Below are 55,493 nucleotides of genomic sequence, written 5' to 3'. Positions count from 1 at the left end.
GCCTGGGCCACCGGCATCCACACCTTCGCGGGTGTCGGCCACCAGACGGGCGTCGTGCCGATCTCCCCGAGCCAGGCATACGTGTTCCTCACCGAGAACGGGGTCCGGCCGGACGTGCTTCCGGACGCCGACCTCGCCGCGCGGATGGGAGAGCTGCTGGCCCCGTTCACCGGCCGTGCCGCCGAGGTGCGGCCCGAGGTCGCGCGGTCCGGCTCGGTGATCCGACGGCCCGTGCAGACCGCGTTCGTGGACGCGCCGTGGTCCGCCGGGACGAGTGTCGTCATCGGCGACGCCGCGCACGCGCCCTCGCCGCAGATGGCCAGCGGGGCCGCGCTCGCGATCGAGGACGGCCTGGTCCTGGCGCAGGAACTGGACCGGTGCGAGGACGTCCGCGAGGCCCTCGAAACGTTCACCGAACGCCGCAGGGAACGGTGCTCGGTCCTGGTGAGGACCTCGGTCGCGATCGCCCGTCTCGAACAGGAGCAACGGCACCGCGACGCGTACCCGCTCATCGAAACGTGCCATCGGCGGATGGCTCAGCCGGCGTGACACAGGAGGTTCGGTTGTCCGACAACGCCACCCCGTCCCTGCCCGAGGCGAAGTCGTGGCTGCGCGCGCATCTCGCTCAGCGGCGCAACCCGTTCAACGCCATCGGCGAGGCCGCGGCCTCCCGATACATCGAGACGCTTCCCGGCGTCGACCCGGTCCGTTGGGCGGAGCACTGGCTCGGCGGCGCGGCGGAGTTCGCGTCCGCGGCCGAACGGGCCGATATCGACGGCGACCGCGACACCGCCCTGGAGAACTGGTGGCAGGCGTATCAGTTCGCGTTCCTCGGGCGGTATCCATCCCCCACCCATCCCGCCAAGCTGGCCGCGTACGAGCTGGCCCGCACCTATTTCGCCCGGGTCTGCGAACGGGAGAAGACGCCCGTCGAGCAGGTCAGCGTCCCGTTCGACGGCCGCGCGGGCGAAGGCCGCTCCGTCTCGTTCCTGGTGGCCCGGCCGCCCGGACCCGACGCGGCCAGGCCACCGGTCGTGCTGATGTGGGGCGGAATCGACGTGTGGAAAGAGGAGAGTTACGCCCGCGGCCGGCTCCTGCGCGAACGCGGTTTCGCCACGGTGCACATCGACAAGCCGGGCGTCGGGCAGTCTCCGGTGCTCGCCGGTCCCGACGCGGAACGCCAGTGGAATCCGGTGTTCGAATGGCTGCGGAACAGGGACGACCTCGACTCGGAACGGGTCGCGGCCCTCGGCCTGTCCTTCGGCGGGTACTGGGCGATGAAACTGGCGCACACGCACCGCGAACACCTCACCGCCGCGGTCAATTGGGGCGGCGGGGTGCACTTGACGTTCCAGCCCGAATGGCAGGAGAAGTCCCGGAACGCCTCGTCCTACCTGATGGACCTCATGCCCGCCCGCGCGCGCATCTTCGGCGGCACCACCTTCGCGGACTACGTCGCGCGCTGCCCCGAACTCTCCCTGCTGGACCAGGGAATTCTGGACCAGGAGTCGTGCCCGCTGCTGCTGGTCAACGGAAAGGACGACCAGCAGAACGCCTCCGCCGACATCCACCTCGCCCTCGAACACGGCGCGCCGAAGTCCGCGCGGCTCTTTCCCGGCGGGCACATGGGATCGGGCCCCGTCCTGCCCACCATCGTCGACTGGCTGACCGACCGGCTCGCCCCACCGGCTCGTCCGACCGGCAGCAGAAGGGAACTGACATGAACGCCACCGGCCTGATCACACATCTGCGGCACGTCGACATCGCGATGCCGAACTTCTCCGAACAGCGCACGTTCTACCTGGAGACGTGGGGACTGACGGAGACCGCCAACGACTCGGACGTGTCCTTTCTCGCCGCCGAAGGCTCACCGGAACTGTACGTCGTCCGGCTGCGCAAGGACGTCCGGAAGCGCACGGACCTCATCGCTTTCGGCGCCGCCCGTCCCGCCGACGTGGACGCCCTGACCGAGCGACTCATCGCCCAAGGGGTGACGCTCGTCCACGAGCCCCGCGCGCTCGACACCCCGGGCGGCGGCTACGGCGTCCGGTTCTTCGACAACGAGGGACGGGTCGTCGAGGTCTCCGCGGACGTGACGGTCCGCGCGCACCGGAGGATCGAAGAGCGCGAATCCGTGCCGGTACGGCTTTCGCACGTGCTGATGAACACGCCCACTCCGGAAGTGACCGTCCGCTGGTATATCGAGAAACTCGGATTCCGGCTGTCCGACACGATGCGCATCGGCGACCGCGAGATCATGTGGTTCCTGCGGTGCAACACGTTCCACCACAGCTTCGGCTTCGTACGCGGCCCGCACGCCGCCTTCCACCACGCCTCGTTCGAGATGCGCGGCGTCGACGAGTTCATGCGCGGCACCGGCCGCCTGCGCCGCCTCGGCTTCGAGCGGCTCTGGGGGCCCGGACGGCACCGCGCCGGGGACAACTCGTTCAGCTACTTCCTCGACCGGGCCGGGAACACCGTCGAGTACACCACCGAACTGGAGATCATCGACGAGGACACCTGGCACCCGCACATCTACGACCTCACCGATCCCGCCAACGCCGACCAGTGGGGCACCGCGAACGAGATGAACGAGTCCATCGCGGCCCGCTCGCACAACGACGTCGACCGCGGCCTGTTCATCGCGCCACCGGTGTGAACCGATGAGACAACCATCGGCAACGCCCTCCGTCCGCGCCCGCCTTCTCGGCAGTTGGCGAATGATCGACTGGAAGGTCTTCCGCGGCGGGGAAACGATCGATCCGCCCCTCGGCCCCGCCACAGCCTGCACCGGACTGCTCATTTACACCGGAGAAGGAACGATGAGCGCCAACCTCACGCTCGCCGAACGAGCGCCCTTCGCCGACGGGTCGCTCGACGGCGGCACGCAGCAGGAACGGGCCGAGGCGTACCGCTCGATCATCTCGTACGCCGGAACCTACGAGGTCGACGAGCCGACCGCGACGGTCGTCCACCACGTGAAGATCGCGACGTTCCCGAACTTCGTCGGCGCCGACCTCACCAGAACATGCGTCTTCGAGGACGAGAACACTCTGAAACTCGACACTCCGCCGATGAAGATGGGCGGCGAACCACTCGGAAGCCACATCCTCTGGCAGCGAAAAGGGGCCCGGTAATGCGAACGTTCCGCAGAATCGTCACCGGCCACGACCCCGACGGACGCTCCACCGTCGTCGAAGACCGCGAATGCCCGCACGTCGAGACCACCGCCAACGCCACCGTGACCAACCTCTGGCTGCACGAGGGAAGCCCCAGCAACGCGACCCCCTACCGCGACCCGATCGGCCCCGGAGTGCCGCTGGCGCCCCCATCCCGAGGCAGCGTGCTACGCGTGGTCGAGTTCCCCCACACGAACCAGGCGCGACCGCGTACGTCCATCGCACCGATTCACTCGACTACGCCTACGTCATCGACGGCGCGATCTACAGCGTCCTGGACAGCGGCGAAACCCTCATGCGCCCCGGCGACGTCCTGATCCAGCGAGGCACCAACCACGCCTGGGACAACCGCTCCGACAAACCCTGCACAATCCTCTTCGCCCTACTATCCGCCACCCCCCTCCACCCCCGAGCCCAGCCCGCGCCTCAACCAACCAGCCAAATACCCCAACGCCATAAACCCTCTGGCCCCCTTGGACGTGGTCCGGTGCCACGCCGCGAACCGCGTCCCGCCTCCACCGGATTCGTTCGCAGCAGCCTTCCGTGCCGACGTGGACAACGGAGCGGACGAGTCACCGACGAAATCACGATTCCCCCGGCGCCCCTGTAGCCGGGGAATCGCGGGAATACGCGGAAAGGGCCTCGCCCCATCCCTGGCAGGCGATTCGCTGCCGTGTGGCCAGTGTCCGCACCCCGAGGCGTTGACCGCGACATGATTCGGCCAGGGCCGAACAAGGCCGTCAGCGGACGTCTCCACGCACCGGGAGTTAGGCTCGGACGAGCCAGACGCAGGCACCGGCGCCCAGGCCCCTGAGCTGCGGACAGAAAGAAATTCAGGGCATGTCGTACCGCATTCACTTCACCGACCAGGACCTCGCCCGCACACGTCTGGCCCACGCGCCCGTTCCGCTGACCGAACTCGACCGCGCGGCCCGCACCCTCAAAGACGGCGTGAACCCCGCCCGCCTGGACGCATGGAGGCGACGCACCCGCGCACGCTTATCCGTCTCGGCGCGGATGGCGCTCTCGCTCATCCCGCGGACCGGCTGGTCCCCCGCCCTGCTCACGCCCGTCGGAAACGGAACGTTCGAGGAGCAGCTCGACCGGATACGCAGCATCCCGCCCGAACACCTACACGATGACCTGGCGCGGCTGGCCCACCACCGGCCCATGGCGGACTGGGCCCGCCGGCTATCGGACGACGCGGAATTACGAGAACGCCTTTACCGAGGATTCGCCGATCTGCACCACGCCCTGCTCGAGCCCGTCTGGCCGCGACTCACCCAGCACTTCATCGCCGACCGCACCATGCGCACGCGCCATTTCCTGAACGGAGGCGTAGAAGCCATGCTCGCCCAGGTGAGCCCACGGTCGGTCAGTTGGAATCCGCCCGTCCTGGAAGTGCGGATGCCGCCCCACATCGACCACGACCTGCACCTGGAAGGCCAGGGACTCCTGCTGGCCCCGTCGCTGTTCGGCTCCGGGACCAGCGTCGACGACGACGCCCGGCCCCAACCCGTCCTCAGCTATCCCGCCTTCCAGGACCAGCCCCTGCTGCACCTGACCGCCCTCGCCCCCCGCGACACCCGGCCCGGCCATGCAGCCCTGGCCGCACTACTCGGCCGTACCCGCGCGAACGTCCTGGCCGCCATCGCCGACCACCCCGGCTGCACCACCACCGAACTCGCCGCGCTCATCGGCATCGCCCCGCCCAGCGCCAGCGAACACGCCACCGTCCTACGCCGAGCCGGCCTGATCCACACACTCCGATACCGCAACACCGCCCTCCACGAGCCCACCGACCTGGGCACCGCGCTGCTCGACAACCCCCAACCCCCTAGCTCCACGCGCAACCGCTCTCTCCCCCCGTCCGCGTCGACCGCCGGGCCGCTCCCAACGCGCGATCGGTACGACGCGGTGCAACGAATCGAACCCCGGAATCGCGGAGCCGCACCCGGGGAACTTCGTCCGGCCCCTTTAGCGCCCGAACGGTCCGCCGCGCCAGGCTGCCTGGACGACGGCCCGCACGCCATTCTTGAGAACAACCGGTTTGAAGCGCACGACCGATACCAGCCGGGCCTGTGCGCGCCGCCAGTACCAGGTCGTGTCCGGCCCTCCCCTCCAGGGCCTGTCGTGATCAGAGCCATTGCTGTCGTGGGGCGGGGCGGGCGGCGGAGAAGTGCCGCTGTCCGGCTTCGGGGTGGTCTAGCGTGGCGTGGGCCTGGATCGTTCGAGGGAGATGCTCGTGTCATTCACCGAGGAAGAGGTCGCTTTTCTACGGTCGCAGCCGCTTGCCCGGCTCGCGAGTCTCTGCGCGGAAGAACAGCCGGATGTGGTTCCGGTCGCCTTCGAGTTCGATGGGAGCTGCTTCTGGGTGGGGGGCTCGGGCGATTCGGTCCTGCATACCCGCAAGTTCCGCAACGTCGGCCAGGGCCGTTCGAAGGTCGCTTTCGTGGTGGACGACATGGTCTCGTTCGATCCGTTCATCGTGCGCGGCGTTCGGGTGTACGGGGAAGCGGACGGGCCTGTGGAGAGGGTGGGCATGGTGGGGCCCGGCCACTACCTGCGCATCACCCCGACGATCTCCTGGAGCTGGAACATGGCGGGCGAGCCCGTCGGCGAGACCTGGTACGAGTCCCGGCGGGCGGTTCACCTCCGGCCCGGGCCGGACGCCGGCTGACCGGGCAGTCCTGACGGGTGAACGCCGCGACCGCGGGGATACGAGCCCATGCGGCCGGTAGGTCCATCGAGGGGCCGGGGGTTCATCGATGGCGACGGTGAACGGCCCGGTGCCGTTCGACAGGGCCACGCCGTGATGGCGTCCGTGGGGCTCGGTGGCCACCGGGGCGAAGGGGTGGTCGCGGTGTCAATGCCGGTTGAATGGGGACGGCCCCAGCCGGTGTGGTGATTCCGGGCTGGGGCCGTGCGACCGCGGCGATCAGGTGGCCTTGCCTCGGGCGATGTAGGCGTTCATGGTGGTGAAATCGAGTGTGATGTTGGTGGGTTTGTGGAAGGCGTGGTCGAAGCCGGCCAGCTTGTAGAACCCTTCGCCGCCGAGCGTGTTCTTTCCACCCGCGTAGCAATAGACGCCCTTGGCGGTGATGTCACCGAGCCGGACCTCCTTGGGGTAGCAGGGGTAGGCGACGACGGGCTGGCCTCCGGCAAAGGACGCGAACGGGCGGTCGTAGTCGATGCGGACCCCCAACCGCTTGGCCGTTTCCTCGGAGATTCCCGCGACCTGTTCGCCGGTCCCGCCGATGTTCAGGGACACCACCCCTGTGTCGGAGGCGGCGGCGTCGGCGACGCTGCCCTCGGTGTACAGCAGGTGGTCATCGGCCAGCCACAACGGCAGCGGCCTGGCACCCGCGCGTGCGGCGTCAGCGCGTGCCCTTCGAGCCGTCTCGGGGGTGCGGCGGCGCAGGATCAGCGACCTGCCCGCGTAGTCGAAGGTGGGCAGCAAGTGGTAGAAGACCCACGTGCCGATCATGCCGTCGTGGGCCTCGGGGGCGACCTCTCCCCCGACTCCCGCTCCGACCACCCCACCGGGAGGTTGCGCAGTTCGATGCCGCCCATCTTGAAGGATTCCAGCACTCCGTAGTACAGCCAGATGATGTCGCCGAACGCCTCGATCTTCTGCTTGGCCACGACGCTCAGCCCGGTCTCCTTGGCGAGTTTCGCGGACACGCCCAACGAGTCGATGTGGGTGTAGAACGTGAAGCTCTTCGGCGGGCCGCCATTGATCGAGGCTTCCACCAGCGGGAACGGGTCCGTCTGCTGCCATGGCAGCCGCGCGACGTCGCCGTGGACCTGATACGGCGTGCCGTGGATCGCCTGGAACTGTTCGGCGTAGGCTTCCTCACCGGCCGCCCGCCAGCGGGGTGCGGCCAGGGAGAGTTTGTCCTGCCGGGTGTAGCAATCGGCCAGCAACCGGTTGGTCTGCTTGTCGTCGGGTGCCAGGTTCAGGGCCATCGTGAGGTATTTCTCGGCCTCGGGGAACTTGTTGCCCAGGAGCCCCACATAGCCGCGCTGACGTGCGGCGTGCGCGTTCTCAGGGTCCTTTTTGATGATCTCCTCGTACATGCGGCCGGCTCGTTCGAACTTCCCGGCCTGGAACAACGTGTCCGCGTCCTCGCTGCCGGCGTGAGCCGTGGCCGTCTTACCCAGCAGCGGTGCGGCCGCGGCGACACCGGCCACCACGGCGGCACGCCGCAGCAGCGAACGCCGACCCCATTCTCCGTCCTCGGCCATGGCCTTCCCCTTTTCGCGGTCGCCTTCGAAGCCGGGGCCCCTATGCCACGGCACGGCCCGCTGTGGGCCCATGCCTTCACACCCAAGCCGGAGGATGGTTGCGGTGGCATATGTGTTCTTCGATACGCCCGCGATACACGCCGCCCTTAGGGCCTGTCCGGCGAATGATGTGTTGATCCAGAGGAGAGCAGGGCGCTGATCAGGGTGAGCCGCTTGGTAGTGGCGGGCGAGTTCGTCGTAGCGGGGGGCGATAGCGCGCCATTGCTTGAGCCGGTTGAAGCAGCGTTCTGCGACGTTGCGGCGCCGGTGCCGGGCGGGTCTGCGCGGGTAGCCGGTACCAGGCTGGCTTGTGCGGGGTGCCGGTGGCAGCCGGGCCCTCAGAGGTTGATGACGATCTTTCCGTGGACGTGGCGACCGGCCTGGAGTCGTACGGCTTCCTGGATCTGTTCGAGGGGGAAGGCGGCCGCGATCGGGACGGTGATCTCGCCGACGGCGATGGCGTCGGCGATCCGGTTCAGGTCCTCGGGGCGCGCGTCGAAGCCGCTGGTCGCGCGCACGCCTCCGGGCGGGTTGGGGCCGGCGGCGATCGTGGAGATCCGTTCCGCGGGGACACCCAGCGCGAGCGCCGCCTCGGCCGTCTGCGTGCCGAACAGGTCGGTCGCGGCGCTCACCCCGTCGGGAACGATCTCGCGCACCCGTTCCTCCAGGCCGGGGCCGTAGGTGACGGGTTCGGCGCCGAGCCCCCGGAGGAAGTCGCGGGTGCCTTCGGACGCGGTTCCGATCACCCGGGCGCCGGCGAGCCTGGCGAGCTGGACGGCGAAGACGCCGACACCGCCGGCGGCGCCTCCGATCAGGACGGTGTCACCGGCCTTGACGCCGATCACCGCGAGCGCCGCCGAGGCGGTCAGCCCGGCCACCGGGAGCGTGCCGGCGACCTCGTCGCTGATCGCCGCCGGAGTGCGGAGGAGGGTGCCGGCCCCGGAGGGGGCGACCACCACGAAGTCGGCGGCGGCCCGGCCGGCCGCGCCTCCGTAGACGCGGTCGCCCACGGTGAAGCCGGAGACTCCTTCGCCGACCTCGTCCACGGTGCCCGCGAAGTCGGTGGCGAAGCCCGACGGCAGCGTGATGCCGAACCGCTGCGCCGTCTCCGGTGACGAGGACAGCGCCCAGTCCATGGGGTTGAGGCCGACGGCGGCCACCCGTACGCGCACCTCGCCCGTTCCCGCGTGCGGCTCCGGGACCTCGCGCAGCTCCAGGACCTCGGGCCCTCCGAACGTCTCGTACATGACGGCTCGGCTCATGGCGTTCCTCCACGCTCAGTGATGGGACTTGGTCCTGTCACTGTACCCGGTGACGGGACCGAGTCCCGTAGGCTGGGCCCGTGGCTCGCTGGGAACCCAACGCATCGCAACGGCTCGCCGACGCCGCGCTCGAACTGTTCGCGGAACGCGGTTACGAGAACACGACCGTGCTCGACATCGCGCGACGCGCGGGACTCGCCAAGAGCACCTTCTTCCGGCACTTCCGCGACAAGCGCGAGGTGCTCTTCGGCGAGGACGCGCTGACCGAGCGGCTCACCACGGCGATCGCGGCCGCCCCCGCGGAAGCCGCCCCGCTCGAAGCTGTGGCGTGCGCTCTGGACGCACTCGGACGGGACGTCTTCACACCCGCCCGGCGCGCGTTCACCGTCCGCAGGCGAGCGGTGATCGAGGCCAATCCCGATCTCCAAGAACGCGAAGCGCTGAAGGGAGTAAGGCTCACCGCTTCGGTAGCCCGGGCCCTAGCGGACCGCGGTGTACCCGGCCTCGTCGCCCGAGTGGCGGCGGAACTCGGGGCACTCGCCTTGGAAATCGCTTACGGGCGATGGAACGACCAGGACTGCACCGAGGAGTTCGGTGTCATCGCCCGGCGGGCCCTCGGCGACGTGCAAAAGGCCGCTTCGGCCACCCGAGGGCATCCCGGCCGTTCAAGATGACGCAACGTTTCGCACGTTTGAGCTACTGCCGCACCGCCCCTTCCTGACGCCATCCGCCGGGCTCCGCCGGACGCCTTTCTGCCACCACTGCGGCCAGTGTGTTCACGCCCGGCCCGCGCTGCTGCCGCGCGCCCTGTTACGCGACCGGGCCCCCTCGCGGAAGCCCATACGTGATCATCCCCGTGTTGCGGCGTCCCGGGAGCGTCCCTGCGGTGACCGCGCGTGCATTCAACGAGTTCAGCCGGAGAACACCGGAAACGCGCCGCACCGGACGTCGAGCAGGCGGAGTCAAGCGATCTGTACGGTCAGGCCCCGGCGACATGCACGCGGCTCGGCTCGTTGCTCAGCGCACGCGGTCAGGTCAGCCGACATACGGTCGGCCAACACGCGGACGGCCGAGGTGCGGTCGGCCGAGGCGCGGACGGCCGACGTGCGGACGCCCGAGGCGCGGACGGCCAACACGCGGTCGCCCGACGTGCGGACGCCCGACGTGCGGACGGCCGAGGCGCGGACGGCCGACGTGCGGTCGCCCGACGTGCGGACGGCCGACATACGGTCAGCCGAGGTGGGGTCGGCTGTGTGAGGGCTACTTCTGTACTGGGCGGCCGGCGTTGCCGGCGAGTCTGGTGTAGACGTCCGCGTCGGCGGCGACTTCGACGACTGGGCCGAACGGTCCGTTGTCGCTGCGGGAATCCGCGGGCACATGGGTCGTGAACCAGTCCAGCGCCGCCTCGGCCAGGGTCGGGTCGAGATCGTTCAGGCGGCCGGTGGCGCGAGCGAGGTCCCAGGAATGGATGGTGAACTCGTGCGTGTAGGTGTCGAGCACCTCGCGGCCCGGCATGGTGGCCCACGGCAAGGTGCAGTTCATGTCGAGCACGGCGTCGGCCGACCAGACCTGCTCGAAACCCGTCCGGGCCTGGCGGAACTCGTCGCTCCACCCGCCGGTGATGTCGGTGGCGGGGTCGGTCACGGCGCTCGCGTCCTCGCCCCGGCCGGCGGCCGTGAGCTTGCGCAGCACGGCGATGATGTGCGCGAGGAGCGTCCGGACGTCGTAGTCGGCGCACGGTGTCGGACGGCCGAGGTCGTCGGCGTTGAGCGCGTCGACCTGGCGCTGGGTCTGGTCCAGCGCGGAACTCACCTGCGGCCGCGGGTCGGTGCTTCCAGCGGTCTCGGTCATCGGGCGCTGCCCTCCCATGCTCGGCACCAGTCGCGGGCACGATATCCGTCCCGTGTGACAGAACGGATTCCGGTGAGCACAGGGGGCTCGTTCGGCGCCGGGTGACGCGCTTCAGTCGCGTGTGGCTTCCGCGTTCTCGATCAGGGCGCGGAAGCCGGTCAGCAACGCGTTGAGGCCGACTTCGAACTCGTCGTCGCTGGTGACGTCCGCGAGGGTTTCGGCGTGCTGGACGAGCAGCGGGAAGGCGGCGGCGTCTCGCGAGCGGTACAGCCGTCGCCGGTGGTGGCGCTCTTCGGGGTCCCGGCTGTCGAGGCCGAGGTTGAAGTTCACCGAGCCGATGACGAAGGTGGCCAGCGACGACGCGGCGGCGGAGGCGAGCCGGGGGCTGAGGCCCGCGCCGATGAACAGTCCGAGGGCGTACTCCACCCCGGTCAGGGAGTTGGGACCGAGCCGTTCGGTCCCGCGAAGGAGCGAGGCCACGCCGGGATGCCGGCGCAGGTGGTCGCGGAACAGGCGGGCGGACCACGCCGCCTTCCCGGCCCAGTCCGCGCCGTCCGGCGGAGGCGAGCTCGCCACGCTGACCGCCCGGTCGACCAGCAGGGTGACCAGTTCCTCGCGGTTGCGCACGTGGCGGTAGAGCGACGCCTGCGTGCAGCCGAGCGCCTCGGCGACGTTGCGCATGGTCAGCGCGGCGACCCCGCGTGAATCGAGCAGGGCCATGGACGCGTCGAGGATGCCCTCAAGGGTCAGCGACCGGCGGCGCCGCTGCCGCGCCGGTTCCGTCTCGCGGGCGAGCCACCAGGCGGCCGTTCCCGGCCGCGGTTCCCCTTGTTCCGGCGGCGGCTCCCCTGCCCGGCGGTCGTCATCGGTTCGCGCACAGGCCAAGGGTAGACGCTATGCGAACATAAATCACTTAAGCTAAGCTAACGCCGTTCGCATAACAGCAGGTGAAGGGGACCGCCATGCGTGCCGTACGGAACACAGACCAGGGCATCCGCGTGACCGAGGCCGACGATCCGGACGGTCCCGGGACCCGCCTCGCCATCGCCTCGATCGGCATCTGCGGGACCGACGTCGGCTTCGCGGCGAACGGCGTCCAGGGCTACATCTACGGCCACGAGTTCGCCGGCACCGCAGCCGACGGACGCTCCTACGCCGTCGAACCCACGGTCTACTGCGGGGAGTGCGACCAATGCCGCGTCGGCCACGTCCAGAGGTGCGGCGCCCCGGAGCATGGAACGCTCGGCATCTTCCGGGACGGCGGCATGTGCGAGGCCGTAACGGTCGCCGAGGACATGCTCGTTCAGCTCCCACCCGGTCTGGACGTGCGCGACGCCTGCCTCGTTGAGCCCGCCGCGGTGGCCGGGCACGGCGTCCGCAGCGCGGCGCTGGAGCCGGGGGAACGGGTCGCGGTCGTCGGCGGCGGCAGCATCGGGCTGCTGGCCGCCGCGACGGCCCGGCGGCGCGGCTTCGAGGTCGATGCCGAGGTGCGCCACAAGCACCAGAGGGTGGCAGCGGAACGCCTGGGCGTCGGCTCGGCGGCAGGCGTCTACGACGTCGTGATCGACGCCGCGGGCAGCGAGGCCGGCCTCGCCCGGTGCGCCGAGCTCGCGCGCCCCGGCGGCCGCGTCGTGCTGCTGGGCGTGTACCAGCACACCGCTCCCATCCCGGGCATCGCCAGCCTGGTCAAGGAGCTCACCTACGTCCACTCCATCGCGTACGGCAGGCACGGCGGCGTCCGCGACACCGAGCAGGCCGCGGCGCTGCTCGCCGGCGACCCCGAGATCGCGCGGACGGTGATCACCCACCGCTTCCCCCTCGACGACGCCGCGGAGGCGTTCCGCGTGGCGGGCGACCGGGCCTCCGGAGGCATCAAGGTCGTCCTGCACCCTTGACCAGCGCCGACCGCGTTCGGCTCGGTCCGCCGGGATCTGTTTCAAAGACGGCTGTCGTACTCGCGTGGTAGCACAGCTTCATGTCGAACGAGATCACGCTGCCCCATCCCGACGAGGTGTGGGCGGAGGCGGCGGCGTTGGCCGTGCTGCCCGCGCTCATCCCGGCCATGGACATGGGCTTCGAACCGGCGGACGGCGGCCTGCGGGGGATGGACGTCGGGAACGGCTGGTGGGGCGTCTCGTGGGTCGAGGGCGGACGGGCGGTCGTCTACGGCTACGACAGCGACCACAGCCAGACCCGCAGCCAGGCGCTGCCCATCGACCTGCTCGCGGGCGGGCCCGAGTGGCTGCCGTGGGAATGGCTCGACAGAACGATCCGCGACGCGGAGATCCTGGCGTTCGTCTACTGGTGGGACGGGGAGTCCTGGGCGCGGACCCCGTACCCGGAGGGCATGAGGGACGGGGCCGGGTGCGGGTCCGGAGGCGCCGACGAACGGTACTGGGAGCTCGCCGAGGAGTACCGCGACGCGGTCACCGCGTACGACGCGCTGGTGAGCGCGTGCCGCGCCCGTACGGTGGACCGGGCCGTGATCGAGGCGTTGATCGGCCCGCTGGACCCCGAGATCCTGGCCGAGGAGTTCGACCTCGACGACACGGACGGGATCTTCGACGTTGACGGCGCCCTGGCGGTCGCGGAAGAGCTGGGGGTGGCCCGGGTTCCGTTCGGCCCGAGATCCCGGCGGGAAACGGGGAGCCCGCGGGGCGCCGCGTGGTGGTCATCGAGCCGGCGCAGGCCAGGAGCATCATCGGGGCCGCCATGAGCGCCGCGCGGGAAGCGGAACGGCCGGTCCCCGCCGCCGGTGACGCCCTGGACGGGGTGGTCGGGTGGATGCGAGCCAACGGGCACGAAGAGATCAGGGCGGCCTTCATCGGGCACCCGCGGCACCCGTTCGCCTTTCGTCACCCCGATGGCGAGGGCTGGCTCGATGAGGACTTCTGCAAACTGCTCAACGCGTGGAGGGAAGAGGAAGGCGACGAACGCTCGGGACGCTGGTTGCACGTGCGCGTCCAAGCGCCTTTGCACGAGGTGAGCGTCGAGCGCGCCTACGACCACCGCCCCTCGTTCTGGCAGGGCTTCTACGTGCACGAACCCCTGGACGCGCTACGCGAGGAAATGGCGCGACGCGACCCGTCCTGGCGACCCGGATGGGCCACCATGCTCGACATCGACTACTACAGGGACGGGGCACCACCAGAACTGTGCTGGCATCCCTGAAACCGCCCGCTGAACCTACGGCACGACCTCACGCCCCGGCACCCCCATGCAGCCCGGTTTAGCCGCCACGGAAATCCACGAACGGATCGCGTCCTCGGCCCAGGCGACGCCGATCAGCGGTGTGGGCGGCTCCGGTTCGGCGTAGGGGACCCCTCCCGGGAAACGGGGTCTACTCTCTGGGCTCGCACATGGACTCCCCACCGCGGTGACAACAGTCGGGCCAGGTCATGCTGAAGAAACGAGCACCTCTTGCCATCCCGCTCTCCCTGCTCACGGCCGCCACAGGGTTGGCGGGGTGCTCGTCGGACAAGCACGAGAGCGGCCCATCCGGCAAGCCCGCTTCGTCGAGCCCGACGGCCGCCGACCAGGCCATGGTCGCTTGGGTGAGCAAGGTCTGCGCCGCCGATTCGCACGTCCAGCAAATGGCCGGCACCGAGGTGCCGACCACCTCGAATCCACCGCGGGCCCAGGTGCGGGCGTTCATCAAGAACATCGGTCAGCAACTACGTCTGGGAGTGACCACGTTCGAAGGGATCGGTCACGCACCGGTCGCCGGAGGGGACGAGGTGGTGGCCGCCTATATCCGCGGTCTGAAGGACAGGATTCCCGATATCAAGCGAGCCGAGTCCTTCGCTCGCGGCAGCGGCTCGATGATGGCGGCGGGAGCCAACCTCCCGCTGCTGTACGTGTCCACGGCCCTCCACAGCCTCGCCCCCAAGGGCCCGGACCTGCTGAGCCTGGTGGACCGCAACGCCGCACTCGCACAGGCGTACCGAACCGCCCCGCCCTGCCAGCGCTCCCTCCCTCTCAAAGCACACTCACCCACCCCGACCCCAAGCCGGTAAACACCAAGCCGGATTCACTTCTCTGCGGCCGGGCGCCTGGCGGCCCATGCCAACGTCGAGGAGTTTCCTCAGGGCCAGGGCAGGCCGCGCGGCAGCGATCGTCCCGTCCTGAGGTCGAACGCGCCCACGCCGTCGGCCGGGATCATCGGCTGGAGGGCCGTTCAGGGCGACCGCGCGCGTGAGTGGTGAACGAGTCGGCACGCCCCCGCACCACCTGCCCGCCCCCTGAAGACGCGCCACCCACAGGCCGACATGCCTGCCCCGCCGTCCGCGTACGGGCCGGTGCCGCGCCGCAAGGGAACTCGTTCCGCGCGAAGGAGGAATCATCCATGACAGATCCCCGGCACAGGAGGCCAGAGTGCACGGAACGACGAACCGGCGGGGACGGACGTGACCCTCACCAGCGGACCGGACCAGCGCGCCGCCGCGCCCACGGACCCTGACGAACGAAGCGGCACCGATGCGCATCCGAATGACGTGAAACTCGGTGTGGAGGCTGGGGATGCCCTTCTCATCGCGCGTTCTCTGAGGCAGCCCGAGGAGTTCGCGCCGCTGTTCCATCGGCACGCGCCCCGTATCCACCGCTACATCGCGCAGCGGCTGGGGCCGGACGCCGCCGAGGACCTGATGGCCGAGACGTTCCTCGTGGCGTTCCGCAACAGGCACCGCTACGACTCCGAACGCGCCGACGCCCGGCCCTGGCTCTACGGCATCGCCACCAACCTCATCGCCCGGCACCGGGAGGCCGAGGTCCGCGCGTACCGGCTGCTGGAACGCGCCGGGCCCGGCAGCCCCGCCGTACGGCCCGGCGACGACCTGGGGGAACGGGTCGCCGACCGGGTCACCGCGCAGAGCCTGCACGGTCCGCTGGCGGGCGCGCTCGCGGCGCTGCCCGTCCGCGTCCGCGACGTCGTGCTGCTGGTCGCGTGGGCCGACCTCAGCTACGACGAGGTCGCCGAGGCCCTGGACATTCCTGTCGGAACGGTGCGATCCCGGCTGCACCGCGCCCGCCGCCGCCTGCGCGACGCGCTCGGCGGCGCCGACCCCACCCTGATCTCGGAGGAGGACACCCCGTGAACGAGCTGGACACGCTGCGCGCGGCGCAGCCCGACGTTCCCGCGCCGAGCGAGCGGACGCTCGACGCCGCGCTCGCCCGCGTCCTCGCCGACGCGCCGGAGACCCGGCCCGGAGGCCGGCCCCGAGGCCGGGCCCGCCGCGCCGCGCTGCCGAGGCCGGGCCGCCGGGCGGTGCTCGCCGGGGGGCTCGGCGTCGCCGCCGCGGTGGCGGTCGGGGTCGTACCGGTCCTCGGCGGGCACGGCTCCGCGCCCGCCGAGGCGGCCGTCGTCCTGCACCGCGCCGCCACCGCGACCCGCGCAGGAACCGACACCGCCGCCCGCCCCGGCCAGTGGATCTACGTGGAGTCCAGCGTCCGCGGCGTCCCCGGGCAGGGCGTGAGGTGGGCCCCCGGCGAGGACGCCGACACTCCGCGCCCCACCACCACGTTCCACATCCGCAGCTGGTACCCGGCCACCGGCGGGAAGTTCCGCGATTGCGAGCCGTCCGGCCGCCACGGCTGGTGCACGCCCGACCTCGCCAGCGTCGTCCGGCAGGTGAACGGCCGCGAGGAGGGCAACGCGCTGCTCCCCGACCGGAACGGCTGGGATTCCGGCAACGAGAGCTTCGTCCGTTCGCTGCCCACCGATCCGGCCCTCCTGCGCGCCCGCGTCTACGCCCAGGCCGACCAGAAGAACTTCCTGAAGAACTTCGACCGTGACCAGACGGCCGTCGAGACGATCGCCGACCTCATGCAGGCGCACATCCCGCGCGACCTGCGGGCCGCACTGTACGACGTCCTCGCCCGCGTTCCCGGCGTGCACCTGGTCGACGACGCCGTCGACAACGCCGGACGCCACGGGATCGGCTTCTCCCGTACCGGGCAGGGGCAGAGCCTCCAGATCATCGTGGCGCGCGGCAGCTACCGCTACCTCGGCGACCGGCTCACCGCGGTCGAGAACCTCCCCGGAGGCGTCAAGGCCGGCACCGTCCTGCGCTGGAGCGCCCAGCTCCGCGTCGCCGTCACCGACAAGCCAAGGCAACGGCCCACCTGACCGCCCGGCCGATCCGCGCGAACGTCCAAGCGTCCCGCAAGCACCGGCGCCGCCGCGCGACCCGTCGCCCGGCGGCGTCACCACACGACCTCTCGGGCGGCGGGACCGTGACGAGTACCAGCGTCGCCAATCGGTCCCTCGGCGGCGAGCGCGGCCAGAAACCCACGGCCGGCATCGACACCGAGCGCTGACGCCGGTGTCGCGCGCCACGCGGCGTCCGACGCAGCGGAGGTCTCGGACGCTATGCGCTGTCCGCGCCCGACGCCGGTGAACGCGAAACGCGGGCCCGACGCGGCGGAGGGGGGCGTGAGAGGCAGAGGCAGAGGCGGACCGGGAAGGGGAGCGGCCGCGGGGTTCGTCACGGCGGAGAGGGCCGCGCACGCGGGGGCCGAACGGGTCGGTGCTGAGTTGTTTCCGTTCCTACCCGCCCTTGATGCTGGCCGTAGGGCGGGTCAGGCGCTGATCTGGCGGGCTACTCCGCATAGGGCGTGTGCGGATGTGGGGGGCTCGGCGGGGACGGGTGTGTCCCGCTGCCATATGGGAGTGGGGACGATGCCGGGTGCCACCAGTTCCAGTCCGTCGAAGAAACGGGCGATCTGGTCGGGCGGGCGCAGGTGGTAGGAATTGGCGGACGAGGCGTTGTAGGTCTCGACGGCCTTGTTCAGCGCCGCGTTGGTGTTCGTGCCGTCGCTGAGCGCCAGGTAACTGCCGGCTGGAAGCGCGTCCAACAGCCGCCTCGTGATTCCCCAGGGATCGCCGGAGTCCGGTAGTTGCCCCATGATGCCCAGCATGGTCAGTGCGATGGGCTGGTCGAAGTCCAGTGTCTCGGCGGCCTTCTCCAGGAGCGGTTCCGGGGCGCGCACGTCGCCGTCGATGTAGTCGCACTTTCCTTCAGGTGTGCTGGTCAGGAGCGCCTGGGAGTGCAGTTGGACGAGGGGGTCGTTGTCGACGTAGACGATTCTGGATTCCGGTGCCACGCGCTGGGCGACCTCGTGGGTGTTGTCGACGGTGGGCAGCCCGGAGCCGATGTCGAGGAATTGCCGAATGGCGGCCTCGCCCGCCAGGAACCGTACCGCGCGGGCGAGGAAGCGGCGTTGCAGGCGGGCGAGAAGCGCGAAGTCGGGAAACGTCTCCAGAATCATGTCGCCGACCTCGCGGTCGGCGGCGAAGTTCGCCTTGCTGCCCAGCAGATATCCCCAGACCCGTGCCGAGAGCGGGCGGTCGGACCGGATCCGATCAGCCGGCTCGTCGTGCGGGACTTCCCCGGAGCCCTCGGAAGAATGATCGGTCACGTTTCCAGTCTCGCACGCGCCGATTCGGACCAGAAGGCCCTGCGAAATCGGCGGACGAAGCGTTGCCGACTGACGTCGCTCGGCTCGTTCTCGCTGGTCACAGCCTGCCTCCCGGTCTGCACGATCGATCGGGAACGTCCGGGGTGATCGCCGTGGGCTATGCGGGGTCTCGTCGGGCGCGGGGGTGGTGGCCGGGCCAGTTTCTGAGGTAGTCGGCGAAGCTGATGTCTCGGGTCGTGTCGCCGCCGAGTTCGACGGTCCGCTCGGAGGGCTCCTCGTCCGGATCGCCTTCGATGATGACCTTGAGCGGGTGCCGGGCGTGGTCGGCGAGGAGTTTCCACAGGACCGCGTTGAGTTCGTCCCGTGCCCAGTTGGGTGGTTCGTCGGAGGGGCCGAGGTGGTAGTAGGCCGGCGCGCGGTCCTCGTGGACGGCCTTTCCCAGGTGCAGGCGGACGTCGCACCGGGTGCAGACCAGATCGGCGTGGATGCTCATGAGCCGCAGGATCCGTCAGGTGGCGCTCGACGGCAAGGGCGTTGATCGCGGACGGGGCTCCCCCGACGGGCTCCGCGTACGGCGAGCCCGTGTTGCCTAGTGATTGAATCACTAGTATCACTATCACTATGAACAGGGAGAGTCGCCCGTCGCCGCTCGGGCTGGTCGTGCTGGGGCTGCTGCTGGAGGCGCGGATGCATCCGTACGAGATGCAGCGGCTGCTGAAGGAGCGGCAGAAGGAGCGCGTGGTCAACATCGGGCAGCGCAGCAGCTTCTACCAGACGATCAACCGGTTGCAGCGGGACGGGCTGATCGTCGCGCACCGGACCGTCCGGGAGGGGACGCGGCCGGACCGCACCGTCTACGAGATCACCGACGAGGGGCGGCGGACGTTCCACGGGTGGCTGCGGCGGATGCTGGCCGCGCCGCGGGACGTCTTCCCCGACTTCCCGGTGGCGGTCTCCTACCTGCCGCTGCTGGAGATGCGGGAGGCGGTGGAGCTGCTGGAGACCCGGCGGGACGCCCTCGCGGACGAGCTGTCCGAAGTCGAGGCGGCACTGGCCGCGGGCGGGGCGGTCCTCCCCGGCTGATGCTGCTGGAGGAGGAGCTGCGCCGCGACGTGGTCGCGGCCGAGTTGCGGTGGCTGTCGGCTCTGGTCGACGACATCGACCGCGGCCGGATCACCTGGTCGGCCGAGGCGCTCGCCGACCAGATCGCCCGCCTCAGCCCTCCCCGGACCACCTGAACGCGACGACCGCACTCACCATCCGAACACCGCCACAGGGGAGTCCATGGCCGCCTCACAGCTCCACGTCATGATCATCGGTGCCGGCACGGGAGGGATGGCGCTGGCGCACGCCTTGAAGAACGCCGGCGTCGGCGTCGCGGTGTACGAACGCGACCGGACCCGGCTGGACTTCCTGCAAGGCCACCGGGTCGGCATCAACCCCGAGGGCAGCCGCGCGCTCAAGGCGTGCCTGTCCCCGGAGCTGTTCGACACGTTCGTGGCCACCTGCGCCGCCCCGATGCGGCGCGGCACCCTCTACACCGAGAAGCTCAAGGAGCTGGTGTCGCTGGAGTTCCCGCTCGACCGCGACGCCGCCAACAGCGAGAAATCCGTCAGCCGGGTGACGCTCAAACAACTGCTGCGCACCGACGTGGACGACATCCTTCACTTCGGGAAGTACTTCACCCACTACGAGCGCCTGGACGGCGGGCGGATCGCCGCGCATTTCGAGGACGGCACGACCGCGACCGGCGACGTCCTGGTCGCGGCCGACGGGACGCGTTCCCGGGTACGGCAGCAGTACCTGCCGCACGCCAAGCTTGAGGACGCCGAGATGGTCACCGTCAGCGGCAAGATCGCGCTGGACGACTCCGTACGCGACCGGTTCCCACCGCATATGACCGACGGCACCTCGTTCGTGCTGGCGCCCGGTGGCAGGTTCTTCATCCTGCACACCATGCGGTTCCCCTGGGACCAGGACCGCAAGCCCAAGGACGGCATCGGCGGCAGGGACGCCGAACTCCTCGCCGCCTGGCCCGGCCTGGCGTTCGACAACACCACCGACCACCTCATCTGGGGCCTGGCGGTCCCGCCGCATCTCGCGCCCGCCGGGCTCGCCGACGCCGAGGGCGCCGACGTGATCGACATGGCCAGGAGCATGTCGCCCGGCTGGTCCCCCGACCTGCACCGGCTGTTCGAGCTCAGCGCCCCCACCACCACCGCCGTCTCCACCCGGCAGTCCACCTCGGTGCCGATCCCCGCCTGGCCGACCACCAACATCACCCTGCTCGGCGACGCGATCCACACCATGACCCCAGGCCGCGGCGCCGGCGCCAACACCGCCCTCAAGGACGCCCAGATCCTCGCCGAACGGCTCGTCGCCGCGGACCGCGGCGACCTCGACCTGATCGACGGCATCCGCGACTACGAGACCCAGATGATCGACTACGGGTTCGAGGCCGTCCGCGAGTCGCTGAAGTTCTTCGGCAAGGACAACCCGCTCAACCGGCCCGTTCTCGGCCGCGCCTTCCTCGCCGCGCTCCGCGGCGGGGCGCGCACCGTCCAGGCGCTGCCGCCCGTCAGACGCGCCCTGGTCAACCGCATGCTCGCCGGCCGCGGCGCCCAGTGACCCCTGCGGGACGTCCGGCCGAACGCATCGAGCGCGCAGCCGGACGTCCGCGAAGGTATCCCTGTTCGGGGCAGGCGGGAGGGCGACGAGCGGAGCGATCATGGGCTGGTGATCCCCACGAAAGCGAACGACCTCGGCGGTTTCCTGCGCAGCCGCCGCGAACGCCTGACGCCGGCCGAGGCGGGCATCGGGCCCGGCGTGACCGCCCGGCGCGTCCCCGGCCTGCGCAGGGAGGAGCTGGCCGAGCTGGCCGGGGTCAGTACCGGCTGCTACACGCGGCTGGAACAGGGCGTCAGCGCCAGCGCGTCCGACGCGGTCATCGACGCGCTCGCCGCGGCGCTGCGGCTCGATCCGGCCGAGCACGAACACCTGCGGGTCCTCGCCGCTCCGAGGCGGCCGGCGCGTCCCCGGGCACGGCGGACCAGGCTGCGGCCCTCGGTGCGCGAGCTGCTCGCCGCCATGCCCGGGACGGCCGCGATCGTGATCGACCACCGCGCCGACGTCCTCGCCTGGAACCGCCTCGGTCACGCGCTGCTGGCCGGCCACGTCGGTTTCGACACCGCCGACGCCGCGGTCCGTCCCAACATCGCCCGGCTGCTGTTCCTCGACCCGCACCACCGGGCGCTGTACCGGGACTGGGAGGCCAAGGCGCAGGTCACGGTCGCCGCGCTGCACCAGGCGGCGGCGCGCTACCGGGCCGACCCCGGGCTCGAACGGCTCATCGGCGGCCTCGCCGTCGACAGCCCCGAGTTCGCGCGGATGTGGGCGCGGCGCCCCGTTCGAACCTGCTCGTACTATCTGCGCGAGTTGGAGCATCCCGTCGTCGGGCGGCTGACCTTGGCGAACGAGACGGTCACGCTGCCCGACGACGACCAGCAGATGGGCCTGTTCTACGCGCGTCCCGGCACGCCGGACGCGGACGCGCTCGCGTTGCTGGTGCAGAGCCTCGACCTGGCACCGATGAAGGAGGGCGTGCGATGAGGATCATCACCGTCGGCGGTAGCGGCACGATCGGGCGCAGGCTGGTGCCCGCGCTACGGTCCCGCGGCCACGACGTGATCGTGGCCGGGCGCACGTCGGGCGACGTCCACGTCGATCTGGCCTCGCCGCCGACCATCGAGGCCATGTACCGCGAGGTCCCGGCGGTCGACGCCGTGGTGAGCATCGCGGCGCACGGTGCGCTCGACGACTTCCGCACGCTGACGTCCGAGGCGCTGCACGCCAACATGCGGGCCAAGTTCTTCGGGCAGGCCGAACTCGTCCTCGCCGGCCAGCACCACTGCGCCGACGGCGCGTCCTTCACCCTGACGTCCGGGATATTCGCCGACCAGGCATGGCCGCACGTCACCGGCGGAGGCGCCATCAGCGGGGCCCTGCACAGCTTCGTCCTGTCCGCCGCGCTCGAACTCGGCCGCGGGATGCGGGTCAACGTCGTGAGCCCCACGATGATCGGCGACTCCGTCGACGCGTTCGGCGAGCAGTTCCCCGGCATGCGCCCGGTGCCCATGAACGAACTCGTCGACCACTACGTGCAGTGCGTCGAAGGCGACGACACCGGCCGCGTCATCCGCGCGTACGGCTGACCGCACGCGGTACCGGCTTTCCGTGGAACGGCCCGGCCCGCGGGGGGGTGCGTCCAGGCGGCCGGCCGTCGCACGACCTCATCCGCGGGCCGCTCCGCACCCGAATGGGCGTGGGCCGAAAGGTACAGCCGGAGACGATGTCGGCGTCCGCTAGTGTTCGGCCATGCCCAACGTGATCTTCGACTGGCAGTGACGCCCCATGCGTTCCGTCACCTGGTGGATCGTGGTGATCGCGGTGCTGGCTCTGGGCGCCGTTTCGGCGGTCGTCCTCCTGCACCGGAACGGTTCGGACCGTTCTGAGCTACCCGCTTATTCGGCCGAGGACTTTTCCGGTGGCCGCTCTGAGCACACTTCGGTGGCGTTCAGTCCCGACGGCAAAACCTTGGCCACCGCGGGCAGCGTCAAAGGAAGCGACGCGAGCGTATGGCTCTGGGACGTGACCAGCCGCCGAAATATCGCCGCTGTTCCCCTCCCCCATCACAACCGCGCCTCTTCGGTGGTGTTCAGCCCCGACGGTAAGAGCCTGGCCGCCGTTGCCGACACCGGCGCGAGAGCCAAGGGAACGGTCTGGCTCTTGGACGTGACCCGCCGCCGGAAACCCGCGTCCCTCCCCGTCCAATACGACTACGTCGGAGGACTGGCCTTCAGTGCCGATAGCAAGACGCTGGCTGTCGGAGGTGGACGCGGCCGGGACGAGGGAAAAGTGTGGTTGTGGGATGCAGCCGACCGCCGGCGAATCGACGCTCTTCCCGTCCCGTTCAGCTACGTCGGGGAAGTGGCCTTCAGCCCGGACCGCAGGACCCTCGCGGTCGGCGGAGGCCCCGACACCGAGCACGACCGCTCCGCAGGCGAGGGGATCTGGTTGTGGGACCTGGAAAGACGCCGGAACGTCGCCACCCTCCCCACCCGCGTCGGCGTCTCGTTCATGGCGTTCAGCCCCGACGGCAGGACACTGGCAGGCGAAGGAGAAAGCAACGAAGGCGAATGGACGGACGTGTGGCTGTGGGACCTGAGCAGCCGCCAGAGAACCAGCACCATTACCGGTCGCACCTCGGCTCACTACTCTCCTGAGGACGAAGGGCGCCAGTTCTCTTCGGTGACGTTCAGCCCCGATGGCAGAACCCTCGCGGTGGGCGGACGCGCCCCTCAAGGCGAGGGAGGCGTCCTGTTGCGGGACGTACCCGGCCGCCGGAACATCGCCACTGTCACTTTCACCGACCGCCGCGCCGACGTTGACGCGGTGGCGTTCAGTCCCGACGGCAAAACCCTGGCCATCGGCGGGAATGGCCTCGCTCTCTGGCAGGCGCGCGGAACGTAGGCCGGTGTTTGCCCAGGGGTGCCCAGGCGGAGTCTCAGTTCACCGGCCGGACGGACAATGCCACGTACTGCTCGGCATAGCGGATGTTCGGGCCGGGGTCTCGGCCTCTCGCCGCGGCCTCGACCACCGGCGCCGAGCCGCCTGGGCGGTCAGGACCGTACGTAGCGCCGGAACGTGGTTCCCGAGGCGAGGGAACGGTGCTCGACCAGGCGCAGCGGCAGTTGCTCGCCCACGGGCAGGTACGGCTTGCCGCCCCCGACGATCACGGGGAACGCGTACACCCAGAACTCGTCGATCAGGTCCAGCAGGGAGACGGCCAGCTCGGGCCCGCCGAGTTGGAGGGTGCCGTCGATCTCCTGCTTGAGGCGCGTCACCACGGACTCGGCGTCCTTGCGGCGGACGATCGTGACCCCTTCGGGCACGGTCTGGAGGGTGTCGGAGAAGACGTACCGCGGGGTCTCCTTGTAGAACCGGGCGAACTCCCGTTCCAAAGCCGGGGCGCCTTCCTTTCCGAGGTCCTCCGTCCAAGGCTTCTCCATCGCCTCGTACAGCCGCCGCCCGAACAGGAACGCCGCGATCCGGCGAACATGGTCGTTCGCCTCCTGCCGAAAGTCCTCGGCCGGCTCCATGAAGTCCATGGCCTCGTCGGGTCCCTCGATGTAGCCGTCGATCGAAGTGTTCATCCAGTAGATGACCTTCCCCATGAAACTCCTCCTTGGCCGTGGACGCCGTCCAAATGCAAGACCCTACGAACCGCCGAAAATCACCGCAGTCGGACCACCCTTTGCGCCCGGCTGAGCCAGTACGGCTTCGAGCAGGGTTAGCCGTGTGCGATGGCAACTGCCGGTGCTGCCTGGCGGAAGCTCCGCCGGCGCGTCAACGGCCCGGTGGGTGAGGCCGTGAAGCCCCTCCTCCGCGATCATCTCAAATGGCCACATCCGCCACCTGTACCTCACGTGGAGTGACCGTGCTCCCAAATGCCCGCGGGGCGCACACCTTCGAGCGTGGTGCGAGCTGGGAGTTCCTCGCGGGACCACGGGAGGCGGGGGACGGGGACCTCATAGCCCTCCCCAGCGGAACGAACGACGCGAGTGGCTGTCACGGGACGCGGACACCACCAAGGCGGGATCGGAGGTGCGGGTACGCCGCCCAGTGAGCGCACTGCCGCCCACCACCACGGTCAGCGCACCACCGAAGACCTGCTCGGCGGGTTCACGAGCGGCCGCGGCGGACTCCAGCCGTTCACCATCCGGTTCGGGGATGCCACTGCTTTTGATCACGGCGAGAACGTTATGCCCGGCGAACGCCGACGCACTCGCCGCCGTCCACACCTGCGGTCCGCGGAACGGAGTTCCGCTGCTCTGGACGCACACGAACAGCGCCAGCCACCGGACCTCCTCAGCCCCCTCTCTCCAGCGGAGCTCTCGGAGCGCCTGCTGGGCTGTAGCGCACTACGCCAACTCGGCCCTCACCGCGGCCAGCTTGCCGGGCCAGACGCCGCTACGGCCCGACCTGGACACCCGCATGACTCTTGAGGCAAGAGCTGCTAAAACAGTCCAATCTGCATCGCCCTGCCCGAAGTGACGGCGGGCAAGCTGGGGGAGATTCTTCATTGCTGAAGCCTGACGTCGGCGACGAGTTGCGGGCACTCGCCGACCATCCTGATCTCGCGGCGAAGAGCGCACTGCTGAGGGACCTTTCCGAGGCCATGAGCGACCGGACCAAGGCGGAGCGCTGGTGCGAAGTCGATCTCTTCGCGGCGTTCGCACCCGCAGAGACGGTCATCCCGGCTCTCCCTGAGAAGGCCAGCCGTAAGCACTGGGCGTCGCGTGCGGTGAAGGGTCTTCTCGCGATCGGTCCGGTGCTGGTATTCCTCCCCGTGCTCTTCACATGGATGGGCTTGCACGAAGCAACGTCCGCATACGGTCAGGTGCTCGATGATCAGGATGTGGAAGCTGCACGACGACCGTTCTTGGAGATGTGGCAGCAAGGGTTCGACGGTCGACTGCCCAGTTTCTTCCAATTCAACAACGTCGCGATGTTGACGGTCGCCGCAATTCTGTTCCTGGGCACTTGGACGGTGGGTGAGAACCTGCTCTACAACCGTTCCTTGGACCGCGCTGAACGCCGCCAGACCATGCTAAGGGCCCGGCTCAGCCGCGCCCTTACCGAGACGACCTTGTATCTGGGACAGATCCGAATGTCCGCGCCGAGCCGCTTCACTGCCGAACTGTCACAGGCGGCCATACAGATCACTGCGATCGGAGAAACCGTCAGGAAGGCCCAATCCGATCTGATGGATGCCGTAGTCTACGCACTTGAGGCCGCGCAGAAGACCGGCGACGCTCTCCTCTCCAGCGCGGACGAGGTGCAGAGCACGGCCAAGGTTCTCGATCGCCACTTCCAGGAGATCAATTCGGCGACCGCGACGATGACCGTTACGGCAGACTCGATCGCAACCAAGACCGGGCAGTCCGTCGAGGAGTTCCGGACGGGCGTGACCGCCGCGCTCGACGACGAGTTGCAGCGCCTCGCATCGGGGATCCGGGCCTCCGTCAGCGAATTGCGACACGAGGTCGAAGAGCTCGTTTCGGTGAGCAGTGGCATTACCAAGGCCATCGATAGATCGACGGACTCGGTGCAGACCGTCGGCAGCGCTACCGAGCGGACGGTGAACACTCTGGTCGGCCAACTGACCGAAACCTTGAACCTCACCGCTGCGGACTTCGAACGTGCGTTCTCTGGTGCGAGCACCGAAATCCGTGCAGCCCTCGGAGACTGGGCGGACACCGCCGGCACACACGCCAGCCGCATCGAGATCGTCACGGACGTGTCAGGTCGCACCGTCGACATGCTCGACCGGACGAGGAGTTCCCTCGAACGCCTGGCCACCTTGCCCGACCAGATCTCGCAGGCCACCGGATCGGCCCTCAACGAGAACCGGGCGACGGTCACGGCCGAGCTCGACGAACTCAAGCGGTCGATCGCCGAGTTCAGCCACGTCCTGACGGAGGCCGCGCAGACCATCGCCCCGCGCTCGCAGCGGCAAGGCGAAGTGGCATGAAGCGGCGCCGGTCCTCCCTGACGGTCCTACTGGCCGGTTGGCTGTTCGCTGACATGCTCCTCGCGCTGACCATCGTCATGCTGGGCGCAGAGGCACCCCCCAAGGCCGAGGCCTACCCATCGGGCGGTGCGTCTCCGTCCAAGAGCCCGTGCGCCGCACAGGTCAGGGGCGTGAAGTCCAAACCCGCATTGGCCAAATTCCCTGTGAGCCCGGGGGCAAGCGGCCGGACGCTCGTCGCACAGGTCAAGAAAGGGCTGCGCAAGCAGGCGAGCGGCTTTGCGGACAAGCGCGCCGGCATGGTGCTGACGTTCGGCGGGAACGGCGGCAGCGGGCAAGGCGTCGCGCTGGCGTCGCGGGTCAACACGGCGCTACGCGAGGCATACCCGAGCGTGTTTCAGTCCGCCGCGACCCGCAACTTCCACGACCTCGCGGCTTCCGCAGGCTCGATCTCGATGGAGATCTATTTCATCAACAACGGTTGCGACAAGAAAGGCTCGTGACATGAGCGAGCAGGTCCTCCCTTTCTACCTCGTGTGCGACGAATCGTACTCGATGGCCGGCGAGCCCCTTGAGGAGATCAACAAGCAGCTTCCTGAAATCTTCACTGAGATCGCCAGCAACCCGACGGTCGCCGATAAAGCGAGGCTGGGAATCATCGGTTTCGGCGACAGGGCCGAGGTCTTGCTGCCATTGGCCGATCTCAACGACGTGCACCAGTTGCCGCATCTCGAACCCAAAGGTGCCACTAGCTACAGCGCGGTGTTCACCCGGCTGCGGGACACCATCGAGCAGGATATCCAAGAACTGAAAGCGGATGGGCATGTCCCCTTCCGCCCCACGGTGTTCTTCCTCACCGACGGCCAGCCCACCGACCACGACTGGGCCGCCGCACATCAGCGGCTCACCGCCCAGGATTTCGGCCCACGGCCCACGATTCTGGCCTTCGGCTTCGGTGAGGTGCGGCCTGAGACATTGCAGGCCGTCGCCACCTTCCGGGCGTTCATAGCTGACGGGGAGCTGAGCCCCAGCAACGCCCTTCGGGAGTTCGCGAAGCAGCTACTGAACTCGGTCGTCGCGTCAGCCGTCTCTTCGTCCGCGGCCTTCTCCGCCAACCCGACTGCCAGCGCCCAGATGGTCTTCCCTGAGCAGGTCAAGGGCTACACGGTTCTTGAGGCGAATCCCGTCTGATGTACCTTCCAGAACCGCAGATCATCGGGCGTCCGTCTCGCTTCAAGATCGAGCCCGGCGAACTACCGCAACTGGACACCGCCTGCCCGGACACGGTCCTGGATGCTGCGCAGGCGCCCGGCCTCGTCATACGCGCCGCCTCCGCCCGGGGCGACGCGCATCGCTACAACGCGCAGCCTCGGCAGGATGCCATGGGACTGTGGCGCATCAGTGAGCGCATCCTTCTGGCCTGTGTGGCGGACGGGTTGGGCAGCGCAGAGTTGTCCCATCTCGGCGCGATGGCCGCATGCGATGCCGCACGCGGTCTCCGCAGACGGCCCGACGAGCAGTTCAAAGAGATGGCTGAACGCTACTTCTCGCGAATCGCCGAGGCCATCGAAGAAGCCGCCGCAGTACGCGGCGTCGGGGGTGGAGAACTGGCCACCACGTTCCTGGCGGCAGTGCTTGAAGTCGGCTCCCACGGTTCACCGCACAAGGCTTGGCTGATGCGAGTCGGTGACTGCGAGGCCATGGTGCTGCGCAACGGCGAATGGACATCGTGCTTCTTCGCCGTGCCCGAGGGCGAGGTCTCCAGCTCGGCGACGCTGGCGTTGCCCGGGCACGCCGATCAGGTCGAGATCTATGAGACTCCGCTCGAGCCGGGTGACGTGTTGCTGCTATGCACGGACGGGCTTTCCAAACCCATGCGCGGTGAGGAGGTCCGCACCCAGCTGGCCGGTTGGTGGGGCGAGCATCCTCCGTCGATGGCGGAGTTCCTCTGGCAGCTCAGTTTCCGAGCCCGCACGCACGACGATGACCGGACGGCCATCTGCGTTTGGAGGGCGTGATGCTGATACCGCACGCCCTGGATCGTCTGAGATCCAGCCTGCTGCTGGCGGACGACCCGCTGGGCGAAGGCGGACAGGGCGTCGTGCGGCGAGTCGACGGCACCGAAGGACTGGTCTACAAGGAGTACTTGCGCAATGCCGGGTCCCCCTTCGCCCCGGCATTGGCGGACATCGTGGAGTTCGGGCGGAAGCTGCCCGACATCAGCGGCCAGACCCTCCTCCAGCAGAGCGCTTGGCCGCTCGCGCGCGTCGTCCACCAAGGCGCGGTGACCGGCTTCCTCATGCACGAGATCCCGGCGGAGTTCACTGCGCCGATCGGCGGCAAGCAGCGACCGATCGAACTTCAGTACCTGCTGTACAAGCCGAACCACACCTGGAGCTCTCTGCGCCTGCCGGATGGAACCGGACGCGTCCAGATCGCCATGGCCGCGGTAGGTCTCGTCGACCTGCTGCATTCTCACGGCTTTGTCCTCGGTGACATCTCGTTCCGGAACCTGCTGTGGTCTCGGTCCCGGCCGTACCGCATCTTCATGCTGGACTGCGACGGGGTGCGGCGCCACGGCGGCGAACCGGTTCTCCCGCAAGCTCAGACTCCGGAATGGGAGGACCCGCATCTGCCGAGGACGGGGCTTGATCTAGACACTGACAGGTACAAACTCGCACTGCTCGTCGGCAGGGTGTTGAGCCGTCATGCCTACGTCCGTCCCGGCCAGAATTTGGACTTGGTGGAGGGCATCGATCCGCATACTGCCAATGCGGTGACGCGGCTGTTCGACGGCGCAGCACAGGCACACGGGTTCCGGCCTACCGCGCAAGAATGGCTCCAAGCCCTCGAGGGACGCAAGTGGATCGCCGTGAAGCGCCCACCCGTCCGGGTTGAGCAGCCGCTGCCCACCCCTCGTACGCCACTGATGACCGCAAGCCGACAGCGCAGCTACTATTCCGTGAGCATGCCTGGCGACACCGGCACACTGCCCGCCGCCTCAGGTGGGTCGTCGGTGTCCACACGAAAGCCGGCCTCCTCGTCCTCGGCGGCACGGCCGAGAACTGGACCACGACCTGACTCAGCGCCTGCTGTAGGCAACGGAGCTTCTCAGCCGGTGGCCGCACAAGTTCCTCCGCAAGCTCCCTCGACCGAGCCGACGAAAGCGCGGCTGGGCGAGCAGGTGGTGGGCTCCGCCTCGTTCGCGGACCAACAGCAGCTCGTCAGGAACTGTCGGCTCGACAAAAACCAGATTGCCGATCTCATCGACCTTCTCGTCGAGACTGGAGGCAGAGGACCGGTCACCGAAGTCGCCCGGCTGCTGAACGAGCCGCTAGGCCGTTCGGTCATGGTCCTCGGCAGCGTCTGCCAGCTACTCAACCTCGACGGTGAACAGGTTCTGGTCCTCCGGGACGACGACCAGACACTCGAACTCAACATCCCCCTTCTCGAAGACCAGTTCCTGGAGGCGGCGCCGTGACCCGACCAAGAAGAATCAGTCCGGCCAGGCGGCGCCGGGTCATCGACGCCCTGGGGCGCGGCACAGTACCCGAGCAGGACCTCGACCTGTTCGCCGTCGGTATGGAGCGTCTCGCGCGACTGGACGACGAACTGGACGCCGTCGCCCGTGGCGGCCACAAGTTCAAAGGCGTCCAAGGCGAATACGGATCCGGAAAAACATTCTTTTCGCGGTGGCTGGCGCAGCAGGCGCGGAACAAGCGCATGGCGTCCAGCGAGGTGCAGATCTCCCAAGACGTTCCTCTACACAAGATGGACGTCATCTACCAGCGGCTCATCAAGAATCTCACCACAGGCGGAACCGCCGACGGAGCCTTCAGAACGCTCATCGACAACTGGTTGCTCAATCTGGAGGACGAAGTCCGCGCCGCGGAAGGCATCAACCCGGCGGACCAGGCGGGCGTCGAAGTGGCCGTGAACAAGCGCATCGACTCGCGGCTCAAGGAGGTCGCCGATTCTGCGCCCTCACTGTCCACCGCGCTGCGCGCCTACCGCAAGGCTCGGTTGGCGGGTGACACGGGAACCGCGACGCAACTGCTGGCCTGGGTCAGCGGCGACAGGCACGTCGCCGCCCTGGTCAAGCGCCAGGCCGGCATCAAGGGAGACGTCAACGCGGAGACCGCCTTCGCATTCCTGCGCGGACTTCTGATCATCCTGCGCGACTGCGGTCATCCGGGTCTGCTGCTCGTCCTCGATGAGTTGGAGACGATCCAGCGGCTGCGATCCGATGTACGGAGCAAGAGCCTCGGCGCCCTCCGGCATCTGATCGACGAGATCGACCGTGGCACCTTGCCCCGGCTGTTCCTTCTCATCACCGGGACACCCGCTTTCTTCACCGGCCCCTCAGGCGTCGCCCAGCTCGCTCCCCTCGCACAGCGGCTGGACGTGGACTTCGACACAGATCCCCGGTTCGACTCCATGCAGAGTCATCGGCTGAGACTGACCGGATTCGATCTGGACAAACTCGTCGAGCTCGGTCATCGGGTGCGCGATCTGTACGCGGAGGGCGAAACCGAGGCTCGCGAGCGAATCGGCCGGCTCGTCGACGACGCCTACATCAAGGACCTCGCGGCCGCGGTGACGGGACAACTCGGCGTTGGTACCTCGCCGCGCGTCTTCCTCCGTAGCCTGGTCTCCGACGTGCTGTTCAAAGTGGCTGAGCATCCGGACTTCGATCCACGCAATGACTATGCCCGACACAGACTCGGGGAACTGACCGCCGAAGAAGAGAACGCACTTCGCGGCAGCGCTACCTCTGCGGGCGAGATCGAGCTCGACCTGTGACAAGGCTCCATCCGACCCTGGCCTACCATCTGTCCGCGACCCTCGGGTGGAAGCGGCTGCGCCCGCTACAAGAACAGGCACTGCGCCAGCTCAACACGGACTCGGACGCCCTGCTCGTCGCCCCGACCGCGGGCGGCAAGACGGAGGCCGTGTTGTTCCCCATGCTCACCGCCATGGACCACCAAGGCTGGACAGGCCTGTCAGTGATATACGTCTGCCCGCTAAAAGCGCTGCTCAACAATCTGGAACCACGGATGAGGCGGTATGCGGACTGGCTCGGCCGGACGGTAGGCGTCTGGCACGGCGACATATCCAGCAGCCGACGGCAGGTGATGATGCGCGATCCGCCGGATATTCTGCTGACCACTCCTGAATCACTGGAGTCGATGCTTATCAGCACGGGGGTCGACCATCGGCGGCTGCTGGCCGACGTCCGGACCGTCGTCGTCGACGAAGTGCACGCCTTCGCCAAGGATGACCGTGGCTGGCACCTGGTCTGCGTACTCGAGCGCATCGCCCACATGGTCGGCCGGCCCCTCCAAAGAGTCGGACTGTCGGCCACGGTCGGCGACCCGTCTGGCCTTCTGTCGTGGCTACAGGGCTCCGCTGAACGTCCCGGCAGAGTCGTGGCGTCCACCGCCGAGGCTGACATAGCGCCCGACGTCGAACTGGACCGAGTCGGTACCCTGGCCAACGCCGCGAAGGTCATCGCGTCACTTCACCATGGCCAGAAGAGGTTGGTGTTCTGCGACTCCCGCCGGATCGTCGAAGAACTCGGCGAGACGCTGCGTGGGCTCGGCGTCACCGTGTTCCTGTCCCACGCGTCGCTGTCCGTCGACGAGCGAAGACGCGCCGAGGATGCCTTCAGCCAGTCCAGCGACTGTGTGATCGTCTCGACCTCCACCCTGGAACTGGGCATCGACGTGGGAGATCTCGACCGGATCATCCAGATCAATGCGCCATGGTCGGTGTCCTCCTTCCTGCAACGGCTCGGCCGTACAGGCCGACGGCCGGGGCAGGTGCGCAACTGCCTGCTGCTGGCACTCACCGAGGAAGACCTCCTTGTCGCGGCCGGTCTTCTCCAACTCTGGAGTACCGGCTACGTGGAATCCGCTCTTCCTCCCCCGAATCCCCGACACATCATTGTGCAGCAGCTCATGGCTCTCGCCCTGCAAGAAGGGACGATCGGGGATGCAGTGTGGGCGGAGTGGTGGAACGGTCACCACCTGTTCGAAACCGACAACGCGCGACCGCTCCTGACGCATCTGCTGTCAGCGGGCTACCTGAGCCAGGATGGGCACAGCATTTTCATTGGCGGCAAAGCCGAGGAGACCTTCGGCCAGCGCCATTTTATGGACTTGATGGCCTCTTTCACAGCGCCACCCGAATTCACCGTCCTGCAAGTCGGCAAGGAGATCGGACGCTGTGACCCTATGCTCCTCACCCGGGCGACACACGGCCCTCGGTTGCTTCTCTTGGCCGGACGAAGCTGGCAGGTCGACTGGATTGACTGGAAGCGTCGCAGATGCCATGTCGTCCCCATTGAAGGATCAGGCGGGGTCGCACGTTGGTCGACATCCTCGTCCTTCGGCATTTCCTTCGAGTTCGCACGGGCGGTCCGCGATGTCGTCTTGGGACAGGATCCTCCTGTCCGCTTGACCCGCCGGGCGACCGATGCCCTGGCCGCGGCCCGCATCGAGCTCGCCGAAGTGGCCTACCGAGACCATACGGCCATAGTCCGTTCACCAGACGAGGTGCTGTGGTGGACATGGGCCGGAACACGCGTCAACGCCACGCTGAAGGCGTCCCTCGGCACCCTCGCCGACCCTTGCTCCCGTCCCGACGATCTCTACATCAGGCTCCGCGGCGACCTCGACGCGACGACCTGGCGCGAGGCCGGCAGATCTCTGCCCTACCTCGTCGACCCCGACGTGGACCCACAGGCTGTACGCGGGCTGAAGTTCAACGCGGCCCTCCCCCAAGACCTCGCCACCGCGACCCTCGCCGCCCGGCTGGCCGACCATCCCAACACCCGGAAGGTCCTAAAAGAGCCGCGCCTCTTCCACCATGGCCTTCGGCCTTCCGCAAACCGTTGAAATCGCTGGCATGACATCGCTACCGAAGCCCAGCCGGCTCGACCTTGCACCCCAGGCGCAAGAGCCCGCCGCCGAATCCCGTCGGCATCGCGCAGACCATCCGCCTACGCCCGCTTCTTCGGTACGGCATGACGGTGATCGGAGCCGAGACCGTCGCTGAAGGTCGGCGAACCATTCCGCGAAGCCCGGCTTGAGGATTCCGAGGTTGTCCTTAAGGGCTCCTGACATCACGGGCCGTTGAGGGCGTGCTTTGCCCGGTGGTCAGCGGATGAGCGCGGGGTCGGCGGGAGTGTGGGCGAGTGCTGCGGTGAGGATGGCCGCAGGGTGCCGTGAGCGCGGTCGAGGTCGACGGTAGCGGGGGCTATGCGGCATTGATGGTGGGGTACGACGATCGTTCTGAGAAGTGCGACGGCGAAGTCGTCGGGGGTGGTGGCCGGTGGAGGGGCGGCCGCGTTGGGCTTGTCTATGTTGACTGACATAGACAGGAGAGGGGTCGCCATGCGTTGGGTCACCTTTGAGGCGGGCTCGGGAGAACGGGTCGGCGTGCTCGCGGACGGGGTCGTGCACGCGCTGCCGCCGGGGGCGCGGTTGGTCGAGCTGGTCGGGCGCGGGGCCGCGGGGCTGCGCGCCGTCGGCGAGGAGGCGCTGAACGCCCCGTACGAGACCGTCCCGCTGGAACGGGTGCGGCTGCTGGCGCCGATTCCGAGGCCGCCCGCCGTCCGGGACGCGCTGTGCTTTCTGGACCACATGCGCAACTGCCGCGCGGCGATGGGTCAATCCGTTGATCTGGAGGACGTCTGGTACGAGATCCCGGCGTTCTACTTCGCTTCGCCGAGCACGATCGTCGGGCCCTACGAGGACGTGCGGATCTCTCCCGGCAGCGCCTGGTTCGACTTCGAGCTGGAGATCGCCGCCGTCGTCGGCCCCGGCGGTCGCGATCTCACGCCCGAGGAGGCCGAACGGCACATCGCCGGATACACGATCTACTGCGACTGGTCCGCCCGCGACCTGCAACTCAAGGAGGGCGGCCTCGGACTCGGGCAGGCCAAGGGCAAGGACGGCGCCACCACGCTGGGTCCGTGGCTGGTCACCCCGGACGAGCTGGAGCCCTACCGCGTGGACGGCGGGCTCGCCCTGGACGTCGAGGCCACCGTCAACGGCGCGCGGATCGGCGCGGGGAGCACCGGGGCGATGGACTGGACGTTCGGCGAGGTGCTGTCCTACGCGTCCCGCGGCGTCGAGCTGCGTCCCGGCGACGTCGTCGGCTCGGGCACCGTGCCGGGCTGCTGCCTCCTTGAGCACATCGACCTGGCCGACCTCGGCTCGTTCCCCGGCTGGCTCAAGGACGGCGACGTGGTCCGCCTGTCGGTGCGGGGGCTCGGCGAGGTCCGGCAGACCGTCCGCGCCGCGGGCCTCCCGCACCCGCTGGCCGACCGGCCGCGTCCCGGCCGGCGGGCGCGCCCGCGCCGGGCGAACCCGGCGGCGGCGCGGCCGTCCGCGGCGCCCTACACGCGCGGCCTGCACGAGGTCGGCCGGGACGTGTGGGCGTGGCTGCAACCCGACGGCGGCTACGGCTGGAGCAACGCCGGGCTGATCGCCGGGGACGGCGCGTCCCTGCTCGTCGACACCCTCTTCGACCTGCGCCTGACCCGCGAGCTGCTCGACGCGCTCGCACCGGTCACCCGGCGGCGACCGCTGACCCATGCCGTCCTGACGCACGCCAACGGCGACCACACCCACGGCAACCAGTTGCTCGGCGACGAGGTGCGCATCGTCGCCGCGCGCGGGACGGCCGAGGAGATGGGGCACGAGATGGCGCCGGAGCTGCTGGCGGGCACGCAGGTCTTCGACCTCGGGCCCGTCCTGAGCCCGTACCTGCGCGAGAGGTTCCGGGCGTTCGACTTCGGCGGGATCCGGCCGCGCCTGCCCGACGAGACGTACGACAGGGAGCTCACCCTGGACGTCGGCGGACGGGAGGTGCGCGTGCTGAACCTGGGCCCCGCGCACACCGCCGCCGACTCGGTGGTGCACGTGCCGGACGCGGGCGTGCTGTTCGGCGGCGACCTGCTGTTCATCGGCTGCACGCCGATCGTGTGGAGCGGCCCGATCGGCAACTGGATCGCCGCCTGCGACGCCATGATCGCCCTGGACGCGCCCACCGTCGTGCCCGGGCACGGCCCGGTCACCGACCCCGACGGGATCCGCGCCGTCCGCGGCTACCTGGCCCACGTCAAGGAGCAGGCCGACGCCGCGCACGCCGCGGGCCTCACGTTCCAGGAGGCGGCCGACGGCATCGACCTCGGCGAGTACGCCGCCTGGCTCGACTCCGAACGCGTCGTCGCCAACGTGTACCAGCGGTACCGCGAGCTGGACCCGCGGACGCCCACCCTGGAGAACATGGAGCTGCTCGGCCTCATGGCCGCCTGGGAAGCCTCCCGAGGCGACCGCCCCGGAGCCTGAGCCCGCGGACCCGGTCTGGTGCGTTCGCACTAGGGCGGGCAGGGCGCTGGTCCGGGCGGACCAGGGGAAGACGGCGGCAGGGGACGATGCCCCGGCGGGGCGCCGGACGCGAGTGTGGAGGGGCGCGTGAATCTCGCGCATCTCCCTTTCCTGACGGCGTCTGGAGTGATCGAACGGTGGCGACATTTCTTTACCGGATCGGACGGTGGGCCTTCCGGCGCCGCCGGCTCGTGGGCGTTCTGTGGCTGGGCGCCCTGGTGCTGGCCGGGGTCGCGGCGGCCGTGGCGCCGTCCGGGCAGGAGGAGGACCTCTCCATGCCCGGCACCGAATCGCAGAAGGCGTTCGACCTGCTGGACGAGCGCTTCCCGCAGAGCAACTCCCAAGGGGCCGAGGCCCGCCTGGTGTTCCAGGCCCCGGACGGGCAGCGGGTGACGGCCCAGAAGACCAGGGCGGTCGTCGAGGGCACGCTCGGCTCGCTGGGCCGAGGGGACCAGGTGGCGTCGACCACCGACCCCTACAAGACCGGCGCCGTCAGCGGGGACGGCACCATCGCCTACTCCACGGTCACCTACACCGCGGACGTCGCCGACCTGACCGGGGCGACGAAGAAGGCCCTTGAGGACGCCGCGGGCCAGGCCCGGGGCGCGGGGCTGACCGTGGAGATCGGCGGCTCGGCCCTCGATTCGGACGAGCCGCCGGGCGGTACGACGGAGATCATCGGCGTGGTGGTGGCGGCGGTGGTGCTGGTCGTCACGCTCGGGTCGCTCGTCGCGGCCGGGCTGTCGCTGCTGACCGCCTTCCTGGGCGTGGCCATCGCGTTCGGCGCGGTCTCCGCCCTGGCCGTCCCGCTGGGCCTGACGTCCACCGTCGCCATCCTGGCGCTGATGCTGGGGCTGGCGGTCGGCATCGACTACGCGCTCTTCATCACCTCCCGCTTCCGCGACGAGCGCGCGCAGGGCAGGGAGCCGGAGGAGGCCGCCGGGCGGGCGGTCGGGACGGCCGGGTCCGCCGTCGTCTTCGCGGGCGCCACCGTCTTCATCGCCCTCGTCGGGCTGGGGGTCGTCGGGATCCCCGAGCTGACCAAGATGGGCTTGGGCGGCGCGGGCGCCGTCGCCCTCGCCGTACTGGTCGCGCTGACCCTCAGTCCCGCGCTGTTCGGCTTCTTCGGCCGCCGGGTCCTGTCGCGCGCCGTCCGCAAGGCCGAACGGCGCGACGGCGAGCACCCGGCGTCCGCCGCGGCCGACCGGGCGGGGCTCGGCACCCGCTGGGCGCGGTTCGTCCTGCGGCGGCCGGTGGCCGTGCTGATGGTCGCCGGGCTCGGGCTCGGCGCCGTCGCGCTGCCGGCGCTGAGCCTCGAACTCGGGCTGCCCGGGGACGAGGCCAAGTCGGTGGAGACCACCCAGCGCCGCGCGTACGACCTGCTGTCGGAGGGCTTCGGCGCCGGCTTCAACGGCCCGTTGACCGTGGTCGTGGACCTCTCGGACGCCGCGGACGCCCAGGCCGCCACGGAACGGGCCGTCCGGACCGTACGGGGCGTGGACGGGGTCGCGTCGGTCGGTGATCCGGCGCTCAGCCGGTCCGGGGACACGGCCGTCCTCACCGCCGTCCCGCGGACCGCGCCGAACAGCGGCGAGACCAAGGACCTGGTGCACGAGCTGCGGCGCGCGGTCTCGGAGGTCGAGGCGGGCACGGGCGCGGGCATCTTCGTGACCGGCACCACCGCGCTGAACATCGACATCTCCGAAGCGATGTCCGACGCCCTCCTCCCCTACCTGTCCGTGGTCATCGGCCTGGCGGTGCTTCTGCTGATGGTGGTGTTCCGCTCGCTCCTGGTACCGGTGAAGGCGGCGCTCGGGTTCCTGCTGTCGGTGGGCGCCGCGTTCGGCGTGCTCGTCGCCGTCTTCCAGTGGGGGTGGGGCGCGGACCTGATCGGCATCGAGCAGACCGGGCCGGTCATGTCGCTGATGCCGATCCTCGTCATCGGGATCGTGTTCGGCCTCGCCATGGACTACGAGGTCTTCCTCCTCACCCGGATGCGGGAGTCGTACGTCCACGGCGCGTCCCCCGGCGAGGCGGTCGTCAGCGGCTTCCGGCACAGCGGACGGGTGGTGGCCGCGGCGGCGATCATCATGATCAGCGTGTTCGCCGGGTTCGTCGGGATGACCAACCCGACGATCCAGACGATGGGCGTCGGCCTGGCCTCCGCCGTCGCCTTCGACGCGTTCGTGGTCCGGATGGCGATCGCGCCCGCGGTACTGGCGCTGCTCGGCCGCCGGGCCTGGTGGCTGCCCCGTATCCTGGACCGCGTGCTGCCGAACGTGGACATCGAGGGCGAGGCGCTGAGCGGGCGGGACCCGGCCCCCGCGGCCGGGCCGGACGCGGCGCCGCCGGTCCCCGCCGGCCGCCGCCGGCCCTGAGCCCGGCCATGGCGAGCACCGGGGGCGGCCCGCGGCCGCGCGGCACGTGGCGGCGGGAGGCGGCGACCATCGCGGCGGCGTTCGCGCTGTGCCTGCTCGGCGGCGTGATCCAGGTCGACGACACGCTGGGCGCGCCGCCCGCCCTCGCCTACCTCCTCGCCGCGGCGTCCTGCGCCGTCCTGCCGCTGCGGCACCGGGCGCCGCTGCTCGCCATGGCGGCCACGACCGCGTGCGGCGTGCTGGTCCCGCTCCTCGGCCTGCTGCTCAACCCGCTCGTCGTGGCCCCCGCCGTGATCACCGCCTACTCGCTCGCCGTGCGCACCGAACGGCGCGCGGCGAGCGCGGTGTCGCTCACCTCCGCGGCGCTGCTGGTCGCCTCCACCCCGTTCCTCGGGGCCCTGTCGTGGAAGGACGCGAGCCGGATGGGCGCGGTGGCGGCGTTCCCGCTGGTCGCCGGGGTGCTCGGCCAGTCGGCGCAGCACCGGCGCGCCTACCTGGCGGCCGTGGAGGAGCGGGCCCGGCGGGCCGAGGAGAGCCGCGACAGCGAGGCGCGCCGGAGAGTGGCCGAGGAACGGGTCCGCATCGCCCGGGAGCTGCACGACCTCGTGGCCCACCAGATCACCCTCGCCAACGCGCAGGCCGCGGTCGCCGCGCACCTCTTCGACTCCCGCCCGGAGCAGACCCGCAAGAGCCTGAACGAACTCGTCCAGACCACCGCCGACGCGCTCGACGACCTGCGGGCCACGGTCGGCCTGCTCCGCCAGACCGGGGACGCCGCCGCGCCCGCCGAACCGGCGCCCGGCCTGTCCCGCCTGCCCACGCTCCTCGATTCCTTCCGCCGCGCGGGCCTGGAGGTGTCGGTGCACCAGGAGGGCGCGGCCAGGCCGCTGCCGCCGGGAGTGGACCTCACCGCCTACCGCATCGTCCAGGAGGCCCTGACCAACGTGACCAAGCACGCCGGCACCGGCAGCGCCCAGGTGCGCCTCGCCTGGAACCGCGACCGCCTCACCATCACCGTCGCCGACGACGGAGAAGGCACCCGTACGGCCCCGGCCCCGGCCGCGTCCACGGCCGCGGACCGTCCGCCCGGGTACGGCCTGATCGGCATGCGCGAACGCGCCACCGCGGTCGGCGGACACCTCTCCGCGGGCAAGCGCCCGGAAGGCGGCTTCCTCGTCACCGCCGACCTCCCCCTCCCGCCCACCAAGGACCCGGCACGGAAGCCCGCCGCCACAACAGCCGCCGATGAACGGACACCCGCCGCAACGGCAGACGAAGGACGGACGATCGCCGGAGAGGACGGTGACGCGCCGTGACGCTTCGCGTGCTGCTCGCCGACGACCAGGCGCTGCTGCGGGGCGCCTTCCGGATGCTTCTCGACAGCGCCGACGACATCACCGTGGTCGGCGAGGCCGCCGACGGCGGGGAGGCGGTGCGGCTCACCCGGGAGCTGCGCCCGGACGTGGTGGTCATGGACATCCGCATGCCCGAGATGGACGGCCTCGCCGCCACGTCGGAGATCTGCGCGGACCCGGACCTGCGCGCCAGCCGCATCCTGGTCCTCACCACGTACGAGACGGACGAGTACGTCGCCCAGGCGCTGCGCGCGGGGGCCGGAGGCTTCATCGGCAAGGGCATCGGGGCCGAGGACCTGCTGGACGCCGTTCGCACGATCGCCGACGGCGACACCCTGCTGTCCCCCGCCGCGACCCGTTCCCTGGTCGCCCGTTTCCTGGCCACGCCGGACGACGCGCCGCCGCACCGGCCCGAACGGCTCGCCGTGCTGACGCCACGCGAACGCGAGATGGTGGCGCTGGTCGCGACCGGCCTGTCCAACCAGGAGATCGCCGACCGGATGTTCCTCAGCCCCTTCACCGTCCGCGCCCACGTGCAGCGCGCCATGACGAAGCTGGACGCCCGCGACCGGGCGCAGCTCGTCGTCATCGCCTACCGGACGGGCCTGGCCCAGGCCGCCCCCGACCAGCCGCCGTAGCCGGGATGCCCGCGCCGCGCCCGATCCTCAGGCCCTCGGACTCAGCCCGGCCGTTCGGCCATGACGACCACGCCCGGCCCGGTCTGCTCGTCCGCGGGAAGCCGGAGTTCGGCGACGGGGCGCAGTCCGGCCTGCTCGATCAGGGCCACGAGCTGTTCGGGCCGCCATTTGTGCGTCGTCCAGCGAACGGGCACGCCACCGTACGCCTCGGTGCGCACCACGTCCTCGTCGCCGACGTGTGTCGCGGTGATGAAGTGCCCGCCTGGCTTCAGCGCCCGCGCGAACGCGGCCACGACCTGGGGCAGGACGTCACGCGGGAGGTTGAACAGCGACCACCACCCGAGGACGCCGCCCAGGGACGCCTCATCGAGGTCGAGGTCGGTGGCGGAGGCGACGCTGAAGCGGCATCGCGGATGGAGGCGGCGCGCGTTCTCGACCATGCGGGGAGACAGGTCCACGCCGGACACGTCGAGTCCGCGTTCGGCGAGGTAGGCCGTCACCGTTCCGGGCCCGCAGCCGACGTCGAGAACGGGCCCGAGCCGCCCCACGGTGTCGGCGAACGCGTCGATCGACGCCTTGAGCCACGGGTGGGTGCGGATGTCGCCGATCCCCGTCGTCCGCACCATGTGGGCGTAGTTGTCGGCCACCTGGTCATAGGACTCACGGACCACGTCGAGATCCGCCGGACGGTCGATCTGGTGTGCGCGCATCGGCCAACGATAGGACCGCGCGACGCCCCCGGGCGACGGGCCCGAGCGACGGGCCCGGGTCCGAGGCGCGGCATCGTGTGCGGGCCCTCGTCCTCGGAATCGTTCACGAGCTGCGTGCCCTGCCATGGGTTGCGGGGCGCGGGGCACCTGCTCATAGGATCATGCCCGAGCTGAATGTCGCGTTGGGGGCGGATCGGGTGCAGTACGTGCGTATGGGCGGGACCGGGTTGAAGGTCTCGCGGATCTGCCTGGGCATGATGAGCTACGGCGAGCCCGGCAAGGGCGACCGGTGGATGCTCGCCGAGGACGCCGCCGAGCCTCTCGTCCGGCGGGCGGCGGACGCCGGGATCACATTCTTCGACACCGCCGACATGTACTCCGCGGGGACCAGCGAGGAGGTCACCGGCCGCCTGCTGCGCAAGATCTTTCCGCGGCGGGACGACTACGTGCTGGCCACCAAGGTCTTCTTCCCCATGGGCGGCGGGCCGAACGACGGCGGGCTGTCCCGCAAGCACGTCCACGCCGCCATCGACGCGTCGCTGCGCCGGCTCGGCACCGACCACGTGGACCTCTACCAGATCCACCGCTGGGACGACCAGACGCCGATCGAGGAGACGATGGAGGCCCTGCACGAGGTGGTGCGCGCGGGGAAGGCGCGGTACATCGGCGCCTCCAGCATGGCCGCCTGGCAGTTCGCCAAGGCCCAGCACACCGCCGACGCGTCCGGCTGGACCCGGTTCGTGTCCATGCAGAACCACTACAACCTGCTCTACCGCGAGGAGGAGCGGGAGATGATCCCGTTCTGCCGCGACCAGGGCGTCGGCGTCGTCCCGTGGAGCCCGCTGGCCCGCGGCCTGATCGCCCGCGCCGGAGCGGCGGAGGCGGCCACGGCCCGCGCGACCGGCGACGACGCCGACCGCCGGGAGGAGCTGTACGGGCGCGGCGACGACGCGATCCTCCAGCGGGTGGCCCAGGTCGCCGGCGAGTGCGGCCTCCCGCCCGCGCGGATCGGCCTCGCCTGGCTGCTGAGCAGGCCCGGCGTGACCGCCCCCATCGTCGGGGCCACCAAGGAGCGGCACATCGACGACGCCGTCGCGGCGGTGGACGTGCGGCTCACCGACAAGCAGATCGAGTACCTCGAAGAGCCCTACCAGCCGCAGCCCGTCCGCATGTGAACACCGGCCGGTCCGGGGTCGTTCACCGGCTGGACCGCCGTGGGCCCGCCTGGAGGACCACGACCGCCGTCTGCACCGACGGGTAGATCGGGAGTATCCGGGTGAGTCCGGTGATCCGCAGTACCTGACGTACGCGCTGGTTGACGGCGGCGAGGGCCACCGTGCCCGCGCCCGCACCGTGACCGTTGGCGCCGCGTCCGTCGGCCCCGCGACCGTTGGCGCCGCGTCCGTCGGTGCCGCTGTCATCGGCACCGTGGCCGTCGGGCCCCGCCTGCTGTTCCTGCTGTGCCCGCTGTGAGGGCTGGAGGAGGCGGTGGACGCCGGCCAGCACGCTCAGGCCGCTGGAGTCGACGAACCCGATGTGGGTGAAGTCCAGGACGAGGTGGTCGGCGCCGTCGCTGAGCAGGGCGCCCAGGTGATCGCGCAGCTGGGCCGCGGAGGTGGCGTCGAGGTCGCCGATCAGGGTCACGACCGCCAGGTCGGCTCCCGCGGGATGGAATCGGCTTCGCACGGTCAACGGCATGGCAGGTCCATCTGTCTCCGCTCACCTCCGTGTCGCCGGGCTGCCTACCCGCGGAGAGGCGGAACACTCCCGATGGGCGGAGAGAACCAGGCAATGTGATCTACGAAACTCTGTAGTGGGCATGGTAGATATTCGAAGAGAGGGCGGGTAGTGTTCCTGCCATCGACAGGAACGAGTCCATGGCAAGCGGCAGAGGACGAACTGCCGGAACGTGTGGATGACACCGGCCGGGCGTGCCGGGGCCGACGCAAGGCAAGGGGCCCCGGCAGCCGGTCGGACCGGCGGCCGCGAAGCCGCCGGGGGCAAGGGAACAGGAAGAAGATCCGGTCCGCGGGGAGACAGGCAGAAGGCCCCGTACCGGTAGTGATGTGGAGAAAGGAGGGACCGGCGCCATCAGGATCGCCCGCCGCGGATTCCAGTCACGCCGCGCGGGTACCGCAGTTCCACAGATTGGACGGTGGTCTACGGTCACGCATTCGCGATCCCCGCACAGCCACTCCCGTCTGGGTGGCCGACGCGGAAGACCGGCTTCTCGGAGCCGGTAGATGGTGTTGTACCTCTGGGCCCCGGTGCCGCAGTCTGGCGCCGGGGCCCCTTGCTGCCGTCCCGTTCCCCGAGCGGTGTGCGCGGCGGCCTCGTTCATGCTCGGCGAAGTCCTCAGCGCACGGGTGGCGGTGTGGTGGGGCCGGCCGGTTCGGGAGGCGGCGAGCCGCCGGTGCGGTGCTGGGCGAGGCGGCGCCTGAGGGGTGAGAGCGCGCCGGTGCCGGTCTCGGTGATGTGCAGGCGGGTGTGCAGGCCGGTGACGTGCAGGATGCGCAGGACGCGGTGGGACGGGTGGTGCAGCCGCAGCTGGCGTCCGCGCCGGTCCAGGGTCTGGTGGGCCCAGACCACCACGGCCAGGCCGCTGGAGTCGATGAACGCGAGGTCGGACAGGTGCAGCAGCAGCCGGTGCGGGTCGTGTTCCTCGATCGCCAGGGTGATGTGGCGGCGCAGGTCGGGGGCCGTGGCGATGTCGAGCTCGCCGTGCAGCCGCAGGATCGTGGTGTAGCCGTCGCGCAGGACGCCGATCCCCAAGGGGGACGGGTGGGCGGGGACGCCCGGGGCCGGTCCGGGCGACGCGGCCTCCGGCGTCGATGCCGAGGGCGGGTCCGGCGCCCGCAGCGGTACGGGACGGCGTGGTGCTGTGGTCATGGGCCCTCCGGGAGCGATGGGAGTCTCCGGGACCGGGCAGGGGTCAGGGGCCGGGCCAAAGGTGGAGCACGTGCGACGGGCGGTGGAGCGCGCAGCCGAACGCGTCAGGGATGAGGTCCGTTCGAGAGAACGTGAGCGGACCGTCGTGGACGGTGTGGTGGTCGTGGACGCCCGGGGGTCAGGGGGCGGTGCCGTCGAGGATCTCGGCGGCGAGGTCGGCGACGCGGCGGCGGCTGTCGCGGGCCTGCCTGCGCAGCCGGTTGAAGGCGGACACCGCGTCGATGCGGTGGGTGGCCATCAGGTAGCCGATGGCCCGTTCGATGACTACCCGGTAATCGAGCGCGTATTGCAGTTGGGCCGCGGTGACGCTGTGCTCCTGCGAGGACAGCGCGGCCGTCACCAGCTCACCGGCCAGATCGGCGTAGGCGCGCAACGCGGCGACGTCGGCGTCGTCCCACTCGCCCGGTTCGGAGCGGAAGACGTTCAGGGTGCCGACGGGGCTGCCGCCCAGCAGGATCGGCGCGCCCGCGACCGCGCGCACCCGCTCGTCCAGCACGGCCGCGAGCTGGGGCCAGCGGGCGTCGGCGCGCACGTCCTTGGTGCTGACCATGCGGCCCTGGACGTAGGTGTCGTGGCACGGGCCCTGCTCGGCGTTCGCCTGGGCCTGCTCCAGGGACCGGCCGGCCTCGTTGGACGCGGCCACATACAGCAGCCGTTCGTGCTCGTCGATGAGCATGATCCCGGCGCCGTCGTAGCCGAGCAGCTCGTGGACGGAGTCGACGATCCGCCGCAGCGCGCGGGCCACGTCGGTCTCGTGCGGGGACTTGCGCAGCCGGTCCAGGCTGGCGTCCAGGGCCGCGGTGTCGATGGGCATCAGATCCCCTTCCGCGGGGCAGGGCGCCCCGCGAGATGAGCGGGCATCAGCGCCCACCGTGGTCGATGGTCGTACCGGCGAGCCGTACCAGCAGGTCGGCGGCCGTGTCGGCCAGCCGCTGGCCGACGGCGATGTGGTCGCTGGTCCAGTGGCACGGCGTCCGCCGGTAGAAGTTCAGCGCCCCGGCGGCGCTGCCCCGTACGCGCACCGGGACCGCCAGCACCGCCCGCACCGGCGCGGCGCGCCGCGCCAGGCGCTGATAGCCGTCGCCGTCGTGCCCGCGCAGATCCGCGACCGCCACCGGACGGCCCGCCGCCACGGACTCGTGGGCCGGACCGAGCTGCTCCCGCTGCTGGGCGTACTCGAGGTCGAGCCCTTCGGCGCTGGACCCGCCCACCGCGCGCAGCTGCCCCTGCCCGTCGGCCAGCATCAGGGCCACGCCGTCGGCCTGCGAGATCACGGCCATGGAACGCAACGCACGGGCCACTCCCTGAGCTGCCGACGGACCGTAGCGGCCGCGGCCGGGGAGCCGCGATGCCGGGTCCGAGTCCGGATCGGTGGTCCGCTCGTTCCAGCGTCCCGCGGCGCCCTGCGGCGCACGCGAGCCCTGGGGCGTGGTGTCGGGGGAGTGACCAGCGTCGTTGTCCGCCATCTTCGGCCTCTCGGGCAGCATCGGATGAAGAATCCGCGGACACAGGGCGGAGCTTTCGGGCCACTCTACCCCTATCGTCCCTGATCGTTCGCCCTGCACCCCGTCCGCCGTGCCGTTCTGTGGGCGTCGCGGGTTCCGGGGGGCATGACCGCGCGGACGGGGCGTTAGCCGCGGCGGTGGTCCTGCGGATCGTTCCGCGGCGCGTTGAGGGCGGCCAGGCGCGCGGCGAGCTCGTCGCGTTCGCGGGTGATGGCGGCCAGCTCGCACTGCAACTCGATGATGCGGCGGATCGCCGGCAGGGTCATGCCCTGGTCCATCATCGCGGTGACCTGCTGGATGCGTCCGATCTCCGAACGGCTGTAGCGGCGCTGCCCTCCGGCGGACCGCTGCGGGGAGACGACCTGGTGCTCGTCGATGCGGCGCAGGAACGCCTGGCGCACCTGGAGCATGTCGGCGACCTGACCCACCGTGAACACCGCCGCGTGCTCGTCATCGAACGGCAGTCCCATCGTCACTCCCCTTCTCCGGGCTCACCGCGTGCACGGTTCGTCGTGCCTCTCCTCCACTGTTCCGGGCCGGCCCCGGAACGGCCCGCCCGGCGGGCGTTCCGCACGCTGCCCGCCGGGCCGATCGCCTCAGGACCCGCCGCCTCGCCGGCCCGGCGGCCAGAACCGCGGCCGCCACCGGGCCGGCGCGCGCCGGCGGCGCCGGTCAGCTTTTGATCGCCTTCTGCTCGCCGGACTGCTGGACGGCGACCTTGCGCGGCCTGGCCCGCTCCAGCACCGGGATGCGGACGGCCAGCACGCCGTTGTTGTAGGCGGCCTCGATCGCGTCGGCGTCCAGATGCTCCGACAGGTACACCCGGCGGGTGAACGACCCCATCGTCCGTTCGCGGACGAAGACGCGCTCGCCCTCGCCGTACTCCTCCTCGCGGCGCGCGGTCACCGACAGCACGCCCCGGTCGACGGTGACCTCGATCGACCCGGGGTCCACCCCGGGCAGATCGAACCGCAGCACGACGTCGTCGGCGCGGCGGATCCCGTCCATCGCCATCCCGGCGCCCTCGCCCCGGCCGGTGAGGCCGGCCTGCCGGACGGCGCGGTCGAACTGGCGCTCGAACTCCTGCACGAACGGATCGATCGACGTCAGCAGCATCGTCGCTACACCTCCGAAGATCCGCCGGGGGCCTTCCACTCCCCGGCCCACATCTCCTGTCCTCCCCATCGGAGGAAACCTGCAATCAAAACTATAAGTATGTGCCCCCTGGAGTTGTCAACCCCCTCCCCGCCGAACAGGAAGTACTGCCCCACCACAGCGCGCTGACCTGCACGATGGTCCGCGGCCCAGCCGAGAACCTGCCCTACCTCTTGACATGTTCCTGCTGCCATGGGTATAGAAAATGTGTATCGCTCGATGACCTGGTGACGCTGGTAGAGGTTCCGGGGAGTGATCGGGATGCAGAGCCTGACGCCGTCGCGGGTGGACCGCGAGTTCGCCGCCTTGGTCTACGCCGACGACCAGTGGCTGCGCGAGGAGTTCGACGCCCTGATGACCGCGGCGTACGGCGCGCCGCCCCGCCGGCCGGGCCCGCCCGCTCCCCCGCGTACTCCGCCGACCGGACGGCCGTGGCGCCATCCCGTTCCACCGCAGGGTGTGCGGAACGGCGCGACAAGTGACGGCCTTCCCCGAAATCCGGCGCTTGATATGCGCCGCCAGCGCTCCCCTCCGCCCGGCCCGACCTCGTCCCGGGGCGCGTGACAGAAAGTCCCGCCCGCCACAAGACCGATGTCCTGCACCAATACGCGGAAAGGGAGGAGCGCAGCAGGAACAGCCATCTCGCTCAGTTCTCAGCATCTGCCGGGCCGGCGGGCTTACCCCGCCGGCCCTGTTTCGCGCCCGATCTGGCCTGCGACCTCTCCGTGCCCGCTATGCCGTTCTCACGGCCGCGGAAGCTCACCGTGAACCGGAGTCGGCCAGGATCGCACGGTCAAGGATCTTGGTGCTGCGGATGAAGATCCAGAAGCGGACGAAGGCGATCGCCCACATCCCCCCGGCCAGCACGCACCCGACCGCGGTCGGTGCCACACCCAGCCGGTGGTCATGGGCGGTCATGGCGTAGAGGAGCAGGAGCCCGGGCGGCGCGGCGCCGAACAGCAGCGGGACGTACCAGTCCGAACGGATGGTGCGGATCAGGCCGCGGGCCCGCGGGGCGGAGGGGCCGAACAGGGTGCGCGCGGACGTCGCCCGCCCGGCCTCCACGCGCCGCAGGAAGTTCTCCCAGCCCAGCACCCGGTGCCCGGTCAGCGCCCGCAGGCGCGGAGCCAGTTCGACCGACAGGTAGGCGGCGATCTTGTAGCTGGACAGGCACTGGTCCATCCACAGCAGCCACAGGAAGCTGGAGATCGCCGCCAGCCCCGCCAGCACGTGCGTGGACTCGTGCAGCACCGTCAGCCCCGTGCCCACCGCCGCCAGCTCCAACGCCACGATCGCGTTCATCAACCCGATCCGCGTCGTGATCTCCTGCCGCAGGGACTGCAACTCCGCGACTTCGACTTCCACCGATTCGGGCACCACTTGGGATTGCGGTACAGGCAGGGCCATCGTTCCTCCGCTGTGAGACCAGGCGCTCACTGCCGCCAAGCGCGAACACCACCTTCGACGCGAAGAAGAGGCCACCAGTTGCACAATGCCAATAACGGACACGACGCTACCCACATATATGCGAGTGGCGTTTCTCCTCGGAGAAACGCGGAGAACCAGACGGGCAGGCTCGGCAGCGGCGATATGGGCGAGGTTTTCGCCGGCCGTTCCCGGCGGGCGCCGGTCGCGCCTTCTTGATGACTCCCCGCGTGAGGCCGGGGGGTGGCGGATACTGGGTGGGTGAGCGTCCAGGGGAGTGCGGGTCGGGGTGCGGTGGTCGGCGCCGCCGGGGAGGTCGGTTCCACCGCGGAGCTGGGTGCGGTGATCTCGCGGTGGATCGGGCGGGTCGTGCCGCACGACGGCTACATGCTGGCCGCGGTGGATCCGGTCACCGGCGCCGGGAGCTTCCTGGCCCGCGAGAACGGCTACAGCGTCACCGCGGCGCGCCGGCTGACGCTGGGCGATCGGCCGGAGGACGACCACTCCTTCGCGTTCGAACGGCTCGTCGCCGGGCCGGCCCGTGTGGCGGTGGTCGACGCGGGCACCCCCGGGCCCTGCCGTACGCCTGCGATGCGGGCGGTGATGGCGGACGAGGGCGTCGGCAGCGAACTGCGTGTCGCGCTGGTCGACGCGGGGACCGTGTGGGGCGGCCTGGTGCTGGTGCGCGCGCGGGAAGGGCGGCCGTTCTCCGAGGCCGACTCGGCCCGCGCGCAACGGCTGGGCCCGGGTGTCGTCGCCGCGATGAAGCGCTACGTGGTCGGCGGGCCGCTGGAGCCCAGCAGGCTGGACCTCCCGCCGGGTGTGCTCGTGGTGGGGGACGACGAGGTTCCCATGGCCGCCACCCCGTCCGCGCGTGACTGGATCGGCGAGCTGGGGACCGCGCCCGCCGGGCCGGACGCGCCGCTCGAAAGCACGCTGTGGGACCTCAGCCGGGCGACGCGCCGGACGGGCGCGTCCTGCCTGACCCGCGTCCCCACCCGGCGCGGCTGGGTCGCCCTGCACGCCCAGCCCATGACCGGCGGGGCGCCGGGGCGGTGGCCGTGACGATCGCACCGGCCGCCGGCGCCGAGCTGCTGCCGGCGGTGGCGCTCTGGCACGGCCTGACCCCGCGGGAACGGACGATCACCGGCCACGTTCTGGAGGGCCTGGCCACCAAGCAGATCGCCCGGCGCATGGAGCTGTCCGCCCACACCGTCCACGACCACTTCAAGTCGATCTACCGCAAGACCGGCGTCCAGGCGCGCGAGGAGCTCCTGGCCAGGCTCCTCGGCTGAGGGCCGGGCGGCGTCAGAGGACGTCGTAGGTCAGGTGCGTCGCGGTCGAGGTCGGGACCACGGTCCGCTGCGCCAGCGTGCGCGGCGTTCCGCCGGTGAACAGCGGGGTCCCGGCGCCCAGCACGACGGGCGCGAGGTGCAGGGTCAGCGTGTCGACCAGCCCGGCTTCGAGCGCGGAGCCGATCGTGGCGCCGCCGCCCATGAGGACGACGTCGAGGTCCCGGCCGGCGTCCGCCGAGGCGGCCTCGGCGCGCTCGCGGGCGGCGGCGACGGCGTCGGGCAGGCCGGTGGTGACGAACGTCCAGTCGAGGCCGGTGAGCCGCACCGACTCCGGCGGCGTGCTCGTCACCACGACGAACGCGGGCTTGCCGACCTCGCGCGCGCCGTAGCCGGTGTCGTCGTTCCAGCCGTTCGGCCCGTCGACCACGTCGAAGAGCCGGCGGCCCAGGACGACGGCGCCCGAGCGGGCGGTCCCCTCGCGCAGGTGGCGGCGGTCGTCGGGGTCGTCGGAGAACGCCCAGGTGTGCAGGGCGTCGCCGCCGGCGCCGAGGCCGCTGTCGGGGCCGGGGCCGGGCCCGGTGACGAAGCCGTCCAGGGAGACGGAGATGTCGGCGATGATGTGCGTCATGTCAGGGCAGACCCGGTCGGCGGCCCGGACTCATCGCCCGAAGTAGGCGGCGCTCTCCGCGTCCGCCGGGTAGTACGACTCGATCGCGACCTCGTCCAGCGTGATGTCCATCGGCGTGCCGAACGTGGTGATGGTCGAGAACAGCCGCACCTCCCGCCCGCCGAGGCGGAGGATCATCGGGATCACGACGTCGGCCTCGGCCGCGCGGCCGGAGCCGTCCTCGGAGTCGGGGGCCAGCAGTTCCTCGTAGAGCGCGGCGAGCTCGGCGTCGGGGGCGACGGCGAGCTGGCGCCTGATCCGGGAGCGGAACACCAGGCGCACGTCGGCGAGGTTGACGACCAGCGGGGCGAGACCGCGCGGGTCCAGCCCGAGCCGCACCAGGTTGGCCGGCGGCCGCAGCAGGTCGGGGTGGACGCCGGCGAAGAACGGCTCGACGGCGCGGTTGGCCGTCACGATGTTCCACCGGCGGTCGAACGCCAGCGCCGGGTACGGCTCGTGCGCGCGGAGCACCCTCTCGACCGCGTCCCGGGCCGCCGTCAGCGCGCGGTCGCCGAGCGGCCGCTCGGCGTACCGGGGCGCGAACCCGGCCGCGAGCAGCAGCCCGTTGCGGTCGCGCAACGGGACGTCGAGCTGGTCCGCGAGCCGCAGGACCATGTCGGCGCTCGGGTTGGTCTTGCCCGTCTCGACCAGGCTGACGTGGCGGGCGGAGACGTCGGCCGCGATCGCGAGATCGAGCTGGCTGAGCCGCCGGCGATGCCGCCACTGCCGCAGGAGCTCCCCGACCGTGTGCACGATCATCCAGGGTACTCACCGTGGGGCCGGACGCCATGAAATGCGAGTTCATCGACAACGGCGGCGGCCGTGGAAACACTGCCCCATGACCACGGACAACAAGAGCATCGTTCAACGGGCGCTGGCGGAACTGATCGAGACGGGCGGCGTCGAAGGGCTCGAACCGCTGCTGAGAGAGGACTTCGTGCACCACCGGCCGGACTCCGACTCCACCAAGGAGCAGTGGCTCGACGCCGTGCGGACGGCGCTCACCCCGCTCGCCGGGATGAGCGTCGAGGTCCGCCATCTGCTGGCCGACGGCGACCATGTCGTGATGCACTCGCGGCGGTGGCTCCCGGACGGCGGGCCGGAGATCTCGGTCGTCGACGTCTGGCGGGTCGAGGACGGCCTGATCGCCGAGGCCTGGGAGATCATCGAGCCGGACGCGCACGCCGCCGCCAACATGGCGTGGTGGGAGCCCGCCGCGCTCTGACCAGCGGCCTCCGCGGATCCGGGAGGGCGCAGGGCCTGGAACGGCCCCGGCGCCGCGCCCTCCCGGCGAGCCGTCAGCCGGTCTGGAGCAGGGACGGGGTCCCGTGCCCGGCCCAGTCGTGCGGCTGGAGGAAGCGCGCCACGTCGCTCTCGGGGCTGCCCGGCTCGGGGGTGATGTCGAAGCCCCAGCGGGCGAGCGGCGGCATCGACATCAGGACGGCCTCGATGTTGGCGTTGGTCTGGAGGCCGAACAGCGTGCCCCGGTCGTACACGAGGTTGAACTCGGCGTAGCGGCCCCGGCGGGCGAGCTGCCAGTCGCGCTCGCGGTCGCCGTACGGCATGGGCGCGCGGCGGGCGACGATCGGCGGGTAGGCGTCGAGGATCGCCGCGAGGCCGTCCTCGACGAACGCGACGTGGGACGCGGGCGGCCCGGGGGCGTCGGCGGTGACGCGGTCGAAGAAGACGCCGCCGATGCCGCGCATCTCGCGCCGGTGCCTGATGTAGAAGTACTCGTCGCAGGTCGCCTTCCACTCCTCGTACCGGGCGAGCTCGTGCCGCGCGCACCATTGTTTGAGGGTGCGGTGGAAATGGACGGCGTCATCGTCGAAACCGTACATCGGGGTGAGGTCCATGCCGCCGCCGAACCACCATTCGCCGCCGTCGGTCTCGAAGTAGCGGAAATTGGCGTGGAACGACGGGGCGTAAGGGTTCAGGGGATGCAGCACCATGGAAATGCCCGTGGCGCGGAACGCGCGGTCGGCCAGGTGCGGGCGGTCCCGGCTGACGGCGGAGGGGACGTGGTCGCCCTCGACGAGCGAGACGTTCACCCCGGCCCTTTCGAACACGCGCCCGCCCTCCAGGACGCGGGCCCGGCCGCCGCCGAGGCCGTCGCGCGTCCAGCCCGCCGTCCGGAAGCGGGCCCGCCCGTCCAGTTCCTCGAACGCGGCGACGAGCCGGTCCTGGTGCCCGCGCAGTGTCGTGTGGACGGTCTCGGCGTCGCTCATGCCGCGGCCTCCTCGCGGGGGAACCGGTGGACCAGGTCGACGAGGCGCGCCACGTTGTCCGGCGGCGTGCCCGGCAGGAGGCCGTGGCCGAGGTTGAAGACGTGCGCGCCGCCGAGGCCGTCGCGGAGCACCTGGCGCGCGGCGGCCAGCATCGTGTCGGCGTCGGCGAGCATGACCGTCGGGTCGAGGTTGCCCTGGAGGGCCTTGCCGGGCAGGGCGGTGCGGGCCGCGTCCAGCGGCTGCCGCCAGTCGACGCTGACGACCTCGGCGGGGAGCCGGGCGATCTGCGGGTACAGGTGCGCGGCTCCCACCGCGAGGTAGATGCGGGGCACGCCGGTTCCCGCGAGCGCGTCGAGCACGCGCCGCACGTACGGCATGCCGAACGTGGCGTAGCCGCTGCGGCCGTGGATGCCGGCCCAGCTGTCGAAGAGCTGGACGGCCTCGGCTCCGGCGTCGATCTGCGCGCGCAGGTAGCCGGCGGTGACCTCGGCGAGCTTGTCGAGCAGGGCGTGCGCGAGGCGCGGTTCGCGGTGCAGCCAGGCCCGGAAGCCGGCGTAGTCCGCCGATCCGGCGCCCTGGACGGCGTAGCCCGCCACGGTCAGCGGTGAGCCGGCGAAGCCGATGACCGGCACGCGGCTCTCCCCGCGGACCAGGGTGATCGCTTCGGACACGAACGGGGCGATCTCGTCCGCGGCCGGCGCCCGGAGCGCGGCGACGTCGGAGGCCGTGCGCACGGGCGCGGAGATGACCGGGCCGGGCGCGAACTCGACCCGCACGCCCATCGACGGCAGCGGCGTCATGATGTCGTTGAAGATGATCGCGGCGTCCAGCGGGAACCGGCGCAGCGGTTGCAGCGTCACCTCGGCCGCGATCTCGGGCGTCCGGCACATCTCCCAGAACGGGTGCCGCTCCTTCAGCTCGCGGTATTCGGGCAGGTAGCGGCCGGCCTGCCGCATCAGCCAGATCGGCGCGCGCGGCGTGGACGCGCCGCGCGCCGCCGCCAGGAAGACGCCGTCCGCGCCGGTCCGCGCCGCGGCCCCCGCGGCGCCGGCCTTCGCGGATCCGCCGGTGGTCTCTTCGGTCGTGGTCACCCGGTCCTCCAGGAATTCCGGCATCGTTTCGGGACGCCCGCCCCACGCTAACAAGCGTCCGGCGGCGAATCCACGGACGATTCGCATTACCGCACTTAAACGCGTCTAGTACGGCGTACGGACTTTACTACCGCGTTTGGCTGGACGAAATTCCGGCCCCCTGCCTACGCTCACCCCACTTCCTCCCCGCTGCGCGAAATCCCCACAGAATCCGCACCTTGCGAGGCTGAACTCTCCCGTGATGCACATACACAACGTCGGGATCGACCACCGGACCGCGCCGATCGAGTTGCTCGAACGGCTCGCCGTACCGCCCGGCCGGACGCGCGAGGCGCTCGGCCGCCTCACCGCCCATCCGGCCGTCGGGGAGGCGCTGCTCCTCGCGACCTGCAACCGGCTGGAGGCGTTCGTCGCCACCGCGCGGCACAGCGAGGCGGCCTGCCACGTGGTCGAGTCGTTCGCCGGGCTCGCGGGCGTTCCCGAGCACGAGGTGTGGGGCGCGGTGTCGATCCGCCGCGAGGCCGAGGCGGTGACGCACCTGTTCCGCGTCGCGTGCGGGCTCGACTCGATGGCCGTCGGCGAGGAGCAGATCGTCGCGCAGGTCCGTTCGGCGCTGCGCGCCGCGCGGGAGGCCGGAGCCGCCGGGCCCGTCCTGACGGGGCTGGCCGAGCACGCGCTGCGCGGCAGCAAGCGCGCCCGCACCGAGACGCGGGTCGGCCAGGCGGGCGTGTCGCTGGTGCACGCCGCGCTGGACGTCGCGGACGGCGTCCTCGGCGGGCTCGCCGGACGCCGCGCGCTGCTCGTCGGCACCGGGACGATCGGCTCGCTGGCGGCCCGGCTGCTGCGCGACGCGGGCGCCGGGGAGATCCATGTGGCGAGCCGTACGGCCGCGAGCGCCGAACGGATCGCCGGGCAGGTCGGCGGCGCGGCCGTCGCGCCCGGCGGCTGGGCGCCGCTCCTCGAACGCTGCGACCTGCTGGTGTCCTCGACCGGGGCCGAGGGCCAGGTGCTGGACGCCGAGCGGATGCGGGTGGCGCGCAAGGACGCCGGGCACGCCCCGTTCGTCGCGCTCGACCTGGCGATGCCGCGCGACGTCGACCCGCTGTGCGGCGACGTGGACGGCGTGACGCTGGTCGGCATCGAGGAGCTCGGCCGCGTGCTGGCCGGACGGGGGCGTCCCGACGACGTCGGCCGCGCCGAGGGCATCGTCACCGAGCAGGCCGCCGCGTTCCTGGCCAGGCGGCTGGAGTCCTCGGTCAAGCCGCTGATCGTGGCGCTGCGGTCCCGGGCCCGCGAGGTCGTGGACCAGGAGCTGGCCCGGCTCGGCGACCGGCTGCCCGGCCTGGCCGAGCGCGAGCGCGCCGAGACCGTCGCGGCGGTGGACCGGATCGTCGGCAGGCTCCTGCACACCCCGACCGTCCGGGCGAAGGAGCTGGCCGGGGCGCCCGACGGCCGCCTGTACCTGGAGGCGCTCTCGCGCCTCTTCGACCTGGATGTGAGCGAGGCGAACGCATGACCACCAACGCGCACGACGCCCGGCCGCTGCTGCTCGGGACGCGCAGGAGCAAGCTGGCGGTGGCCCAGGCGACCTGGGCGGCGGACCGCGTCACCGCGGCCACCGGCAGGGCCGTACGGCTCGTTCCGCTGTCCACCGAGGGCGACGAGAGCGACGCCCCGATCGAACGGTTCGGGTCCACGGGCGTGTTCGTCACGGCGCTGCGCAAGGCGCTGCTGGCGGGCGAGGTCGACTTCGTCGTCCACTCCTGCAAGGACCTGCCGACCGCGCCCGAGGCGGCGCTGCGCCTGGCGGCCGTACCGGCGCGGGAGGACCCGCGCGACGCGCTCGCCGGTCCCGCCGGGCTGCCGGGCTCGCTGGACGCGCTGCCGCCGGGAGCGGCGGTCGGCACGGGCTCGCCGCGCCGCGCCGCGCAGATCCTCGCCCGCGCGCCGCACGTGGCGGTCGTCCCGCTGCGCGGCAACGTCGACAGCCGCCTGGCCAGGACCGCGACCGGGGAGCTGGACGCGGTGGTGCTCGCGATGGCGGGCCTGTCCCGGCTCGGCCGCCTCGGCGAGGTCGCCGCGCCGCTGCGCCCGGACATCGTGCTGCCCGCGCC

General features: G+C 70.7%; 60 protein-coding genes and 2 pseudogenes (2 of these 62 only partly in view). 39 read left to right on the top strand and 23 right to left on the bottom strand.

The features are described 5' to 3' along the window. From GEV43_RS25395 to GEV43_RS56270, 5 genes are all read left to right on the top strand, one after another. Positions 1-549: the final stretch of an FAD-dependent monooxygenase gene (locus GEV43_RS25395; RefSeq protein WP_160822850.1), read on the top strand. It extends 576 nt beyond the left edge of the window; 549 of the gene's 1,125 nt are visible here — the last part of the coding sequence; its start codon lies beyond the left edge, outside the window; it ends in the stop codon at positions 547-549. Positions 550-563: 14 nt separating this feature from the next. After that, a complete protein-coding gene (locus GEV43_RS25390) occupies positions 564-1,724 on the top strand; it encodes a S9 family peptidase (protein ID WP_160822849.1) in 1,161 nt (386 codons plus the stop codon). Beyond that, positions 1,721-2,659 (top strand): VOC family protein, encoded by a 939-nt coding sequence (locus tag GEV43_RS25385; protein ID WP_160822848.1) that lies wholly within the window; start codon positions 1,721-1,723, stop codon positions 2,657-2,659. Before GEV43_RS25390 ends, GEV43_RS25385 begins: the two co-directional genes overlap by 4 nt. 4 nt (positions 2,660-2,663) lie before the next feature. Beyond that, entirely contained in the window at positions 2,664-3,137 is a 474-nt protein-coding gene (locus tag GEV43_RS25380) for a lipocalin-like domain-containing protein (protein WP_309239833.1), read from the top strand. Positions 3,138-3,207: 70 nt separating this feature from the next. Beyond that, positions 3,208-3,789 (top strand): cupin domain-containing protein, encoded by a 582-nt coding sequence (locus tag GEV43_RS56270; RefSeq protein WP_206681273.1) that lies wholly within the window; start codon positions 3,208-3,210, stop codon positions 3,787-3,789. Between the two features lie 599 nt (positions 3,790-4,388). Here the strand turns inward: GEV43_RS56270 and GEV43_RS51010 are convergent. Then, positions 4,389-4,739, bottom strand: coding sequence for a hypothetical protein (locus GEV43_RS51010; RefSeq protein WP_241683037.1), 351 nt, complete (start codon positions 4,737-4,739; stop codon positions 4,389-4,391). Between GEV43_RS51010 and GEV43_RS56265 the strand changes: the two are divergent. Together GEV43_RS56265 and GEV43_RS25365 are read left to right on the top strand one after the other, a co-directional pair. Beyond that, positions 4,635-4,928 (top strand): annotated as a pseudogene (locus GEV43_RS56265) (winged helix-turn-helix domain-containing protein); the annotation flags it as partial. The gene GEV43_RS51010 and the pseudogene GEV43_RS56265 overlap by 105 nt on opposite strands. A gap of 496 nt (positions 4,929-5,424) precedes the next feature. Beyond that, a complete protein-coding gene (locus GEV43_RS25365) occupies positions 5,425-5,859 on the top strand; it encodes a PPOX class F420-dependent oxidoreductase (protein WP_160822846.1) in 435 nt (144 codons plus the stop codon). A 258-nt stretch (positions 5,860-6,117) separates the two neighbouring features. On the opposite strand, the gene GEV43_RS25360 is transcribed toward GEV43_RS25365, so the two are convergent. The 4 genes and pseudogenes from GEV43_RS25360 to GEV43_RS25350 all read right to left on the bottom strand — a co-directional run bounded on the left by GEV43_RS25360 (position 6,118) and on the right by GEV43_RS25350 (position 8,728). Continuing rightward, positions 6,118-6,666 (bottom strand): hypothetical protein, encoded by a 549-nt coding sequence (locus GEV43_RS25360; protein WP_160822845.1) that lies wholly within the window; start codon positions 6,664-6,666, stop codon positions 6,118-6,120. Continuing rightward, complete coding sequence (locus GEV43_RS25355; protein WP_160822844.1) at positions 6,663-7,427, bottom strand: M48 family metallopeptidase; 765 nt, start codon at positions 7,425-7,427, stop codon at positions 6,663-6,665. Before GEV43_RS25355 ends, GEV43_RS25360 begins: the two co-directional genes overlap by 4 nt. Before the next feature lie 210 nt (positions 7,428-7,637). Next, positions 7,638-7,742: pseudogene (locus GEV43_RS51005) on the bottom strand (IS5/IS1182 family transposase); the annotation flags it as partial. A 62-nt stretch (positions 7,743-7,804) separates the two neighbouring features. Continuing rightward, positions 7,805-8,728, bottom strand: coding sequence for an NADP-dependent oxidoreductase (locus tag GEV43_RS25350; protein WP_160822843.1), 924 nt, complete (start codon positions 8,726-8,728; stop codon positions 7,805-7,807). Between the two features lie 80 nt (positions 8,729-8,808). On the opposite strand from GEV43_RS25350, the gene GEV43_RS25345 reads away from it, so the two are divergent. Further along, complete coding sequence (locus tag GEV43_RS25345) at positions 8,809-9,402, top strand: TetR/AcrR family transcriptional regulator (RefSeq protein ID WP_160822842.1); 594 nt, start codon at positions 8,809-8,811, stop codon at positions 9,400-9,402. A 400-nt stretch (positions 9,403-9,802) separates the two neighbouring features. Beyond that, positions 9,803-9,985, top strand: coding sequence for a hypothetical protein (locus tag GEV43_RS25340; RefSeq protein ID WP_160822841.1), 183 nt, complete (start codon positions 9,803-9,805; stop codon positions 9,983-9,985). Positions 9,986-9,988: 3 nt separating this feature from the next. Here the strand turns inward: GEV43_RS25340 and GEV43_RS25335 are convergent, their stop codons facing one another. Both GEV43_RS25335 and GEV43_RS25330 read right to left on the bottom strand, forming a co-directional pair. Further along, positions 9,989-10,579 carry a TIGR03086 family metal-binding protein gene (locus tag GEV43_RS25335; RefSeq protein WP_160822840.1) on the bottom strand — a complete coding sequence of 197 codons (591 nt, stop codon included), beginning with the start codon at positions 10,577-10,579 and terminating at the stop codon, positions 9,989-9,991. Positions 10,580-10,690: 111 nt separating this feature from the next. After that, complete coding sequence (locus tag GEV43_RS25330) at positions 10,691-11,464, bottom strand: TetR/AcrR family transcriptional regulator (protein ID WP_206681272.1); 774 nt, start codon at positions 11,462-11,464, stop codon at positions 10,691-10,693. Positions 11,465-11,541: 77 nt separating this feature from the next. Between GEV43_RS25330 and GEV43_RS25325 the strand changes: the two genes are divergently transcribed. The 6 genes from GEV43_RS25325 to GEV43_RS25300 all read left to right on the top strand — a co-directional run bounded on the left by GEV43_RS25325 (position 11,542) and on the right by GEV43_RS25300 (position 16,703). After that, on the top strand, positions 11,542-12,474 hold the full coding sequence (locus GEV43_RS25325; protein WP_160822839.1) for a zinc-binding dehydrogenase: 933 nt from the start codon (positions 11,542-11,544) through the stop codon (positions 12,472-12,474). Positions 12,475-12,554: 80 nt separating this feature from the next. Next, positions 12,555-13,295, top strand: a complete 741-nt coding sequence (locus GEV43_RS25320; RefSeq protein WP_160822838.1) for a hypothetical protein — start codon at positions 12,555-12,557, stop codon at positions 13,293-13,295. Next, on the top strand, positions 13,244-13,750 hold the full coding sequence (locus GEV43_RS25315; RefSeq protein ID WP_160822837.1) for a hypothetical protein: 507 nt from the start codon (positions 13,244-13,246) through the stop codon (positions 13,748-13,750). Before GEV43_RS25320 ends, GEV43_RS25315 begins: the two co-directional genes overlap by 52 nt. A 227-nt stretch (positions 13,751-13,977) precedes the next feature. Then, positions 13,978-14,595 (top strand): hypothetical protein, encoded by a 618-nt coding sequence (locus tag GEV43_RS25310; RefSeq protein WP_160822836.1) that lies wholly within the window; start codon positions 13,978-13,980, stop codon positions 14,593-14,595. A 489-nt stretch (positions 14,596-15,084) separates the two neighbouring features. Then, entirely contained in the window at positions 15,085-15,672 is a 588-nt protein-coding gene (locus tag GEV43_RS25305; RefSeq protein WP_309239832.1) for an RNA polymerase sigma factor, read from the top strand. Beyond that, entirely contained in the window at positions 15,669-16,703 is a 1,035-nt protein-coding gene (locus GEV43_RS25300; RefSeq protein WP_160822834.1) for a CU044_5270 family protein, read from the top strand. Before GEV43_RS25305 ends, GEV43_RS25300 begins: the two co-directional genes overlap by 4 nt. 452 nt (positions 16,704-17,155) lie before the next feature. On the opposite strand, the gene GEV43_RS25295 is transcribed toward GEV43_RS25300, so the two are convergent. Both GEV43_RS25295 and GEV43_RS25290 read right to left on the bottom strand, forming a co-directional pair. Beyond that, complete coding sequence (locus GEV43_RS25295) at positions 17,156-17,995, bottom strand: SAM-dependent methyltransferase (RefSeq protein ID WP_160822833.1); 840 nt, start codon at positions 17,993-17,995, stop codon at positions 17,156-17,158. Positions 17,996-18,152: 157 nt separating this feature from the next. After that, positions 18,153-18,488, bottom strand: coding sequence for a hypothetical protein (locus tag GEV43_RS25290; RefSeq protein WP_160822832.1), 336 nt, complete (start codon positions 18,486-18,488; stop codon positions 18,153-18,155). Between the two features lie 128 nt (positions 18,489-18,616). On the opposite strand from GEV43_RS25290, the gene GEV43_RS25285 reads away from it, so the two are divergent. The 6 genes from GEV43_RS25285 (at position 18,617) to GEV43_RS25260 (ending at position 23,524) form a co-directional block, all read left to right on the top strand. Next, positions 18,617-19,078, top strand: a complete 462-nt coding sequence (locus tag GEV43_RS25285) for a PadR family transcriptional regulator (RefSeq protein WP_160822831.1) — start codon at positions 18,617-18,619, stop codon at positions 19,076-19,078. After that, the gene (locus GEV43_RS25280) at positions 19,078-19,233 is read left to right on the top strand and encodes a hypothetical protein (protein WP_160822830.1); all 156 of its coding nucleotides are present in this window, start codon (positions 19,078-19,080) and stop codon (positions 19,231-19,233) included. Before GEV43_RS25285 ends, GEV43_RS25280 begins: the two co-directional genes overlap by 1 nt. A 46-nt stretch (positions 19,234-19,279) precedes the next feature. Beyond that, positions 19,280-20,623 carry an NAD(P)/FAD-dependent oxidoreductase gene (locus tag GEV43_RS25275; RefSeq protein WP_160822829.1) on the top strand — a complete coding sequence of 448 codons (1,344 nt, stop codon included), beginning with the start codon at positions 19,280-19,282 and terminating at the stop codon, positions 20,621-20,623. A gap of 108 nt (positions 20,624-20,731) precedes the next feature. After that, a complete protein-coding gene (locus GEV43_RS25270; RefSeq protein ID WP_309239831.1) occupies positions 20,732-21,604 on the top strand; it encodes a helix-turn-helix transcriptional regulator in 873 nt (290 codons plus the stop codon). Continuing rightward, positions 21,601-22,206, top strand: a complete 606-nt coding sequence (locus tag GEV43_RS25265) for a short chain dehydrogenase (protein WP_160822828.1) — start codon at positions 21,601-21,603, stop codon at positions 22,204-22,206. Before GEV43_RS25270 ends, GEV43_RS25265 begins: the two co-directional genes overlap by 4 nt. A 199-nt stretch (positions 22,207-22,405) precedes the next feature. Next, on the top strand, positions 22,406-23,524 hold the full coding sequence (locus GEV43_RS25260) for a WD40 repeat domain-containing protein (RefSeq protein ID WP_160822827.1): 1,119 nt from the start codon (positions 22,406-22,408) through the stop codon (positions 23,522-23,524). Positions 23,525-23,673: 149 nt separating this feature from the next. Here GEV43_RS25260 and GEV43_RS25255 read toward each other — a convergent pair whose 3' ends face one another. After that, positions 23,674-24,228: a dihydrofolate reductase family protein gene (locus GEV43_RS25255; RefSeq protein ID WP_160822826.1), complete on the bottom strand. Its 555-nt coding sequence runs from the start codon at positions 24,226-24,228 to the stop codon at positions 23,674-23,676. Between the two features lie 354 nt (positions 24,229-24,582). After that, entirely contained in the window at positions 24,583-24,804 is a 222-nt protein-coding gene (locus GEV43_RS25250; RefSeq protein WP_160822825.1) for a hypothetical protein, read from the bottom strand. A gap of 332 nt (positions 24,805-25,136) precedes the next feature. Between GEV43_RS25250 and GEV43_RS25245 the strand changes: the two genes are divergently transcribed. From GEV43_RS25245 to GEV43_RS25195, 11 genes are all read left to right on the top strand, one after another. Beyond that, on the top strand, positions 25,137-26,588 hold the full coding sequence (locus GEV43_RS25245; protein WP_160822824.1) for a methyl-accepting chemotaxis protein: 1,452 nt from the start codon (positions 25,137-25,139) through the stop codon (positions 26,586-26,588). 53 nt (positions 26,589-26,641) lie between these two features. Then, positions 26,642-27,088 (top strand): hypothetical protein, encoded by a 447-nt coding sequence (locus GEV43_RS25240; protein ID WP_241683036.1) that lies wholly within the window; start codon positions 26,642-26,644, stop codon positions 27,086-27,088. A 1-nt stretch (position 27,089) separates the two neighbouring features. Next, positions 27,090-27,776: a VWA domain-containing protein gene (locus GEV43_RS25235; protein ID WP_160822822.1), complete on the top strand. Its 687-nt coding sequence runs from the start codon at positions 27,090-27,092 to the stop codon at positions 27,774-27,776. After that, positions 27,776-28,603, top strand: a complete 828-nt coding sequence (locus GEV43_RS25230) for a protein phosphatase 2C domain-containing protein (RefSeq protein ID WP_160822821.1) — start codon at positions 27,776-27,778, stop codon at positions 28,601-28,603. The genes GEV43_RS25235 and GEV43_RS25230 overlap by 1 nt, the downstream gene beginning before the upstream one ends. Then, a complete protein-coding gene (locus GEV43_RS25225) occupies positions 28,603-30,066 on the top strand; it encodes a hypothetical protein (RefSeq protein WP_160822820.1) in 1,464 nt (487 codons plus the stop codon). Before GEV43_RS25230 ends, GEV43_RS25225 begins: the two co-directional genes overlap by 1 nt. Then, complete coding sequence (brxD, locus tag GEV43_RS25220) at positions 30,063-31,388, top strand: BREX system ATP-binding protein BrxD (protein ID WP_160822819.1); 1,326 nt, start codon at positions 30,063-30,065, stop codon at positions 31,386-31,388. The genes GEV43_RS25225 and brxD overlap by 4 nt, the downstream gene beginning before the upstream one ends. Continuing rightward, complete coding sequence (locus tag GEV43_RS25215; protein WP_160822818.1) at positions 31,385-33,484, top strand: DEAD/DEAH box helicase; 2,100 nt, start codon at positions 31,385-31,387, stop codon at positions 33,482-33,484. The genes brxD and GEV43_RS25215 overlap by 4 nt, the downstream gene beginning before the upstream one ends. 498 nt (positions 33,485-33,982) lie before the next feature. Further along, on the top strand, positions 33,983-35,944 hold the full coding sequence (locus GEV43_RS25210; protein WP_160822817.1) for a fumarylacetoacetate hydrolase family protein: 1,962 nt from the start codon (positions 33,983-33,985) through the stop codon (positions 35,942-35,944). A 176-nt stretch (positions 35,945-36,120) separates the two neighbouring features. Beyond that, positions 36,121-38,361 (top strand): MMPL family transporter, encoded by a 2,241-nt coding sequence (locus GEV43_RS25205; protein ID WP_160822816.1) that lies wholly within the window; start codon positions 36,121-36,123, stop codon positions 38,359-38,361. Between the two features lie 8 nt (positions 38,362-38,369). Beyond that, positions 38,370-39,677 (top strand): sensor histidine kinase, encoded by a 1,308-nt coding sequence (locus GEV43_RS25200; RefSeq protein ID WP_160822815.1) that lies wholly within the window; start codon positions 38,370-38,372, stop codon positions 39,675-39,677. Continuing rightward, positions 39,674-40,354, top strand: a complete 681-nt coding sequence (locus GEV43_RS25195) for a response regulator transcription factor (RefSeq protein ID WP_160822814.1) — start codon at positions 39,674-39,676, stop codon at positions 40,352-40,354. Before GEV43_RS25200 ends, GEV43_RS25195 begins: the two co-directional genes overlap by 4 nt. A 41-nt stretch (positions 40,355-40,395) precedes the next feature. Here the strand turns inward: GEV43_RS25195 and GEV43_RS25190 are convergent, their stop codons facing one another. Continuing rightward, positions 40,396-41,064 (bottom strand): class I SAM-dependent methyltransferase, encoded by a 669-nt coding sequence (locus GEV43_RS25190; protein ID WP_160822813.1) that lies wholly within the window; start codon positions 41,062-41,064, stop codon positions 40,396-40,398. A 197-nt stretch (positions 41,065-41,261) separates the two neighbouring features. Here GEV43_RS25190 and GEV43_RS25185 point away from each other — a divergent pair, with 197 nt between their 5' ends. Beyond that, positions 41,262-42,239, top strand: a complete 978-nt coding sequence (locus GEV43_RS25185) for an aldo/keto reductase (protein WP_309240035.1) — start codon at positions 41,262-41,264, stop codon at positions 42,237-42,239. Positions 42,240-42,261: 22 nt separating this feature from the next. Here the strand turns inward: GEV43_RS25185 and GEV43_RS25180 are convergent, their stop codons facing one another. The 6 genes from GEV43_RS25180 to GEV43_RS25155 form a co-directional block, all read right to left on the bottom strand. Continuing rightward, the gene (locus tag GEV43_RS25180; RefSeq protein ID WP_160822812.1) at positions 42,262-42,750 is read right to left on the bottom strand and encodes an STAS domain-containing protein; all 489 of its coding nucleotides are present in this window, start codon (positions 42,748-42,750) and stop codon (positions 42,262-42,264) included. Positions 42,751-43,419: 669 nt separating this feature from the next. Then, complete coding sequence (locus tag GEV43_RS25175) at positions 43,420-43,953, bottom strand: STAS domain-containing protein (protein ID WP_160822811.1); 534 nt, start codon at positions 43,951-43,953, stop codon at positions 43,420-43,422. A 178-nt stretch (positions 43,954-44,131) separates the two neighbouring features. Beyond that, entirely contained in the window at positions 44,132-44,827 is a 696-nt protein-coding gene (locus GEV43_RS25170) for a GAF and ANTAR domain-containing protein (RefSeq protein ID WP_160822810.1), read from the bottom strand. Between the two features lie 46 nt (positions 44,828-44,873). Continuing rightward, complete coding sequence (locus GEV43_RS25165) at positions 44,874-45,479, bottom strand: GAF domain-containing protein (RefSeq protein WP_302931292.1); 606 nt, start codon at positions 45,477-45,479, stop codon at positions 44,874-44,876. A gap of 164 nt (positions 45,480-45,643) precedes the next feature. Continuing rightward, positions 45,644-45,988 (bottom strand): helix-turn-helix domain-containing protein, encoded by a 345-nt coding sequence (locus GEV43_RS25160; protein WP_160822808.1) that lies wholly within the window; start codon positions 45,986-45,988, stop codon positions 45,644-45,646. Positions 45,989-46,190: 202 nt separating this feature from the next. Further along, positions 46,191-46,634, bottom strand: a complete 444-nt coding sequence (locus GEV43_RS25155) for an Hsp20/alpha crystallin family protein (RefSeq protein WP_160822807.1) — start codon at positions 46,632-46,634, stop codon at positions 46,191-46,193. A gap of 300 nt (positions 46,635-46,934) precedes the next feature. On the opposite strand from GEV43_RS25155, the gene GEV43_RS25150 reads away from it, so the two are divergent. Beyond that, the gene (locus GEV43_RS25150; protein WP_160822806.1) at positions 46,935-47,237 is read left to right on the top strand and encodes a hypothetical protein; all 303 of its coding nucleotides are present in this window, start codon (positions 46,935-46,937) and stop codon (positions 47,235-47,237) included. Between the two features lie 195 nt (positions 47,238-47,432). Here GEV43_RS25150 and GEV43_RS25145 read toward each other — a convergent pair whose 3' ends face one another. Beyond that, the gene (locus GEV43_RS25145) at positions 47,433-48,038 is read right to left on the bottom strand and encodes a hypothetical protein (RefSeq protein ID WP_160822805.1); all 606 of its coding nucleotides are present in this window, start codon (positions 48,036-48,038) and stop codon (positions 47,433-47,435) included. Between the two features lie 321 nt (positions 48,039-48,359). Here GEV43_RS25145 and GEV43_RS25140 point away from each other — a divergent pair, with 321 nt between their 5' ends. Together GEV43_RS25140 and GEV43_RS51000 are read left to right on the top strand one after the other, a co-directional pair. Next, a complete protein-coding gene (locus GEV43_RS25140) occupies positions 48,360-49,163 on the top strand; it encodes a hypothetical protein (RefSeq protein WP_160822804.1) in 804 nt (267 codons plus the stop codon). After that, positions 49,160-49,393 (top strand): response regulator transcription factor, encoded by a 234-nt coding sequence (locus GEV43_RS51000; protein ID WP_206681270.1) that lies wholly within the window; start codon positions 49,160-49,162, stop codon positions 49,391-49,393. The genes GEV43_RS25140 and GEV43_RS51000 overlap by 4 nt, the downstream gene beginning before the upstream one ends. Before the next feature lie 13 nt (positions 49,394-49,406). Here the strand turns inward: GEV43_RS51000 and GEV43_RS25130 are convergent, their stop codons facing one another. Next, complete coding sequence (locus GEV43_RS25130; protein WP_160822802.1) at positions 49,407-50,021, bottom strand: dihydrofolate reductase family protein; 615 nt, start codon at positions 50,019-50,021, stop codon at positions 49,407-49,409. Positions 50,022-50,051: 30 nt separating this feature from the next. Next, the gene (locus GEV43_RS25125; protein ID WP_175250130.1) at positions 50,052-50,819 is read right to left on the bottom strand and encodes a helix-turn-helix domain-containing protein; all 768 of its coding nucleotides are present in this window, start codon (positions 50,817-50,819) and stop codon (positions 50,052-50,054) included. A gap of 79 nt (positions 50,820-50,898) precedes the next feature. Between GEV43_RS25125 and GEV43_RS25120 the strand changes: the two genes are divergently transcribed. Continuing rightward, positions 50,899-51,285 (top strand): nuclear transport factor 2 family protein, encoded by a 387-nt coding sequence (locus GEV43_RS25120; RefSeq protein ID WP_160822801.1) that lies wholly within the window; start codon positions 50,899-50,901, stop codon positions 51,283-51,285. Positions 51,286-51,358: 73 nt separating this feature from the next. On the opposite strand, the gene hemF is transcribed toward GEV43_RS25120, so the two are convergent. Both hemF and hemE read right to left on the bottom strand, forming a co-directional pair. Next, positions 51,359-52,288, bottom strand: a complete 930-nt coding sequence (gene hemF, locus GEV43_RS25115; protein WP_160822800.1) for an oxygen-dependent coproporphyrinogen oxidase — start codon at positions 52,286-52,288, stop codon at positions 51,359-51,361. Next, positions 52,285-53,379, bottom strand: coding sequence for a uroporphyrinogen decarboxylase (gene hemE / locus GEV43_RS25110; RefSeq protein ID WP_206681269.1), 1,095 nt, complete (start codon positions 53,377-53,379; stop codon positions 52,285-52,287). Before hemE ends, hemF begins: the two co-directional genes overlap by 4 nt. A 241-nt stretch (positions 53,380-53,620) precedes the next feature. Between hemE and hemA the strand changes: the two genes are divergently transcribed. Together hemA and hemC are read left to right on the top strand one after the other, a co-directional pair. After that, positions 53,621-54,895 (top strand): glutamyl-tRNA reductase, encoded by a 1,275-nt coding sequence (gene hemA, locus GEV43_RS25105; protein WP_160822798.1) that lies wholly within the window; start codon positions 53,621-53,623, stop codon positions 54,893-54,895. Next, on the top strand, positions 54,892-55,493 hold the 5' portion of the coding sequence (hemC, locus tag GEV43_RS25100) for a hydroxymethylbilane synthase (RefSeq protein ID WP_160822797.1). 421 nt of this gene lie beyond the right edge of the window; the window shows 602 of its 1,023 coding nt (coding positions 1-602); its start codon is at positions 54,892-54,894; its stop codon lies off the right edge, out of view. Before hemA ends, hemC begins: the two co-directional genes overlap by 4 nt.

Origin of the sequence: Actinomadura sp. J1-007 (assembly GCF_009793335.1) — a bacterium.
Classification (GTDB): domain Bacteria; phylum Actinomycetota; class Actinomycetes; order Streptosporangiales; family Streptosporangiaceae; genus Spirillospora; species Spirillospora yumaensis.
Note: the sequence above shows the minus strand (reverse complement) of the source record. Positions and strands in the feature narration are given on the sequence as shown.

Bases quoted from the DNA above. Each gene is read 5' to 3' on its own strand.
- GEV43_RS25385 (WP_160822848.1), top strand. From the start codon at position 1,721: ATGAACGCCACCGGCCTGATCACACATCTGCGGCACGTCGACATCGCG.
- GEV43_RS25380 (WP_309239833.1), top strand. From the start codon at position 2,664: ATGAGACAACCATCGGCAACGCCCTCCGTCCGCGCCCGCCTTCTCGGC.
- GEV43_RS56270 (WP_206681273.1), top strand. From the start codon at position 3,208: ATGCCCGCACGTCGAGACCACCGCCAACGCCACCGTGACCAACCTCTG.
- GEV43_RS25360 (WP_160822845.1), bottom strand. From the start codon at position 6,666: ATGATCGGCACGTGGGTCTTCTACCACTTGCTGCCCACCTTCGACTAC.
- GEV43_RS25355 (WP_160822844.1), bottom strand. From the start codon at position 7,427: ATGGCCGAGGACGGAGAATGGGGTCGGCGTTCGCTGCTGCGGCGTGCC.
- GEV43_RS25350 (WP_160822843.1), bottom strand. From the start codon at position 8,728: ATGAGCCGAGCCGTCATGTACGAGACGTTCGGAGGGCCCGAGGTCCTG.
- GEV43_RS25335 (WP_160822840.1), bottom strand. From the start codon at position 10,579: ATGACCGAGACCGCTGGAAGCACCGACCCGCGGCCGCAGGTGAGTTCC.
- GEV43_RS25325 (WP_160822839.1), top strand. From the start codon at position 11,542: ATGCGTGCCGTACGGAACACAGACCAGGGCATCCGCGTGACCGAGGCC.
- GEV43_RS25320 (WP_160822838.1), top strand. From the start codon at position 12,555: ATGTCGAACGAGATCACGCTGCCCCATCCCGACGAGGTGTGGGCGGAG.
- GEV43_RS25310 (WP_160822836.1), top strand. From the start codon at position 13,978: ATGCTGAAGAAACGAGCACCTCTTGCCATCCCGCTCTCCCTGCTCACG.
- GEV43_RS25290 (WP_160822832.1), bottom strand. From the start codon at position 18,488: ATGAGCATCCACGCCGATCTGGTCTGCACCCGGTGCGACGTCCGCCTG.
- GEV43_RS25285 (WP_160822831.1), top strand. From the start codon at position 18,617: ATGAACAGGGAGAGTCGCCCGTCGCCGCTCGGGCTGGTCGTGCTGGGG.
- GEV43_RS25280 (WP_160822830.1), top strand. From the start codon at position 19,078: ATGCTGCTGGAGGAGGAGCTGCGCCGCGACGTGGTCGCGGCCGAGTTG.
- GEV43_RS25275 (WP_160822829.1), top strand. From the start codon at position 19,280: ATGGCCGCCTCACAGCTCCACGTCATGATCATCGGTGCCGGCACGGGA.
- GEV43_RS25265 (WP_160822828.1), top strand. From the start codon at position 21,601: ATGAGGATCATCACCGTCGGCGGTAGCGGCACGATCGGGCGCAGGCTG.
- GEV43_RS25260 (WP_160822827.1), top strand. From the start codon at position 22,406: ATGCGTTCCGTCACCTGGTGGATCGTGGTGATCGCGGTGCTGGCTCTG.
- GEV43_RS25255 (WP_160822826.1), bottom strand. From the start codon at position 24,228: ATGGGGAAGGTCATCTACTGGATGAACACTTCGATCGACGGCTACATC.
- GEV43_RS25240 (WP_241683036.1), top strand. From the start codon at position 26,642: ATGCTCCTCGCGCTGACCATCGTCATGCTGGGCGCAGAGGCACCCCCC.
- GEV43_RS25235 (WP_160822822.1), top strand. From the start codon at position 27,090: ATGAGCGAGCAGGTCCTCCCTTTCTACCTCGTGTGCGACGAATCGTAC.
- GEV43_RS25230 (WP_160822821.1), top strand. From the start codon at position 27,776: ATGTACCTTCCAGAACCGCAGATCATCGGGCGTCCGTCTCGCTTCAAG.
- GEV43_RS25225 (WP_160822820.1), top strand. From the start codon at position 28,603: ATGCTGATACCGCACGCCCTGGATCGTCTGAGATCCAGCCTGCTGCTG.
- GEV43_RS25210 (WP_160822817.1), top strand. From the start codon at position 33,983: ATGCGTTGGGTCACCTTTGAGGCGGGCTCGGGAGAACGGGTCGGCGTG.
- GEV43_RS25200 (WP_160822815.1), top strand. From the start codon at position 38,370: ATGGCGAGCACCGGGGGCGGCCCGCGGCCGCGCGGCACGTGGCGGCGG.
- GEV43_RS25190 (WP_160822813.1), bottom strand. From the start codon at position 41,064: ATGCGCGCACACCAGATCGACCGTCCGGCGGATCTCGACGTGGTCCGT.
- GEV43_RS25175 (WP_160822811.1), bottom strand. From the start codon at position 43,953: ATGACCACAGCACCACGCCGTCCCGTACCGCTGCGGGCGCCGGACCCG.
- GEV43_RS25170 (WP_160822810.1), bottom strand. From the start codon at position 44,827: ATGCCCATCGACACCGCGGCCCTGGACGCCAGCCTGGACCGGCTGCGC.
- GEV43_RS25165 (WP_302931292.1), bottom strand. From the start codon at position 45,479: ATGGCGGACAACGACGCTGGTCACTCCCCCGACACCACGCCCCAGGGC.
- GEV43_RS25160 (WP_160822808.1), bottom strand. From the start codon at position 45,988: ATGGGACTGCCGTTCGATGACGAGCACGCGGCGGTGTTCACGGTGGGT.
- GEV43_RS25155 (WP_160822807.1), bottom strand. From the start codon at position 46,634: ATGCTGCTGACGTCGATCGATCCGTTCGTGCAGGAGTTCGAGCGCCAG.
- GEV43_RS25150 (WP_160822806.1), top strand. From the start codon at position 46,935: ATGCAGAGCCTGACGCCGTCGCGGGTGGACCGCGAGTTCGCCGCCTTG.
- GEV43_RS25130 (WP_160822802.1), bottom strand. From the start codon at position 50,021: ATGACGCACATCATCGCCGACATCTCCGTCTCCCTGGACGGCTTCGTC.
- GEV43_RS25125 (WP_175250130.1), bottom strand. From the start codon at position 50,819: ATGATCGTGCACACGGTCGGGGAGCTCCTGCGGCAGTGGCGGCATCGC.
- GEV43_RS25120 (WP_160822801.1), top strand. From the start codon at position 50,899: ATGACCACGGACAACAAGAGCATCGTTCAACGGGCGCTGGCGGAACTG.
- hemF (WP_160822800.1), bottom strand. From the start codon at position 52,288: ATGAGCGACGCCGAGACCGTCCACACGACACTGCGCGGGCACCAGGAC.
- hemA (WP_160822798.1), top strand. From the start codon at position 53,621: ATGCACATACACAACGTCGGGATCGACCACCGGACCGCGCCGATCGAG.